Below are 57,671 nucleotides of genomic sequence, written 5' to 3'. Positions count from 1 at the left end.
AACCGTGGATGGACACCACGCGTTCGATTCCGTCGCGTAGTCGGGCTGAAACACGCCGGGCACGTCGTTCTCGCGCGTGGCGCGCAGGATGCGGGTGAAGTCTTCGGGCGAGCGGTCGATCTCCACACCCGGATACAGGCTGATATAGACGCCTTCCGGCGATTCGAGCGCGGCGTGTCCCGTCGAGATCACGCCGTTGCGGTCCACGGCGGCAATGTACCGGTCGACGATCAACTGGCGCCGCGCTTCGGATTTCGACGATCCGACCGGCGTCCACACGTGAACCGTCAATGCGGGTTCGCCGGGCGCGGGCGGTCCGTCCCATTCGACGACGCCGCGTTTTTGCCGCTCGCGCGGCGTCGCGCTCGCCACCTGCGCGGCAGCTTCGCGTCCCACGGCCGGGTTCGCGGCGAGCCGCCGTACGCGTGCGGCGAGCAGGATCATGTTCCAGCCGCCGAACATCAGGCCGAGCCCGAGACAATACGGCACGGTGCCCACGTACCAGGTCGGAAACGGCTGGTAGAAAAAGATCGCAAGCGCGATTTCGACGATGCCGCCCGCCATCGCGAGACGCCACGTGCGAAAGCGTACGATCTTCGCGGACACGATCTGCAGCAGGCCGTCAGCGAGAAAGAGCGTGCCGAAGATCATCGAGAGGATGAAGTTGCCGTGATGATGGCCGCCGAGAATCAGGAGCGCCGCGGTGCTGAACGCCGCGCCTTTCACATGGCGCAGCGTGCGCTGGCCGCCCATCCCCGTCCACGCGACGGCGAGCGTCGCGAGGCCCTCCGCGAGGAGCAGCAGCGCAAACGGCGTGATCGGGAAATACAGCGCGCCATCGAGCGCATCGATGAAGACGAAGATGCCGACGATCGCGCTGATCCAGCCCACCGCCATTAACGGCCGCCAGCGCGTGCGCAGATAATCGACGCCCAGCAGGATCATCACCAGCCGAACCATTGCATTTCTCCAGAGATCGCGTCAATCGCGAGACAGCGCTGCCGGTGTGCCCGGGTGCCGCGCTCATGCATGAGGCGCACGGATGCGGGATCGGATTTTCGTCTGATATTAGCGGTTTGGTTCAGTGGCGACAAATTTCAGGCAACGCGTGCGTCATGGCGTTTTCGTGTGATGCGCAGCAGGGCGTGAGGCATATCCGGCCCTGAGCGTTGTGAGCATGATGAGTCTGTGCCCCGTACGTCGTCACTGACCGTAAGCGCGGCTTGCGCCGGTCACTGCGGCGCCGCAGCACGGATTTGCTTCCGGAACTGTCCAGCCTTTACTTCACCGGATGGCCGCGACGCCTTCCAGGCCGCGGTTTTTTCCTCGGCGGGGGCTTCACTTGCACGCGAGCGACACGCCCGGCTACGCCGGCCAAACCCTTGTCCGGCAAGGTTTTCACCGCCATCGGCCGGCGTCTGCGTCCGAGCCGTGTCGCATTTCCACATGTGCCTGTCGCAATTCATCGGCCCGGCATACTTTTTTCTGGCAACTATGTATGCACGGCGCGGACGCACATGCGCCACACCAGGAGAGCATTCGATGAATTCCCCCAAGGTCGTGGTCGAAGGGCTGTGCAAGGTATTCGGCACCAACCCGAAACAGGCGACCAGCATGCTGGCAGGCGGTGCAACGAAAGAGGAAGTGTTCGCGCGCACCGGTCAGATCGTCGGCGTCCATAACGTCTCCTTCGAAGTCAGGGAGGGCGAGATCTTCGTGCTGATGGGCCTGTCGGGCTCGGGCAAGTCGACGTTGATCCGCCTGATCAATCGCCTCGTCGAGCCGACGGCCGGCAAGGTGCTGATCGACGGCCGCGATGTGGCGAGCGTGCCGCGCCCGGAATTGACGGCGCTGCGCCGCAAGGACATGAGCATGGTGTTCCAGTCGTTCGCGCTGATGCCGCAACGCACCGTGCTGTCGAACGCGGCGTTCGGGCTCGAAGTCGCGGGCGTCGGCAAGAAGGAGCGCGAGCGGCGCGCGATGACCGTGCTCGAGCAGGTTGGCCTCGCGCCGTTCGCCGAAAAGCTGCCGGCGCAGCTGTCGGGCGGCATGCAGCAGCGCGTCGGGCTCGCGCGGGCGCTGGCGGTCAATCCATCGCTGATGATCATGGACGAGGCGTTCTCCGCGCTCGATCCGCTCAAGCGCAAGGAAATGCAGAACGTGCTGCTCGATCTGCAACGCGAGCAGCAGCGCACGATCCTGTTCGTCTCGCACGATCTGGAAGAAGCGCTGCGGATCGGCACGCGGATCGCGATCATGGAAGGCGGCAAGGTGGTGCAGATCGGCACGCCGCAGGAAATCATCACGAATCCCGCCGACGATTACGTACGCGCGTTTTTTGAAGGGATCGACACCAGCCGCTATCTGACGGCCGGCGATCTGATGCAGACCGATGCCGTGCCGCTGATGCACTCGCACACGACGCAGATCGACGCATCGAGCGTCGCGGCGACGCTGAACGGCCATGCCGACTACGCGTTCGTGCTCGACAGCGAGCGCAGGATTCGCGGCTTCGTGTGCCGCGATGTGACGGGCGGCGCGTCGCCGCGGCTCAACAACGTCGAATGCATCCACCGCACCACGCCGCTCGACGACGTCGTGCGACGCGTGGTGGCGAGCCGCGCGCCGCTGCCGGTCGTCGAGGCGGACGGCTCCTACTGCGGTTCGGTCAACAAGACGAACGTGCTCAATGTCCTGACCCGTCATCGAGGTTCCCATGTCTGAAATCATTCCGCTTGGCACCTGGGTCGATCACGGTGTTCGTTACCTGCTCGATCACGACGCGAAAACCTTCGATTCCATCGGCAAGGTCATCGAGAGCTTTGCTGCCCTGATCGAGCACGGCTTGCAGGCGGTGCCGATGTGGGCGCTGATGGCGTTTTTCGTCGGTATCGGTTTGTGGCGGGTGGGCTGGCGCTTCGCGTTGTTCACGCTGCTCGCGATGCTGCTGATCTATGGAACGGGCTTCTGGGATCAGACGGTGATCACGCTTGGCCTTACGCTGTCGTCGACCCTGATCAGCCTGCTGATCGGCGTGCCGCTCGGCATCTGGATGGCGAAGAGCCGCTACGTCGAAACGGTGGTGCGCCCGGCGCTCGATCTGATGCAGACGATGCCCGCGTTCGTCTACCTGATTCCGGCTGCGATGCTGTTCGGCCTTGGCCGCGTGCCAGGGATTCTCTCGACGGTGATCTTTGCGATGCCGCCCGCAGTGCGCCTCACGTCGCTCGGCATCAAGCACGTGAACCGCGAAATCGTCGAAGCAGGGCAGGCGTTCGGTTGCACGCCGCTGCAACTGCTCTACAAGGTACAGTTTCCGAACGCGCTGCCGTCGATCATGACCGGCGTGAACCAGACGATCATGATGGCGCTCTCGATGGTGATCATCGCTTCGATGGTCGGAGCGGGCGGTCTCGGCAACGACGTGCTGGCGAGTATCCAGCGGCTCGACATCGGGCTCGGTTTCGAAAGCGGCCTCTCGGTGGTGATGCTCGCGATCATTCTGGACCGCATCACGGAGAGCTTCGGCCGGTCGCCGGGCATGGCGCGCGCGCCGCTGCTGTCGGGCCTGCGCAGCGTGATGAAGGTGCGTCGCGCGCCAGCCGCGCAGCACGGCTGAGCAGCCGGCCATGAAGCGCGACGCGTTTCCCCCTGTCGAACCTTCAGCGGAATCGCCGCTATCCGGGCTCGCGCACTTCGGCTTTCTGACGCTGCCGAATTTTTCGATGATCGCGTTCACAAGCGCGGTCGAAGTGCTTCGCATGGCGAACTATGTGAGCCGCGCGCAGCATTACAGGTGGTCGGTGATCACGCCGGATGGCGAACCGGCGCGCGCCAGCAACGGCATTACCGTAAAGCCCACCACGACGCTCGCCGAAGCCGGCATGCCGGATGTGCTGATCGTTTGCGCGGGCTGGCACGTCAGCGATTACGTCGACGCCACCGTGATCGCGCTGCTGCAGGATGTCGCGTCCAGAGGCATTCCACTGGGCGGCATCTGCACCGGGCCGTACGCGCTGCTAGCCGCGAATCTGCTCGACGGTTATCGTTGTACGGTGCACTGGGAAGACATGTCGCCGCTGCACAAGCGTTACCCGCACGTGCGTTTTGCCGACGAACTGTTCGTGATCGACCGCGATCGCCTGACCTGCACCGGCGGCACCGCGCCACTCGATCTGATGCTCAGCCTGGTCGGCATGCGCCTCGGCCGCGCGCTTGCGGCGCAGGTGTCGGAACAGTTTATCGTCGAGCGGATTCGCGGCTCGACCGATTATCAGCACATCCCCGTCGATGCGCGGGTCGGCTTCACGCGTGGAGAACTGGTCGAAGTGGTGCGGCTGATGGAAGCGAATATCGAGGAGCCATTATCGCTCGATGAGCTCGCCCGGCTCGTCAATCTGTCGCAACGGCATTTGCAGCGCATGTTCAAGATGTTCCTCAACGTGTCGCCGACGCACTACTACCTGACCCTGCGTTTGCGTCTCGCGCGCGAACTGCTGCGCAATACCGACGCGTCGATTGCGCGCGTGACGACGGTGTGCGGTTTTCATTCGCCGTGTCATTTCAGCAAGGCTTATCGCGCGCAGTTCGGCCACGCGCCGAGCGTCGAGCGGCGCTTGCTGGCGTAGAAAAACGCGTGGCGAATTCGGGTATCCGAACCAGTCCGGCATCAATCGCTCAGATCGCCTGAGCCCGCCCCGGAAAGGTTTCGTCATACCCGGTGCTGTCTTCCGCTTCGGCCACTGTGCCGCGTTGCTCGCGGTACATTATCGGCGGCAGGCCGAATTGCTTGCGGAATTCGCGCCCCAGATGCGATGCGTCGGAAAAGCCGCAACTCGACGCGATATCCGCCACCGTTTTATCCGAGCTTGTCAGCAGCCATGCGGCCGTGCGCAAGCGCACCTGCTTCGCGTAAGCCTGCGGCGCCTTGCCGGTTTGCGCCTTGAAGAGCCGCTCGAGTTGACGGGCAGAGAGATCCAGCTTGTGCGCCAGTTCATCGAGCGACAGCGAACGGCCCACGTGCTGTTCCATGAGCAGGATCGCCCGCTTCACCTTCGGATGCGCGGCGGGCGCGAGACCCGGTGGATGCGGCTGCGGCGCGTTGCCCTTCTGCATGTCGTCGACCAGCAGGATGCGCAGCGCCTTTTGCACGGTGGCCGTTTCGAAGTGACGCAGCAGAATCGCGGCGGCGACGTCGATCGACGCGCGTCCGCCGGAACACGTAATGCGCCGGCGGTCGATCACGAACAGCCGGTCCGCGACCAGCGCATCTTCATTCACCGACGGAAAGCGCTCGATGAAATCCCAGTAATGAAACCAGCTCACGCAAATGCGGTGGCCGTCGAGCACGCCCGCGCGCATCAGTGAAAACACCCCCGTGCACATGCCGACCAGCGTCGCTTCGGTCGCGGCGGCGCGGCGGATGAACGCGAGCGTCGCGTCGCTGGCCGCCGGTCCGGAATGCAGCAGGCCGCCGACCACGACGACATAATCGAACGGCTCCGCGTGATCGAAGGTTTCCCACGGCGTGATCTGGATCCCGCAACTCGCGCGCACCGGTGCAAGGGTTTCCCCTATCACGCTCCAGGAACAGCGCACGGGCTTGCTGAAATCGCCTTCGTCCGCCGACAGGCGTAACAGGTCGACGAAACCCGAGAACGCCGTCAGCGTGAAGTTGGGCAGCAGAATGATGCCGAAGCGGATGCGCTGCTTCGACGGGCCGTCGATGGATCGAAGGGGACGCGGTTCAGCGGAATTCATGCACACAGCCCGCAAGGAAAGGGGTGAATCAAGCATAGCATTCGTAGACGGCGTGGAATCTGGCCGCGCAAGCGCACCACGCAACGCGCCACGGCAATCGTGCCACAGCATCGCCAGTAGCGTTCCACGTGCCTGTCGCAAATGCGTCGGAAGTCTTCGTAAATCCGCCGCCGCGCTGTGCGGACGCGCGCTTTGACGCCACTATCCCATCGCGATGCCGTTTTTATTCTATCGATCCAGATCGACATTTGGTGCAATGGCGGCAAGTACAGGTCATCCCGCGCAAAACCCGTCAACCCCGGCATCGCAATGCATAAGGCACGTCATGAACGTTAGCGTCTTCGATCTGTTCAAGACCGGCATCGGTCCTTCGAGCTCGCACACCGTCGGGCCGATGATCGCCGCCTGCCGCTTCGCCTCGCATATCGAAGACGCCAACCTGCTCGGCTTCGTGCGCCGCGTGAAGGTCGAGCTGTACGGCTCGCTCGGCGCGACCGGCAAGGGGCACGGCACGGATAAGGCGGTGCTGCTGGGTCTCGAAGGCAATCTGCCCGATCTGGTCGATCCGGATGTCATCGAGCAGCGCCTGCAGGCGATTCGCGAAACGAAGCAGCTCGTGTTGCTCGGCAAGCATCCGGTCCGCTTCGACGAGCGCGAACACCTCGGTTTTTTCCGCAAGCTGATGCCGGGCGCGCCGGGCTCGGACATCGTGCATCCGAACGGCATGCGTTTTCAGGCGTTCGACGAAAACGGCCAGTTGCTGGTGGAGAAGGAGTATTACTCGATCGGCGGCGGCTTCGTCGTCAATCGTGAAGGCGATCGCGTGAATGCGCTGCGCACCGGTGCCGGCGTACCGTACCCGTTTCGCACCGGCGACGATCTGATGCGCGTGTGCCGCGAAACCGGCTTGTCGATCGCACAGGTGACGCTGTCCAACGAATGCGCGTCGCGCAGCGAACAGGACGTGCGCGAAGGGCTGCTGGCGATCTGGCGCACGATGTCCGCCTGCGTCGAACGCGGCTGCAAGGTGCGAGGTGAATTGCCCGGCCCGATGCACGTCAAGCGCCGCGCCGCCGATCTGTGCGAGCAATTGCGCTCGCGCCCGGCAGAGTCGTTGCGCGATCCGCTGTCGATGCTCGACTGGGTCAACCTTTATGCCATGGCCGTCAACGAAGAGAACGCCGCGGGCGGCCGTGTCGTCACGGCGCCCACGAACGGCGCAGCCGGCGTGATTCCCGCCGTGCTGCACTACTACGTGAAATTCATGCACGCGTCGAACGATGCCGGCATCGTCACCTTCCTGCTGACCGCCGCCGCGATCGGCATCATCTACAAGGAAACCGCGTCGATCTCGGGCGCCGAAGTGGGTTGCCAGGGCGAAGTAGGCGTCGCGTGCTCGATGGCCGCCGCGGCGCTCGCGGCGGTGATGGGCGGCACGCCGGCGCAGGTGGAGAACGCCGCCGAAATCGGCATGGAACATAACCTCGGCATGACCTGCGACCCGGTCGGCGGACTCGTGCAGATTCCCTGCATCGAACGCAATGCGATGGGCGCGATCAAGGCGCTGAACGCCGCTCGCATGGCGATGAAGGGCGACGGCCAGCATTACGTGTCGCTCGACAACGTGATCAAGACGATGCGCGAAACCGGCGCGGACATGAAGACGAAATACAAGGAGACGTCGCGCGGCGGGCTGGCCGTGAACGTCATCGAGTGCTGAACGACTGACGAAGCAAAAAGTACAGACAAGGAACGACGATGAGCCGCTATTCGATATTCAGCCTGTTGCGCAACGGGATGTCGTATCACGAGAACTGGGAGCGACAATGGAAGAGCCCCGAGCCGAAACGTGAATACGATGTCGTGATCGTCGGCGGCGGCGGACATGGTCTCGCCACCGCGTATTACCTCGCGAAAGAGCACGGCGTGCGCAATATCGCCGTGCTGGAGAAAGGGTGGATCGGCGGCGGCAACACCGCGCGCAATACGACCATCGTGCGTTCGAATTATCTGTGGGACGAATCGGCTGCGTTGTATGAGAAGGCGATGAAGCTGTGGGAAGGTCTGTCGCAGGATCTCAACTACAACGTGATGTTCAGCCAGCGCGGCGTGATGAATCTCGCGCACACGTTGCAGGACGTGCGCGACACCGAACGGCGCGTGAACGCGAACCGGCTGAACGGCGTCGATGCCGAATTTCTCACGCCCGCGCAGATCAAGGAAATCGAGCCGACCATCAACCTGAACAGCCGCTATCCGGTGCTCGGCGCGTCGATCCAGCGGCGCGGCGGTGTGGCACGGCACGATGCGGTGGCATGGGGCTTCGCGCGCGGCGCGGATCAGGCCGGCGTCGATATCGTGCAGAACTGCCAGGTCACGGGCATTCGCCGAGACGGCAGCCAGGTGACCGGCGTGGATACCGTCAAGGGGTTCATCAAGGCGAAGAAGGTCGCGATCGTCGCGGCGGGCAACACATCGACGCTCGCCGATATGGCCGGCGTGCGGTTGCCGCTTGAAAGCCATCCGTTGCAGGCGCTGGTGTCCGAGCCGATCAAGCCGGTCGTCAACACGGTGGTGATGTCGAATGCCGTGCACGCGTATATCAGCCAGTCCGACAAGGGCGATCTGGTGATCGGCGCGGGCGTCGATCAATACACCGGCTTCGGGCAGCGCGGCAGTTTTCAGATCATCGAAGGCACGCTGGAGGCGATCGTCGAGATGTTCCCGGTGTTCTCGCGCGTGCGGATGAACCGGCAGTGGGGCGGCATCGTCGACGTGTCGCCGGATGCGTGCCCGATCATCGGCAAGACCGACGTGAAGGGGCTTTATTTCAATTGCGGCTGGGGCACGGGCGGCTTCAAGGCGACGCCCGGTTCGGGCTGGGCCTACGCGCACACGATCGCAAGGGATGAACCGCATCCGCTGACCGCGCCGTTCTCGCTGGATCGGTTCTACACGGGACACCTGATCGACGAACACGGCGCCGCCGCTGTCGCTCACTGAGATTCACGCGCTGCGGGTATAGGGAACAAAGGAGAACATAAATGCTGCTGATCGAATGCCCGTGGTGCGGACCACGCGCCGAAACCGAATTTTCCTGCGGCGGCGAAGCGGATATCGCGCGTCCGCTCGACACCGAAAAGCTCACCGACGAGGAATGGGGCGACTACCTTTTCATGCGCAGGAACCCGCGCGGCGTGCACCGCGAGCAATGGATGCACGCGCAGGGATGCCGCCGCTGGTTCAAGGCGCAGCGCGACACGGTGAGCTACGAGATTCAGGGCTACGAGACGTTCGAGCGTCCGCTGCTCACGATGGATGGCAACGAGGGCAAGACAGCATGAGCCAGAAAGACCGACTGCCCGCCGGCGGGCGCATCAACCGCGCGATCGTGCTGAACTTCACGTTCAACGGCCGCACGTATCAGGGTTTTCAGGGCGACACGCTGGCTTCCGCGCTGCTCGCGAACGGCGTGCACTTCGTCGCGCGTAGCTGGAAATATCACCGGCCGCGCGGCATCGTCACGGCGGGCGTCGAAGAGCCGAACGCAATCGTACAACTCGAAACCGGTGCTTACACAGTGCCGAACGCGCGTGCCACCGAAGTCGAGCTGTATCAGGGGCTCGTCGCGACCAGCGTGAACGCGAAGCCGAGCATCGAGAAAGACCACATGGCGGTCACCCAGAAGTTCGCACGGTTCATCCCGGCGGGCTTCTACTACAAGACGTTCATGTGGCCGCGCAGATTCTGGCCCAGGTATGAGGAAGCGATTCGCGACGCGGCCGGGCTCGGCACTGCGCCTCGCGAGAAGGACGCGGATCGCTACGACAAGTGCTTCGCGCATTGCGACGTGCTGGTGATCGGCGCCGGCCCGACCGGCCTGGCGGCCGCGCATGCGGCGGCACTTTCGGGCGCGCGCGTGACGCTGGTCGACGATCAGCCAGAACCCGGCGGCTCGCTGCTGTCGTGCCGCGCGGAGATCGACGGCAAGCCGGCGCTGCAATGGGTGCACAAGATCGAGGACGCGTTGCGGCAGATGCCGGAGGTGAAGATCTTGTGCCGCAGCACGGCATTCGGCTATCAGGACCACAACCTCGTGACCGTGACGCAGCGGCTCACCGAGCATCTGCCGGTGTCGCAACGCAAGGGCACGCGCGAGCTGATGTGGAAGATCCGCGCGAAACGCGTGATTCTCGCCACCGGTGCGCACGAACGGCCGATCGTGTTCGGCAAAAACGATCTGCCGGGCGTGATGCTGGCTTCGGCGGTGTCGACGTATCTGCATCGCTATGCGGTGCTGCCGGGCCGCAATGCGGTCGTGTTCACGAACAACGACGACGGCTATCAATGTGCGCTGGACCTCAAGACGGCCGGCGCCCAGGTGACGGTGGTCGATCCGCGCGCGGCGGAGTCGAAGGGCACGCTGCCGGCGCTGGCGCGGCGCCATGGCGTCAAGATCATGAACGGCGTGGTCGTCACGGCGGCGCACGGCAAGCTGCGCGTGGCGTCGGTCGAGCTGGCGTCGTATCCGAATGGACAGCCCGGTGCGAAGCAGGGCGATCTCCCGTGCGATCTGCTCGCGATGTCCGGCGGCTGGAGCCCGGTGCTGCACCTGTTCGCGCAGTCGGGCGGCAAGGCGCACTGGCATGACGACAAGGCCTGTTTCGTGCCAGGCAAGGCGATGCAGGCGGAAACCAGCGTCGGTGCGTGCGCGGGCGACTTCGCGCTCGGCCAGGGCATTCGCCTTGCCGTCGATGCCGGCGTCGAGGCGGCGCGCGCTGCCGGACATATCGTCGCGCGGCCGCATCCGGTGCGGGTCGCCGACACGGTCGAGGCGAAGATGCAGCCGCTGTGGCTCGTCGGCGGCCGCGAGCTCGCCGCGCGAGGCCCGAAGCAGTTCGTCGACTTCCAGAACGACGTGTCGGCGGCGGATATTTTTCTCGCCGCGCGCGAAGGCTTCGAATCGGTCGAGCACGTGAAGCGCTACACGGCAATGGGCTTCGGCACCGATCAGGGCAAGCTCGGCAACATCAACGGCATGGCGATCCTCGCGCAGGCGCTCGGCAAGACGATTCCGGAAACCGGCACGACCACCTTCCGCCCGAACTACACACCGGTCACGTTCGGCACGTTCGCCGGCCGCGAGCTCGGCGAGTTTCTCGATCCGGTGCGCAAGACGGCGGTGCACGAATGGCACGTCGAAAACGGCGCGGCGTTCGAGGATGTCGGCAACTGGAAGCGTCCGTGGTACTACCCGAAGCCGGGCGAGGACATGCACGCGGCGGTCGCGCGCGAATCGCTCGCGGTGCGCACGAGCGTTGGCATTCTCGATGCCTCCACGCTCGGCAAGATCGACATTCAGGGCTCCGATTCGGCGAAGCTGCTGAACTGGGTCTATACGAATCCGTGGAGCAAGCTCGAGGTCGGCAAGTGCCGCTACGGTCTGATGCTCGACGAAAACGGCATGATCTTCGACGACGGCGTCACGGTGCGCCTCGCCGACCAGCATTACATGATGACGACCACCACCGGCGGCGCGGCGCGCGTGCTCACCTGGCTCGAACGCTGGCTGCAAACCGAATGGCCGGACCTGCGCGTGCGTCTCGCATCCGTCACGGATCACTGGGCGACGTTCGCGGTGGTCGGTCCGAACAGCCGCAAGGTGTTGCAAAAGGTCTGCCACGACATCGACTTCGCGAACGCCGCGTTCCCGTTCATGAGCTATCGCGAAGGCACGGTGGCCGGTGCGGCCTCGCGCGTGATGCGGATCAGCTTCTCGGGCGAACTCGCCTATGAGGTGAACGTGCCGGCCAACGTCGGACGCGCGGTGTGGGAAGCGCTGATGGCCGCCGGCGCGGAGTTCGACATCACCCCGTACGGCACCGAAACCATGCACGTGCTGCGCGCCGAGAAGGGCTACATCATCGTCGGTCAGGATACGGATGGCTCGATGACGCCGTACGATGTCGGCATGGGCGGACTTGTCGCGAAGTCGAAAGACTTTCTCGGCAAGCGCTCGCTGACACGCAGCGACACCGCGAAGGCCGGGCGCAAGCAACTGGTCGGGCTGCTGCCGGACGATCCGTCGTTCGTGATCCCCGAAGGCTCGCAGATCGTCGCCGGTCCCTTCCAGGGCGACACCGCACCGATGCTTGGTCATGTCACGTCGAGCTATTACAGCCCGATCCTGAAGCGCTCGATTGCGATGGCGGTAGTGAAGGGCGGACTCGACAGGATCGGCGAAACCGTCACGATTCCGCTTGCGAACGGCAGGCAGATCGCGGCCAGCATCACCAGTTCGGTGTTCTACGATAGCGAAGGAGCACGTCAACATGTGGAATGAAACAACAGGGAGACCGTCGATGGTCGATCGCGCTGTCGGCAGGCAAACCGGTGTGTGGCAGGAGTCTCCGCTGGTCGGCGTGGACGCGTTGCTGAAGAAGCATCAGGCAACGGCATCGTCCGCGTTTCGCCTGAGCGAGCGGCCGTTTCTGGAACTGGTGAACGTGCGGGGCGATACCCGCGACGCCGCGTTCATGCGCGCAGTGGAAAGCGTGCTCGGCTGCCGGCCGCCGGAAAAACCCAACACGACGGCGCAAGGCAACGGTTACGACGTGCTGTGGCTGGGCCCCGACGAGTGGCTGGTACGCTCGGCCACGGCGCACGACGCCACGCGTAGCGCGCCGCTGCTGGCGAAACTCGGCGCCGCGTTTGCGGGCCTGTTCGCGTCGGTGGCGGATATCGGCAGCGGCTATACCGTGCTCGACATCAGCGGCACGCGTACGCGTGACGTGCTGGCGCGCGGCTGCCCGCTCGATCTGCATCCGCAGTTGTTCGCCGTCGGACAGTGCGCGCAAAGCCACTATTTCAAGGCGTCGATCACGCTGTTGCCCACCGGGCCGGATAGCTTCGACATCGTTGTGCGCCGCAGCTTCGCGGACTATTTCGTGAAGATCATGCTCGACGCGGCCGACCCGCTGATGTCGTGATGCGCCGCGAGCGGTGCCGCGCCGCATCGCTCGCTTCGCACTTTTCCTGCCTGTGACCGACATGACGTCGACACGTCTGGCCACCGCGCGCCTCACTGAGCGCGCGTGCCATCAGGGCGATGCACACGCCGCGCTCGCGTTGCTCGATCAGAGCATCGTGTTGCGGCACCGGCGCATCGCGCTGATCCGTTATCTGCTCGCGCAACAACTCGGCGCCGAACTGCAGCCGCGACATCACGACTACGTGCGCAAGATCGCCGCGCGGCTGAGCGCGCAGGCGCTCGCGCGCATTGCCGGCGCCGCGCGGGCACGGCTGCGGCCGTAGCGCCCGCTTTTGGCTCTGCGCGCCTGGGCGATTGCACCGCGCATGTCGGTTCCGGCCAAACGGGTGTCGCGTTCGGGTCATGTCCTTTGTTTGCGAGGGCGTTACGCTCGTTAGACGGCGCGTGACTTCGAACCGGCGCGCCGCTCACAAGACATGGAGACAGGCAAATGAGCAGCAATCGCGGCGTCGTGTATCTCGGGCAGGGCAAGGTGGAAGTGCAGTCGATCGACTATCCGAAGATGGTCGATCCGCGTGGCCGTGCAATCGGCCACGGCGTGATCCTGAAAGTGGTGAGCACGAATATCTGCGGCTCCGACCAGCACATGGTGCGCGGCCGCACCACGGCTGAAGTCGGACTCGTGCTGGGTCACGAGATCACCGGTGAGGTGATCGAAACCGGCCGCGACGTGGAAACCCTGAAAATCGGCGATCTCGTCTCCGTGCCGTTCAACGTCGCGTGCGGTCGTTGCCCGACCTGCAAGGCCCAGCATACCGGTGTATGCCTGAACGTGAATCCGTCGCGCGCGGGCGGCGCTTATGGCTACGTGGACATGGGCGGCTGGATCGGCGGCCAGGCCGAGTACGTGATGGTGCCGTACGCCGACTTCAATCTGCTCAAATTCCCCGACCGCGCGCAGGCGATGTCGAAGATCCGCGATCTGACCTGCCTGTCCGACATTCTGCCGACCGGCTATCACGGCGCGGTGATGGCCGGCGTGAAGCCCGGCGCGACCGTCTACATTGCCGGCGCCGGCCCCGTCGGGATGGCGGCGGCGGCTTCGGCGCGCCTGCTGGGCGCGGCCTGCACGATCGTCGGCGACATGAACGAAGCGCGGCTCGCGCATGCGCGCAAGATGGGTTTCCAGACCATCGACCTGTCGAGAGACGCCACGCTCGGCGAGCAGATCGAGCAGATTCTCGGCAGGCCCGAAGTGGATTGCGCGGTGGACTGCGTCGGCTTCGAGGCGCACGGCCACGGCAGCAGCGGCCAGCATGAAGAGGCGCCCGCCACGGTGCTCAATTCGCTGATGGAAATCACCCGAGCCGCGGGCGCGATCGGCATTCCGGGGCTCTATGTGACGGACGATCCAGGTTCAGCCGATGCTGCCGCGCGCAAGGGCAGCCTCAGCATCCGCCTCGGACTCGGCTGGGCCAAGTCGCACTCGTTCCATACGGGGCAGACGCCGGTGATGAAGTACAACCACAATCTGATGCAGGCGATCCTGTGGGACCGTCTGCCGATTGCGGACATCGTGAACGTGACGGTCGTGTCGCTGGATGACGCGCCGGAAGGCTACCGTCAGTTCGATGGCGGCGCACCGAAGAAGTTTGTCCTCGATCCGCACGGTTTGCTGAAAGCGGCCTGACGCAGAGGTGCTTTGCTTCTGGCCGGGTTCTGGCTTTCATTCGAACCTGCTCGACTCGATAAACCACGCACGCGTTGAACGGAAAACCGTTTAACGCGTGCGTCGTTTTTTCAGGCTGGAAAGGCCCGCGTTCCGCGTAGCAGTGTCAGGCCAGCATCGCCGGCGCGGCGGCGAGCGATGGCGCCTGCTTGCGCCGCTCGCTCGTCGGCGCGGTGCCGAAGGCGTCGCGATAGCTCTTCGAGAAGTGGCACGCCGACTGGAAGCCGCAGGCCATCGTGATGTGCATGATCGACATGTCGGTCTGCAACAGCAACTCACGCGCGCGCCGCAGGCGCAGCGTCAGATAGTAATGCGTGGGCGTCATCCCGAGATGCTCGCGGAACAGGCGCTGCAACTGCCGTTGCGACATGCCCGCGAGCCGTGCGAGTTCTTCGCGCGACAGCGGCTCTTCGATGTTGTTCTCCATCAGCGCGATCACTTCGAAGAGCGACTTGTTGGCCGAACCGAGCCGCGCGACCAGCGGCATCTTCTGCTGCGCGCTGGTATCGCGCACATGTTCGACGATGAACTGCTCGGCGATCTGCGTGACCCGCGCGGTGCCCACGCGCGGCGCGATCAGGTTCAGCATCATGTCGAGCGGCGCGACGCCGCCGGTGCAGGTGACGCGATCGCGGTCGATCACGAACAGTTCTTTCAGAAAGCGCGTGTCGGGAAACTCTTCCTTGAGCGCCGACATGTTCTCCCAGTGAATCGCGCACGCGTAGCCGCCCAGCAAACCGGCGCGCGCCAGTGCATACGTGCCCGTGCACAGGCTGCCGAGCACGCAGCCCATGCGGGCAAAGCGGCGCAACGCAAAGAGGTGTGCGGGCGTGGTGGCGCGCTGCACGTCGATGCCGCCGACCACGAACACGATATCCGGCTGGCCGACGCATTCGACCGGCCCGGTGTCGACCGACAGCCCGTTACTCGCCATTACCGGCCCGCCTTCGGGGCTCACGATCGACCACCGGTAAAGCGTTTGCCCCGTCAGATAGTTCGCCATGCGCAGGACTTCGATGGCGTTGGTGAACGCGATCATCGTGAAGTTGGGCACCGGCATGAATGCGAAATGCGACAGCGACGCCGTGCGATCGGTGGACATGGGGGGAATGATTCCTTCGAATCTGTAATGTCGCGTCGCCGTGGGGAAGTGGCGACTCCTGTGATTCTGAGGACCAGGGCAACTGCCGTGCCATCAGGCTAAACCCTTGTTTTCGCGTGGAAACGTGCCCGTGACGTCGGGCAGGCAGCACCACGACGGCGCTGCCGCCGCACCGATGCGCACCTGAACCGCGCGTGACGGTCAGTTGCGGTGCAACATCGGCCCGGCCGTTCGAAAACCGGCTGCGGAGACGCCGATAGCGACTTGTCGAAAAAGGTCGTGCATGGCGGAAAAGGTAAAGAACGCGTCTGAATTCATAAATTGGCGCGCGAGCTGAACGTCAAGAATAGAAGCCATGCAGACGGGTTGCGGCAGCGTTTCAAGGCGTCTTCCGGCACGCGTCAACGGCTTGTTTCCTGAACTCACGGACCTTCCATGTCGAACCCGAATCCCTTCTTTGAAGAATCGCTGGCGACGCGCGATGCGGCGGTACGCGGCGCCATTTTGAAAGAGCTCGAGCGCCAGCAGTCGCAAGTCGAGCTGATCGCGTCGGAAAACATCGTGTCGCGGGCGGTGCTCGAAGCGCAGGGCTCGGTGCTGACCAACAAGTATGCGGAAGGGTATCCGGGCAAGCGTTACTACGGCGGTTGCGAATACGTCGACGTGATCGAATCGCTCGCGATCGACCGGGTCAGGCAACTGTTCAACGCGAAATTCGCCAACGTGCAGCCGCATTCGGGCGCGCAGGCAAACGGCGCCGTAATGCTCGCGCTGGCGAAGCCGGGCGACACAGTGCTCGGCATGTCGCTCGACGCGGGCGGCCACCTCACGCACGGCGCGAAGCCGGCCCTCTCGGGCAAGTGGTTCAACGCGGTGCAGTACGGCGTGAACCGCGAGACGATGCTGATCGATTACGCGCAGATCGAGGCGCTCGCACAGCAACATCAACCAGCGCTCCTGATCGCCGGCTTCTCGGCCTATCCGCGCGCGCTCGATTTCGCGCGGCTGCGTGCGATCGCCGACTGCGTCGGCGCGAAGCTGATGGTGGACATGGCGCACATCGCGGGCATCATCGCGGCGGGCCGTCACCCGAATCCGGTCGAGCATGCGCACGTCGTCACGTCGACGACGCACAAGACCTTGCGCGGTCCGCGCGGCGGCTTTGTGCTGACGAATGACGAAGAGATCGCGAAGAAGATCAACTCCGCGGTGTTTCCGGGCTTGCAGGGCGGCCCGCTGATGCATGTGATCGCCGGCAAGGCGGTCGCGTTCGGCGAGGCGCTGCAACCGGATTTCACGACCTACATCGACAACGTGCTCGCCAATGCGCAGGCGCTGGGCACTGTACTGAAGGCGGGCGGCGTCGATCTGGTGACGGGCGGCACCGACAACCACCTGCTGCTGGTCGACCTGCGGCCCAAGGGGCTCAAGGGCAACCAGGTCGAGCAGGCGCTGGAGCGCGCCGGCATCACCTGCAACAAGAACGGCATTCCTTTCGATACCGAGAAGCCGACGGTGACCTCCGGCATTCGCCTCGGCACGCCGGCTGGCACGACGCGCGGCTTCGGCGTCGCTGAATTCCGTGACGTGGGCCGCCTGATCGTCGAAGTGCTCGATGCGCTGCGCGACCACCCTGAAGGCCATGCCGCCACCGAACAACGCGTGCGCCGCGAGATTTTCGCGCTATGCGAACGCTTTCCCATCTACTGAGCACGCCCGGAGCACACGATGAGCACTCTGCACGACAACAGCATCATCATCGACGGTCTGAACATTTCGAAGTTCGAGCGTTCGGTGTTCGAGGATATGCGCAAGGGCGGCGTGACGGCAGTGAACTGCACGGTGTCCGTCTGGGAAAGCTTCCAGAAGACCGTCGACAACATCGCGGAAATGAAGCAGAAAATCCGCGAATACGGCGAGATCCTGACGCTCGTGCGCACCACGGACGATATCCATCGCGCGAAGAAAGAGAACAAGACCGGCATCATCTTCGGCTTCCAGAACGCGCACGCATTCGAGGACAACCTCGGCTATATCGAGGCGTTCAAGGACCTCGGCGTGAACGTGGTCCAGCTTTGCTACAACACGCAGAACCTGGTGGGCACGGGTTGCTATGAACGCGACGGCGGCCTCTCGGGCTATGGCCGCGAAGTGATTCAGGAGATGAATCGCGTCGGCATCATGGTCGATCTGTCGCATGTGGGCGGCAAGACCTCATCCGAAGCGATTGCCGCTTCGAACAAACCGGTGTGCTACTCCCATTGCTGCCCGTCGGGCCTGAAAGAGCATCCGCGCAACAAGAGCGACGAACAGCTGAAAGAGATCGCGGACGCAGGCGGCTTTGTCGGCGTGACGATGTTCGCGCCGTTCCTGAAGCGCGGCCCGGATGCGACTGTCGAAGACTACATCGAGGCGATCGAATACGTGGTGAACCTGATCGGCGAGGATCAGGTGGGCATCGGCACGGACTTCACGCAGGGCTACAGCACCGAATTCTTCGACTGGATCACGCATGACAAAGGCCGTTATCGCCAGTTGACGAACTTCGGCAAGGTGGTGAATCCGGAAGGCATCCGCACGATCGGCGAGTTTCCGAACCTGACCGCCGCGATGGAACGTGCCGGCTGGAGCGAGACCCGCATCAGGAAAATCATGGGCGAAAACTGGGTGCGGGTGTTCGGCGAAGTGTGGAAGGTCTGATTTCCACCCGCTCACAAAACCGCCCACACAACAACGGAGTCTCCACATGCAACCTCAACTGCCGATCGATGTCGATCCGGACACCGGCGTCTGGACCACCGACGCGCTGCCGATGCTGTACGTGCCGCGCCATTTCTTCACGAACAACCATACCGCTGTTGAAGAAGCGCTCGGCCGCGACACGTATGCCGGGATCCTGTATACGGCGGGTTACAGGTCCGCGTATTTCTGGTGCGACAAGGAAGCGAAGCAGCACGGCATCGCCGGCATGGCGGTGTTCGAGCACTACCTGAAGCGTCTGTCACAACGCGGCTGGGGTCTCTTCAGGATCGCCGAAGCCGATCCGTCCAGCTCGCACGCGCGCATCGAACTGCATCACTCGTCGTTCGTGCTCGCGCAGCCGGGCAAGGAGGGCAAGCTTTGCTACATGTTCGCCGGCTGGTTCGCGGGCGCGCTCGACTGGGTCAACGACACGGCGCCGGATCCGGCACGCAAGGGTCCACCGTCATATTCGAAAGAAGTGCAATGCGCGGCCGAAGGCCACGATCACTGCGTCTTCGAAGTGTCGCCGCTGACGTCGTAACCGCAGACGAAAACGCGCGCGTACTAGCGCAACAAGCCTGTTTATTCCGAGGTCGATCGCGATGCGTTACCCGAACCTTTTCAAGCCTCTCACGCTGAACCAGCTGACCTTGCGCAACCGCATCGTCAGCACCGCGCACGCGGAGGTGTATGCGGAACCCGGCGGCTTGCCCGGCGACCGTTATATCCGCTACTACGAGGAGAAGGCGAAGGGCGGCGTCGGCCTCGCGGTGTGCGGCGGCTCGAGCCCGGTGTCGATCGACAGTCCGCAGGGCTGGTGGAAGTCGGTGAATCTGTCGACCGACAGGATCATCGATCCGCTCGCGCGCCTCGCCGAGGCGATGCACCGGCACGGCGCGAAGATCATGATCCAGGCCACGCATATGGGCCGCCGTTCGGCCTTTCACGGCGAGCACTGGCCGCATCTGATGTCGCCGTCCGGCGTGCGCGAGCCCGTGCACCGCGGTAACGCGAAGATCATCGAAGTGGAAGAGATTCGCCGCATCATCGACGACTTCGCGGCCGCCGCGAAGCGCGTCAAGGATGCGGGGATGGACGGCATCGAAATCTCGGCCGCGCACCAGCATCTGATCGATCAGTTCTGGAGCCCACGCACGAATTTTCGCACCGACGAATGGGGCGGATCGCTCGAAAACCGTCTGCGTTTCGGCACCGAAGTGCTGAACGCGGTGCGCGAAGCGGTAGGCGCGGATTTCTGCGTCGGCCTGCGCATGTGCGGCGACGAATTCCACGAAGACGGGCTCGATCACGAGCAATTGAAAGAGATCGCCCAGGCGATGTCGGAAACCGGCCTGATCGATTATCTCGGCGTGATCGGTTCCGGCGCGGACACGCACAACACGCTGGCGAACTGCATGCCGCCGATGGCGCTGCCTCCCGAGCCGTTCGTGCATCTCGCGGCCGGCATCAAGGCGGTCGTGAAGGTGCCGGTGATGCACGCGCAGAGCATCCGCGACGCGGGCCAGGCTGAACGTCTGCTCGCCAGCGGCATGGTCGATCTGGTCGGCATGACGCGCGCGCAGATCGCCGATCCGCATATGGTCATCAAGATCCGCGATGGCCGCGAAGACGAGATCAAGCAGTGCGTCGGCGCGAATTACTGTATCGACCGGCAGTACAACGGGCTGGATGTGCTGTGCGTGCAGAACGCGGCGACCTCGCGCGAAGCCACCATGCCGCACGTGATCGCGAAGACGCGCGGGCCGAAGCGCAAGGTGGTCGTGGTCGGCGCGGGTCCGGCGGGACTCGAGGCGGCGCGCGTGGCGAAGTCGCGCGGTCATGACGTGGTGCTGTTCGAGAAGAACGACTACGTCGGCGGCCAGATCATGCTGGCCGCGAAAGCGCCGCAGCGCGAGCAGATGGCGGGCATCGTGCGCTGGTTCGATATGGAAACCAGGCGCCTTGGCGTCGATCGCCGTCTTGGCGTCGCCGCCAGTCAGGCTGACATCATGGCCGGGAAGCCGGACATCGTCGTGCTGGCGACGGGCGGTTCGTCGTTCACGTCGCAAGTCGCAGCATGGGGCGTTGACGCGGGACTCGCGGTCAGTTCGTGGGATGTGCTGTCGGGCAAGGTCGAGCCGGGCAGGAACGTGCTGGTCTATGACGGCGTGAGCACACATGCCGGCGCGGGCGTCGCCGACTTCATGTCGAGCCGCGGCTCGAACGTCGAGATCGTCACGCCCGATGTGAAAGTGGCCGATGACGTCGGCGGCACCACGTTCCCGATCTTCTATCGCCGTCTCTATGCGCAAGGCGTGATTCACACGCCGAACTACTGGCTCGACAAGGTCTACGAAGAGAACGGCAAGAAAATCGCCGTGATCCGCAACGAGTACACCGAAGAGCAGGAAGAGCGCGCGGTCGATCAGGTCGTGATCGAAAACGGCAGCACGCCGAACGACGCGTTGTACTGGGCGCTCAAGCCGGAGTCGGTCAATCGCGGCCAGGTGGACGTGCACAAGCTGTTCGCCTCCGAACCCCAGCCTTCGCTGAGCGAGGAAACCGGTAACGGCCGCTTTCTGCTGTTTCGCGTTGGCGACTGCATTTCGATGCACAACATTCACGGCGCGATCTACGACGCGCTGCGCCTTTGCAAGGATTTCTGACGATGAGCCCCGTGTTTGTCATCACCGCCCTGCTGTGGCTGTCGGTGGCCGGTCTCGCGTTCGCGCTGGCCAGACGCGCCGCTTACTGGCGCGCGGGCCGTGCGACGGCAGCGGGCGCCTACGGCTGGGCGAATCTGCTTGCGATTCCAAAGCGCTATTTCGTGGACCTGCATCATGTGGTTGCACGCGATCCGTACATCGCGAAGACGCACATGGCGACCGCGGGCGGCGCGATCCTCGCGATGGCGCTGGTGTTCGTCAACTACGGGCTCGCGATCTATTCGCCGTGGCTCGACAGGCTGATCTTTCTCGCGGCGCTCGTGATGCTGGTGGGCGCGGTGTTCGTCTGGCGCCGGCGGCATGGCGCGAAGGCGGCGCCGGCACGGCTCTCGCGCGGACCGTGGGATCATTTGCCGCTGCTGCTCGGGTCGTTCGCGCTGGGTCTCGCGCTTTTTATCGCGCTGCCGGCGGCCGCGATGTCGGGTGCGCTCGCGGTGATCGTCGCGTTGCTGATCGGCGTGGGTGCTTTCACGATGACCTTCGGCGCCGCGCGCGGAGGCCCGATGAAGCATGCGCTCGCCGGGCTCCTGCATCTCGCGTTTCATCCGCGTCAGGAGCGTTTTACCGGGCGCAACGATAACGACGTCGTGCCGCCGACCGCGCTGAAGGCGCCGCTGCTCGATGCAAAGGAATACGGTGTCGGCAAGCCGGTTGAGTTTCGCTGGAACCAGTTGCTGAGCTTCGATGCGTGCGTACAGTGCGGCAAGTGTGAAGCCGCGTGTCCCGCGTTCGCCGCCGGTCAGCCGCTCAATCCGAAGAAGCTGATCCAGGACCTCGTCACCGGAATGGTGGGCGGCACGGACGCCGCATACGCGGGCAGCCCGACGCCCGGCATTCCGCTCGGCCAGCACGGCGGCGCGCCGGGCAAGCTGCTGGTTTCGAGCCTCATCGAAGCGGATACGCTGTGGTCGTGCACGACCTGCCGCGCGTGCGTGCAGGAGTGTCCGATGTTGATCGAGCACGTCGATGCGATCGTGGACATGCGGCGCAACCAGACGCTGGTCGAAGGCAACGTGCCGGGCAAAGGGCCCATCACGCTCGCGAACCTGCGCGAGACCGGCAGCGCGAACGGCTACGACATCGGCGCGCGTTACGACTGGGCCGTCGATCTGCAGGTGCAGGTCGCGCAGCCCGGGCGCCCGGTGGACGTGCTGCTGATTGCCGGTGAAGGCGCGTTCGACATGCGTTATCAGCGCACGCTGCGCGCGCTGGTGAAGGTGCTGAACCGCGCGGGCATCGACTATGCGGTGCTCGGCGGTGTCGAAACCGATACCGGCGACACCGCGCGGCGGCTCGGCGACGAAGCCACGTTCCAGCAGCTCGCACACAAGCTGATCGACACGCTGTCGCGGTACGCGTTCCGCAAGATCGTGACCGCCGACCCGCATGTGCTGCACAGCCTGCGTAATGAATATCGCGCGCCTGGCGGTTTCTACGAAGTGCAGCATCACACGGCGCTGATCGAGGAGCTGGTTGCCAGCGGCAAGCTGTCGGTGCGCGCGGTCGCCGCATTCGCGGACCGCAGGATCACGTATCACGATCCGTGCTATCTGGGTCGCTATAACGGTGAAACGAAAGCGCCGCGCCGGCTGCTGAAATCCATCGGCATCGAGGTGGTGGAAATGGAGCGCAACGGTATGCGTGGGCGTTGCTGCGGTGGTGGTGGTGGTGCCCCGTTGACCGATATTCCCGGCAAGAAACGCATTCCCGACATCCGTATCGACGACGCGCGCGCGGTCGGCGCCGACATCGTCGCGGTGGCTTGCCCGAATTGCACGGCGATGCTCGAAGGCGTGGTCGGCCCGCGTCCGGAAGTGCTCGACGTCGCCGAACTGGTTGCAGCGGCGCTGGAGTAACGCGATGAACAGTCTGAAACGAATCGATCCGCGCCGGCCGTTCACGATCACCGCGGAAGGGCTCAAGCGCATCACGGCAGGCGTTGCCGGTGCCGCGGATCTGGCCGGATTTTTTGCGCCTGGTTCCGCACATCGTGAGCTGCCGAAGCCGCGTCGCACCACGGCCACGCCGCAGCGCGCGATGCTGGTCGCCGCGCATGCCGACCGTGGCGCGCTCGATGATCACGCACGCCAGACGCTGGCCGCCGCGGCGCTGATCGCGGACGCACAAACCGAAATTGTGTTGCTGATATTCGGTGAGTTCACCGGCGACGCGGCTGCGTCCGGCGCCGACAAGCTGATCGAGTTGTCGATGTTCGACCGCCGCCGGTTTGCGCCGGTCGACGAATTGAACGCACTGGCCGCGTGCATTGCGGCCTATGCGCCAGCGCATGTTTTCATGCCCGACAACGCAACCGGCGACGGCGATCTGGGTCGTCGTTATGCGGCTGCCGTCGATGCAAACGTCGCGACGCATGTCGTCGAGATCGACGCGACGCATGTCGCGACTTACGTGCAGGCACATAGTGCATTCGCCTCGCGCGGGTTGCCCGAAGTCGTTCTGCTCGCGCCGAACGCGGTCGATCCGAAATTGCCGTTTATCGGTGCGGGTGAACGCGTGGTGTGGCGCTTCGACGGCGAGCCCCCCGTGTCGTCCAGAGGCGTGGTGCGCGATCTCGGCATCGAGGAGACCGACGCTGCCGGACTCGCGCTGGAAGAAGCGGATTTCATCGTGTCGGCGGGCAATGGCGTGAGCGATGTCGCCGCGTTCGAGCATCTGGCGAGCACGCTGGGCGCCGCGATCGGCGCAAGCCGCGTCGCCGTGGACGACGGCAAGTTCACACGCGACAAGCAGATCGGCGCGACCGGCAAGACTGTCGAGGCGAGCGTCTATATCGCGTTCGGTATTTCCGGCGCGGTGCAGCATCTGCAGGGCATCAAGGATTGCCGGCACGTGATTGCCGTCAATCTCGACGCCAGCGCACCGATCGCCAGACGCGCGGACCTGACCGTGATCGCCGACGCGCGCGAAACCATCGCGGCACTGACGGAGGCAGCGGCTGCCGCGCGCGGCACGCACGGCACGGGCGCCGCGCAGTTGAATTCCGCGGCCGTTGCCGAAGGAGCGCTCGTATGAAAATCGCGGTACTGGTCTCAGTGGGACGCCATCCGGTGAGTGGCACGGCGCGCTACAGCCGCAACGACGCAACCGCGCTGAGCCTCGCGCTGTCGCTCGCGAAACAGCACGCCGCGACGCTCGACGTGCTGCATGCCGGCGACCCGTCGAATCCCGCGTTAAGCGAATATCTCGCGCTGGGCGCGCGCAGCGTCGAAGTGCTCGACCTGTCGTCGATACCGCAATGGCAAACCGATGCGGCGCCGCCGCTCGCCACGCGCCTGAAGGGCTACGACCTGGTGCTGACCGGCACTCGTGCCGAAGGCGCGTTCGACAGCGGCATGCTGCCGTATCGCGTCGCGAATGCGCTGGCGATTCCTCTGGTCGGCGCGGCCGTCGATCTGACGATTCGCGACGATTGCGCCGAGATCCGCCAGTTCATGCCGAAGGGTTTGCGCCGACGGGTGGAAGTGGATCTGCCAGCGCTGATCGCCGTGCATCCGATGGCAAACGCGACGCCGACGTACGCGTACGCACGCCTGCGCGAAGGCACGATCCGCGCGGTTCCGGTGCAGGCCGTAACCCATGCTGACCACCTCGCCTGGACCATCCGCCCGGCCACCGCCAGGCCCGTGCGCCTCGCCGCCGCCGAAAAACGCTCCGGCCACGCCCGCATGCTTTCGGCGACCACGACGGAAAGCCGCGGCGGCAACGTCGTAATTGAAGGGAGTTCCGTCGAAAAAGCACAAGTGATCCTCGCGTATTTGCGCGAGCATCAACTCGTGGATTACTGATTTCCGGTTCCGGCCAGCATGCGACCAGGAGGGCCTGGCGCGGCGCCAGACGAGACACGCAACGGAGCACACAATGAAAGTTTCCGCAGACGTTCGCGCGATGATCGAACGCCGCAAAAGAGGCCATACGCTGGAAGCGCCGTTCTATACGAGCGAGGACATTTTCGCGCTCGATCTCGACGCGATCTTCCGGCAACACTGGATTCAGGTCGCAGTCGAACCGGACGTACCGGAGCCGGGCGATTACGTCACGGTCGAAATCGGCAACGATTCGATGCTGATCGTGCGCGACGACGACATGCAGGTGCGCGCGTTCCACAACGTGTGCCGCCATCGCGGCGCGCGGCTGTGCAATGCCGGCAGCGGTTCGCTCGGCAATATCGTGTGCCCGTACCACAGCTGGACCTACAGCCTGACCGGCGACCTGATGTTCGCCGAACACATGGGCGATCAGTTCGACCGCTGCAAACATAGCCTGAAGACGGTGCACGTCGAGAACCTCGCCGGGCTGATTTTCATCTGCCTCGCGGACACGCCGCCCGCGGATTTCGCGGTGATGCGTGCCGCGATGGAGCCGTACCTGTTGCCGCACGAGCTGGCGAACTGCAAGGTCGCCGCGTCGATCGACATCATCGAGGAAGGCAACTGGAAGCTGACGATGGAGAACAATCGCGAGTGCTATCACTGCGTCGCGAACCATCCCGAGCTGACTGTTTCCCTGTACGAATACGGGTTCGGTTATCAGCGCACGCCTGCCAATGAAGAAGGCATGGCCGCTTTTGAAGCGACCGTGGCGCGCCGCACCGCGCAATGGGAAGCGATGAAGCTGCCGTCGGCGGAAATCGACCGGCTCGACGATCTTGTCAGCGGCTTTCGCGCGCAACGTTTGCCGCTCGATCGCGACGGCGAATCGCAAACCCTGGATGCGCGCGTGGCGTCGAAGAAACTGCTCGGCGGTTTCGAGCAGGCCGACCTCGGCGGGCTGTCGTTCTGGACCCAGCCGAATTCGTGGCATCACTTCATGAGCGACCATATCGTCAGCTTCTCGGCGATTCCGCTGTCGGCCGGAAAAACACTGGTACGCACCAAATGGCTTGTGCACAAGGACGCGCGCGAAGGCATCGATTACGACGTGGACAACCTGACGGCCGTATGGCGCGCGACCAACGACCAGGACCGCACGCTCGTCGAGTATTCGCAGCGTGGCGCGAACAGCAGCGCGTATGAGCCGGGCCCGTACTCGCCGTTCACCGAAGGACTCGTCGAGAAATTCTGCGCGTGGTACATCGGCCGCATGGCGGATTACAGCAATGCGCCGCACACCACGGATGCCGGCGAAACGCCGGTTTCGCACGATGAAAAAATCGTGTCATTCAAGCGCTGAGCGTGACGCCGCAACCAGGTGCCGGAGAAAACAATGATGCGCGATCAGGCCGCATTTCAGCCCCATCCCGATGCGGCTCAGAGCCGCGTCACGCAGCCGCGGTTCTGGGAGACGTTGCCGGCGCGCTGGGACAGCGATACCGACGACACGCTGGTGTGCTGCCAGGTCCGGCAGGAAACGCATGACGTAAAGAGCTTCTTCTTTCGTGCGCCGTCCGGGCGGGCGTTCGTTTTCGAACCGGGGCAGTTCATTACGCTCGAACTGGAGATCGATGGCGAGCCGGTGAACCGCTGCTATACGATCTCGTCGCCGCCTACCCGCCCGCACACCATTTCGATCACGACGAAGCGGGTGCCGGGCGGCAAGGTGTCGAACTGGCTGCACGACAATCTGCACGTTGGCATGCAGGTGCGCGTGCTGGGGCCGTCCGGCGAATTCACCTGCGCGCGGCATCCGGCGCGCAAGTATCTGTATCTTTCGGCGGGCTCGGGTATCACACCCTTGATGTCGATGAGCCGCGCGCATCACGAGCTCGGCGAAGACAGCGATATCGTGTTCGTGCACAGCGCCCGCACGCCTGACGACATCATTTTCGCGCGCGAACTCGATCTGATCGCATCGAACCAGGCGAATTTCCGCACGGCTTTCGTTTGCGAACGGGTGGGCACGCGCACGAACTGGCCAGGTGTCACCGGTTTTCTGACGTTGCCGCTGCTCAAGCTGATCGCGCCGGATTTTCTGGAGCGGGAAATCTTCACCTGCGGGCCTGCGCCGTATATGCAGGCGGTGCGCAATCTGCTGAAGGAGGGGGGCTTCGACCGCGTGCATTATCACGAGGAAAGCTTCTCGTTCGAAACGGTCAGTGAAATAGTCAGTGAAGCGCTCACGCAATCGACGGACGCGCACGTGGCGGATGCATTGCAGACGTCGTCGACTTCTGTCGACGCGCGGGAGCAGTCAGCCGGGTTCGCGTCCGGGCCGGCACCGGTCGAGACGGACGTCAGATTCAAGGTCAGCTTCGCTAAAAGCAATCGCGAGATCGAGTGCGCCAGCGGACAGCACGTACTCGATGCGGCAAAAAAAGCCGGCGTGCGTCTGCCGTCGTCGTGCACGCAGGGCATGTGCGGTACCTGCAAGGTCAAGCTCGTGTCGGGCGAGGTCGCGATGAAGCACGCGGGCGGCATTCGTCAGCGCGAAATCGATCAGGGGATGGTGCTGCTGTGCTGCAGCAAGCCGCTGAGCGATCTGGTCGTCGACAAGTAAGCGCGGCACACGGTGCATTTGCTGTTCGCGGGCGTTGCAGGTCGCTTGCGGACAACTGGATGTCGGAAATCGGCGCTACCTGGCAATTCTGGCTGGCGATGCTGAATGCTCAATGGTTGTCTGGATGGTAAACGGGAGAACGGCGATGAGACTGATCAAAAAGATACTGGTGTTGAGCGCGATGAGCGCGGCGCTGGCGGCGAGCAGCGTGAGCGTGTCGGCGGATACGAAGCCGACCATCAAGATCGGCTATGTGGAAGGCTGGGACGATAGCGTGGCGACCACGAACGTGGCCGCGCGCGTGATCGAGAAGCGCCTTGGCTACCAGGTGCAACTCGTGCCGGTCGCGGCCGGTGTGATGTGGCAGGGCGTGGCGCGCGGCGACCTCGACGCGACGCTGTCCGCGTGGCTGCCTGTCACGCACGGCGCGTACTGGAACAACTTCAAGGATAAGGTGATCGACCTGGGCACGAACTTCAACGACGCGAAAATCGGGTTGATCGTGCCGGAAAACGCCGACGTGAATACGCTCGCCGATCTGGAAGCGAAGAAGGCGGAGTTCGGCTCACGCATTGTCGGCATCGATGCCGGTGCGGGCGTGATGGAGAAAACCAGCGAAGCGATCAAGGCCTACAAGCTCGACTATCAGTTGATGCCCAGTTCGGGCAGCGCGATGACTGCTGAACTGGCGCGCTCGGAAGCCGCTAACAAGCCGATCATCGTGACGGGCTGGAAGCCGCACTGGATGTTCGCGAAGTACAAGCTGAAATTCCTCGACGACCCGAAGAAAGTGTTCGGTGAAGCGGAACATGTGGATAGCGTCGTGAATCCGGAACTCGAGAAGAAGGCGCCGTCAGTCGTCGCGTTTCTCAAGAAGTTCCAGTGGAAACCGGGCGAGATCGACAGCGTGATGCTGGCGACCCAGAGCGGCGAGAAGCCGACCGCCGCCGCGGATGCGTGGATCAGCGCGCACAGCGATCGGGTGGATAGCTGGGTGAAGTGACGCACGCGCTGCACTGACCGGTTGAATCCGCACTGCATCGCGGCAACGTCACTGGAGAAAGAGAAAACGCCGCTGAAAAAGCGGCGTTTTCGCTTATTGCAGCACGACGGTGCGATCGCCGTTGATGAACACACGCCGCTCGATAAACGCCTTCACCGCGCGTGCCAGCGTGATGCATTCGACGTCGCGGCCGGTGGCGAGCAGCCGCTCCGGGCTGTACGAATGATCGACGCGTTCAACCACCTGTTCGATGATCGGACCTTCGTCGAGATCGTCGGTGACGAAATGCGCGGTCGCGCCGATCAGTTTGACGCCGCGCGTATGCGCCTGGTGATACGGCTTTGCGCCCTTGAAGCCGGGCAGAAACGAATGATGGATGTTGATTGCACGCGCGGCGAGTGCGCGGCTCGTTTCGCCCGAGAGAATCTGCATATAGCGCGCAAGGATCATCAGTTCCGCGCCGGACGTCTCGAACAGATCGAGCAGGCGCGCTTCCTGTTGCGGCTTCGTCGCGGCGCTGACCGGCAGATGATGGAAGGGCAAGCCGTGCTGCAGCGCGAGCGGTTCAAGGTCGCGATGATTCGAGCCGATGCCGACGATATCCATCTTCAGTTCGCCCATGCGCCAGCGGAACAGCAGATCGGCAAGACAGTGTTCGAGTTTCGACACCATGATCAGCACCTTCGGCCGCGTGCCGACGTCGTGCATCGCCCATGTCATCTGGAAGTGCCCGGCGATCGGTGTGAACTCGCGTTGCAGTGCCTGCAGCTGCAGCGTTTCGTTGCGATCCACGCCATGAAACACGCAGCGCACGAAGAAGCGCTCGCTGAGGTCGTCGTCGAAAACAGTGAGCTCGTCGATATAGCAATGATGCCGGTCGAGAAAGCCGACGACGGCGGCGACCTGGCCCGCCGCGCTCGGACACGCGACGGTCAGCACCAGTTGATCGGGACGAGGATCGGAAGACATGCACGCTCCATTCAGGCGACAGGCGATGCCGCGGGGCGCGGCATGCATCGTCGAAGTAGAGCAAATCAGCCGGGCACGTGGATAGAAGCGAACCGTCGCTGCACTGGAACGGGAACGTCAGTGTGTCATTCGACGTCGGGTTCGGGTTCGCTGAGGAGCCATCGTCGCTAAAACGTTAGAATTTCCCTTACCCCGTCGATGACGGGTTCGCGATGATGATCACTTCAGGAGGGTCGGGACGTGGCACAGGAAAGGATTTTTCTGGCGGGAGCGGCCGGTGCGATCGGCGCGCGCTTGACGCCGTTGCTCGTGAAAGCGGGTTACGCGGTATTCGGCACGACGCGTGATGCGCGAAAGGCCGCGTCGATCGAAGCGAACGGGGCGATGCCCGTGATCGTCGATGTATTCGACGCAGACGCGTTGCGCGCCGAAGTGGCGAAAGTGCAGCCGGACGCCGTCGTGCATCAGTTGACGGACCTGCCGCCCGGCCTCGACAAGACGCGTATGCCCGAAGCCGTGGTGCGTAACGCGGCGATCCGCACGAAGGGCACGCGCAATCTCGTGAATGCCGCGCTGGAAGCCGGGTGTCACCGGATGATTACGCAAAGCGTTGCGTGGTTTTACGCCCACGGTGCTGTGCCGCTCACTGAAACCGCGCCACTGGATCTCGATCCACAGTCGCCTTCGGCGACGACCGTCGGCGGCATCGTCGCGCTTGAGGAACTCACGCTGCGCACCCCGGATATTCGTGGAACCGTGCTGCGCTATGGGCGCCTCTATGGTCCGGGCACCGGTTTCGATGCGCCGCCTGCCACGCCCCGCGTGCACGTGGATGCCGCCGCGCACGCCGCGCTGCTTGTCCTTCAGGTCGATAGCGAAGGTGTGTTCAATATCGCTGAACCCGAAGGCGACATCGATAGCACGAAGGCACGCGAGCAACTGGGCTGGCGTGCGTCGTTCCGTTTAGCGGACACCTCGCTCACGTAAGCCCTTAGCTGGAGGCACGATTGCAGCGCAACCGGCATGTCGAGCCGGTCGTGCTGCAATTGTGCCAATATCCGGCATCCTGGCGTGATACGGGGCGTCGGCATGTGTAAAGCCCCACTCAACTATCGACGACCGTATTCAGGTTGTTGCGCACCCTCTGCAGTAGCGATATCAGCTGCTGCGTTTCTTCCTCGCTAAAGCCGTTGAGCGCCTCGGCCGCGACTTCGTCCCCTACGATGCGGGCGCGGCCGAGCGTCTGCTCCGCTTTTTTTGTCATATGGATCTGTCGTTCGCGGCGATCCTGCGGGTTCGTCGAACGCTCGATCCAGCCGCCTTCCGCCATGCGTTCGAGCAGGCGGCCCGCGGAAATCGGCGCCACTTCGAGCAGATCGGCGAGGCGCGCCTGGTTGACGTCGCCGTAGTACGACAGGTAGGCGAGCGCGCGGCACTGCGCGCGCGTGAGATCGAGCGACGACTTCGCGAGATCGTCGAAACGCTTGCCACACAGGCGTCCGACGTCCGACACCAGAAAGCCGAAGCGCTGTTCAAATGGGGTTTTCATCGGCCAATTATACGAAGGCTTGCGGGATGAAAGCAGCGCGTGCGGTTATTGTCTTTACCGATTGCGCAGCGGGAGACGATCTATATAATAAGCATGCTTACTATATAAGACGCTATCTCGTGACCCCCCCTCATGTCATCTGAAACACAGCCGGACGGCGCGGGCGTTTCGCTCAACCGGCCCATGATCACCGTCTCGATCATGCTCGCGACGCTCATCCAGACGCTCGACAGCACGATCGCGAACGTGGCGCTGCCGCACATGCAGGGCACGCTGTCCGCATCGCAGGACGAGATCACGTGGGTGCTGACGTCGTATATCGTCGCGGCGGCCATCGCCACGCCGCTGACCGGCTGGCTGTCGGACCGCCTGAGCGTGAAGCGGCTGCTCGCGCTAGCGATTGGGGGGTTCACGGTCGCCTCGGCGTTGTGCGGGCTTTCGGAAACGCTGACGCAGATCGTCGCGTCGCGTCTGCTGCAGGGTATTTTTGGCGCTTCGCTGGTGCCGCTGTCGCAGTCGATCCTGCTGGACATCAATCCACGCGAAAAGCAGGGCCAGGCGATGGCGGTGTGGGGCATGGGCGTGATGGTGGGCCCGATTCTCGGCCCGACGCTCGGCGGCTGGCTCACGGACAGCTACAACTGGCGCTGGGTGTTCTTCATCAACGTGCCGATCGGCGCATTCGCGCTCTTCGGCGTTCTGACGTTCCTGCCTTCGCGTCCGGCAAAACACGACGCGAAATTCGACGTGTTCGGCTTCGCCACCTTGAGTCTCGCCATCGGCGCGTTGCAGGCAATGCTCGATCGAGGCGAGCAGCTCGACTGGTTCGGCTCGCTGGAAATCCGTATCGAGGCGCTGCTGGCCGTACTCGCGTTCGCGTTCTTTCTCATACACACCGCAACCGCGGGCGCGAAGTCGTTCTTCCGCTATGAACTGCTGAAGGATCGCAATTTCGCCACGGGCACGTGTTTCATCTTCGTGATCGGCGCGGTGATGTACGCGACGCGTGCGCTGCTGCCGCCGATGTTGCAGAACCTGATGAACTATCCCGTCGCGACGACGGGTCTCGTCACCGCGCCGAGCGGCTTTGGCACGATGGTCGCGATGTTGATCGCGGGGCGGCTGCTCAAGCGCGTGGATGCGCGGGTGCTTCTTCTTGCCGGTTTCCTGATTTCGGCGTTCGCGTTGTGGCAGATGATGAATTACACGATCGTGCTGTCGGCGTCCGACATCGTCTGGCCGGGCGTGATTCAGGGCTTTGGTCTCGGCCTCGTGTTCGTGCCGCTAAGTACATTGGCGTTTTCCACACTCGTGCCCAACCTGCGCGCGGACGGCACCGCAACCTACAGCCTCGCGCGCAATATCGGCAGTAGTATTGGCATTTCGATCGTGCAGACGCTGGTGACGCGCAACACGCAGATCGCGCATGCGGGCCTTGCAGCCAACGTGACGGTGTTCAACCCCGCGATCCGGCCGATGCTTCAGGAGGGCTCGAACCTCAACATGGCGGTGCTCGACCAGGTGATCAACCAGCAGGCGTCGATGATCGCGTATCTGAACGACTTCAAGCTGATGTTCGTCGCGACACTGCTTGTCGTGCCGCTGATCCTGCTGATCCGTCCGGCGACGGCACAGCCCGGCGCGATTGCGCACGCGGCGATGGATTGAGCGTGAAGTGAACGCTTCGCGATGGCGTTCTGCGCGCTTTGCACAGTCCGGGTATATTAAGCGCGGTTGCGCGCGGCCTGAATCCACCGCCGCGCGCAGAGCCGGCTCACGTCGCGTATAAATGCCCGTAAACACGCGTAAAGCGTCATTCCGGAAGGAGGCACCATGTTCGATCTGACGACCCTCAGCACGTTCGTAGCCGTCGTGCTTGGCCTGTTCCTGATTCCGGGGCCGGCTGTACTGCTGGTGCTGACGCGCACCGTGCAGGGCGGCCGCAAGACAGGCATTCTCACCGGGCTCGGCATTGCAAGCGGCGACTTCATTCATACGCTGTGTGCTTCGGTTGGACTGTCCGCGCTGCTGATGACGTCGGCGCTGGCGTTCAACGTCGTCAAGCTCGTGGGCGCCGCGTACCTCGTGTATCTCGGCGTGCGCGCGCTGATGGAAAAACCCTCAGACCCGGCGCTGCCGGAAGCGGCCCGGCCGAAGATGACCGCCGTCGCGCCGTCACGCGCGTTCTTCCAGGCGATTCCCGCCGAAGTGCTGAACCCGAAGACCGCGCTCTTCTTCCTCGCGTTTCTGCCGCAGTTCGTGCGTCCAGAACACGGTTCGACGTTCGCGCAGTTCAGCGTGCTCGGGCTGATTTTCGTCGGCCTGAGCGCGGCCTATACGACGGCGATCGTGTTGACCATCCGCCCGCTCGGCCGGCTGGTAAAGCGCCTGTCGTGGCTCAGCCGCTGGCAGGGCAAGATCATCGGCACGATCTTCATTTCGCTAGGCCTGCGGGTCGCGACGCAACATCGCTGAACGCGTGCGCGCTGGCGTCGTTTGACGGCGTGTGATCAAGCGCACCACCGCAGCCCGTTACGTTGCGACGCCCACGTTGTAGCGCGTGAGCTGGCGATAGACTTCGCCAGGCCGCAGGATCACCTGTTCGCGCTCGCGTTCTTCCATGTTGATCTGGTTCGGGAATCCACCCGCTTCGAGACAGAGCCCCGCGTGCTTGCGGTACACGGTACCGTTGCGGCCCACGGTGCCTTCCAGAAAGTTTCCCGTGTAGAACTGCAGGCCACGTTCGTTGGTGGATACCGTGAGCGCGCGGCCGCTCGCGGGTTCGTACGCGCGTGCCACGTGCCGGACCGGGCGCAGGGCGGTATCGGGTGCGGGCACGTCGCGCAGCACGTAGCAATGATCGAAGCCGCCGGCGCGCGCCAGTTGCACATGCGGCCAGTCGAGCCGTGCGCCGACCGGCGCGCTTTGCCGGAAATCGAACGCGTTGCCGGCCACTTCCGCGCGACCGGACGGAATCAGTTCCGTGTCGACTTCGAGGAATTCGTCGGCTTCGATCGTCATCACGTGACCGCGAATGTCGGTGTCGGGCTGGCCCGTCAGGTTGAAATACGGGTGGCTCGTGAGGTTGAGCGGAGTGGGCGCATCGGACACGGCTTCGTAATCGATGCCGAGCGTGCCGTCGTCGTCGAGCGTGTAGCGCACCTGGACCGTCACGTTGCCCGGAAAACCCGCGTCGCCTTCCGCGGATTCGAGCCGCATCACGAGCGCGCCGTTATCTTCGTCCGCATCCCACATTGCCCGGTGAAATCCGGCTGCGCCACCGTGCAGCAGGTTCGGTCCGTCGTTGCGGTCGAGCGCGTAATCGATGCCGTCGAGCGTGAAGCGCGCATGCGCGATGCGGTTCGCCCAGCGGCCGACAAGCGCGCCCATATACGTCGTGGCCGAGAAGTATTCGGCAGGCGTGTCGTGACCGAGCAGGATATCGTCGAGACGTCCCGCGCGGTCGGGCGCGTGCCACGACACGAGCGTCGCGCCGAGATCGCTGATGGCGACCTTCATGCCGTGCGCGTTGCGCAGCGTGAAGATGCGCACCGGGTCGCCGCTTGCGAGCGTGCCCCAGGCGGCGGAGGAAAGGTGAGCGAGAGTGATCATGTCGGCGAAAGTGGGGAGGTGAAAGAATCAACCCGGCGCAGCCGACGACGTCGCGCGTTCCTGATACTCGCGCGGCGTGCAGCCGAGTTCACGACGAAAAACCGCGTACATGTATTGCAGCGACGTAAATCCACAGCGGATCGCGACTTCCGCACTCGAGGCATCGCGCTTTGCAAGCATGGTTTTGGCGGCATCCAGTTTATGGCGCAAAATTTCCTGATGCACGGTGCACTGCAGTTCGCGGCGAAAATATTCCTCGAGCGAAGAGCGCGACACGCCGACGTAATCCGCAACCTGTTCGGTGCGAATACCCTGACACGCGTATTGCCGGATAAAGTGCCGCGCCCGCATCACATACGGGCTTGAAAGCGGCTGATGCTTTGTCGATTCGAGCACGTTGATGCCGACGGGCGGCACGAGAATACGCCGCCCCGGAAAACGCGCGCCGTGCAGCATCTGATGCAAAAGGTGCGCGGCGGTGCGGCCCATTTCCTCGGTGCCCTGAATCACCGAGGAAAGCGGAATGCGTGTAAGCGTGCGCGTCAACGGGTCGTTGTCGATGCCGATGATCGCGACTTCTTCCGGCACCGAGACGCCCGCCATCAAACACGCCTGCAGAAGCTGCCGTGCCCGTGCGTCCGTCACGGCGATGATGCCGATGGGTTTCGGCAGATCCCTGAGCCACGCGGCCAGTTGCCCGCTTGCCTGGTTCCAGCCAGGCGCGCTGGTGGGCAGACCGCGATAGATCTCGACGTCGAGCCCCTCCGTATTGAGCAGATGCGTGAACGCGAGTTCGCGCTGCTGTGCCCAGCGGTTCTCCGGCGCTTCCGGCAGGCTGTAAAACGCGAAGCGCTGCAACCCGGCGCCGATCAGATGCGTGAATGCGAGCGAAACGAGCTTGGGGTTGTCGGTCGCGATGTAGGGAAGACCAGGCGGATACTGCGACGCGTCTTCATACGATGAACCGACCGCGACAACCGGCAGTGCGCAGTCGCCAAGCGCTTCGCATACTGCGGGATCGTCGAAATCCGCGATGATGCCGTCGCCGTCGAACCGCTCGATGCCTTCCAGCCGGCAGCGAAAATCTTCTTCGAGGAACAGGTCCCACGCGACGCGCGTCGACAGCAGGTAATTGCCGATACCCGTGATGATCTCGCGGTCGTACACCTTGTTCGCATTGAACAGGAGCGCGATGCGGTGTGTTTTTGGCGGTGTCTGGGCTCGGGTCATCGCTTGGATGGCGTGCTGCGTGTGGACACGCGCGAACCATTCATTGTCTCTTGTCGGCCAGAGTTGACGCTTTAGCGTCTTACTCTGGTCCCATGCAAATTGTTGCGGTCGGCCAGAGTTGACGCTTTAGCGTCTTACTCTGGTCCCATGCAAGTTATTGCGGTTGGGCGTGGCAACCTCGCTCGCGCCGGTTTTAAGTGTGCGGTTATTTTAGGCCGGGAAACCCGCGCCAGGGCGACCGATTGCGATTGCCCGCGAGAAACATTACACAGGCTGCGCAATTTCGCAATTGCCGGGGCGTGCCGCCCACTGGCAGCATGGCGTCAACCTGCATCAACCACCCGCACCGGATCACCGATACTGCGGGAAAACCCGGTTGCAGCGCAACATGACATCAGGAGACGACATGTCCTTTTTCGAACACGTTCCCGCAGTGCAATACGAAGGCTCGCAATCGGACAATCCCCTTGCTTACCGGTTTTACGACCGCAAGAAAGAGGTGCTGGGCAAGACCATGGAAGAGCATTTGCGGATTGCCGTCTGCTACTGGCACACCTTCGTCTGGCCGGGCGCCGACATTTTCGGCCAGGGCGCGTTCAAGCGCCCCTGGCAGCAACCGGGCGACGCGATGGAGCGTGCGCAGCAAAAAGCGGATGAAGCCTTCGCGTTTTTCACGAAACTGGGCGTGCCGTACTACACGTTCCATGACACAGACGTTGCTCCTGAAGGCACGAGCCTCAAGCATTACATCGAGAACTTCTCGCGCATGACCGACTATCTCGCGCGCAAGCAGCAGGATACCGGCATGAAACTGCTGTGGGGCACGGCGAACCTGTTCTCGCATCCGCGTTATGCGGCGGGTGCCGCGACGAGCCCGAATCCCGAGGTGTTCGCCTATGCCGCGACCCAGGTATGCCACGCGCTGGACGCGACGCTCAAGCTGGGCGGCGACAACTATGTACTGTGGGGCGGCCGCGAAGGCTACGACACGCTGCTCAACACGGACCTCGTTCGCGAGCGGGACCAGTTTGCGCGCTTCCTGAACATGGTGATCGAGCACAAGCATCGCATCGGTTTCAAGGGTGCGCTGCTGATCGAACCGAAACCGCAGGAGCCGACGAAGCACCAGTACGACTACGACGTCGCAACCGTGCACGGCTTTCTGCGTCAATACGGTCTGCAGGACGAAATTCGCGTGAACATCGAAGCCAATCACGCGACGCTTGCGGGCCACTCGTTCCATCATGAGATCGCGACTGCATTTGCACTGGGTATCTTCGGCAGCCTCGATGCGAATCGCGGCGATCCGCAAAACGGCTGGGACACCGACCAGTTCCCGAATAGCGTCGAGGAAATGACGCTCGCGCTCTATGAAATCCTGCGTCACGGCGGCTTCAAGACCGGCGGCATGAATTTCGACTCGAAAGTGCGGCGCCAGAGCGTCGATGCGGAAGATCTGTTCTACGGCCACGTAGGCGCGATCGATGTACTCGCGGTGGCGCTGGAGCGTGCCGCGGTGCTCGTCGAGAACGACCGTCTGGAGAAGTTTCGCCAGCAGCGTTACGCAGGCTGGGATACGGAGTTCGGACGCAAGATCCTGTCGGGCGGCTATTCGCTGTCGACCCTCGCCACCGATGCACTGGCGCGAGGCGTGAACCCGCAGCACGTCAGCGGCCAGCAGGAGCAGCTCGAGAACATTGTGAACCGGGCTATTTACGCGCAACGCTAGGCCGCGGTAAAGGCGCTTCTCGCGCCGCTAAAAAAAACGTTAGCGCCACCCGTCAATTTCGCAATGGATGACGGGTCGGCAGGGCGCACACTTGCGCAAAAAAAGGATGGAGACAATGTTCATCGGTATTGACCTCGGCACGTCGGGCGTCAAGGCGGTGCTGCTCGATCGCGACTCACGCGTGCGCTGCACGGCCGGACATGCACTGTCCGTCAGCCGCCCACACCCGCGCTGGTCGGAGCAGTCGCCCGAAGACTGGTGGCACGCCACGATAGCTGCAATCGGCGACCTGCTTGCGCAGGTGCGCGTGGAAGGCATCGACGCCACGCGTATCGAGGCGATCGGTCTCACCGGCCAGATGCACGGCGCGACGTTGCTCGACGCGAAAGGCGACGTGCTGCGCCCGGCGATCCTGTGGAACGACGGACGCTCGGACGTGGAATGTGTCGAGCTGGAAGCGGCCGTACCGCAATTGCATGCCGTTGCCGGGAATCTTGCGATGCCGGGGTTTACCGCGCCCAAGCTGTTGTGGATCCGCAAGCACGAACCGGATGTCTTTGCGCGTATCGCGCAGGTACTGTTGCCTAAGGACTATCTGCGTTTCCGGTTAACCGGCGATTTCGCAACCGATCCGTCCGATGCAGCCGGCACGCTATGGCTCGACGTCGCAAAGCGCGACTATAGCGACGCGTTGCTTGGCGCATGCGGCTTGATGCGCGCGCAGATGCCCAGGGTCTTTGAAGGCAATCGTATTACCGGAACGCTTAAGCCGGAACTCGCACGCGAGTGGGGCTTGAAGGAGATTCCGGTTGTCGCGGGTGGTGGCGACAACGCAGCGGGCGCCGTCGGTGTCGGCATCGTCAAGCCAGGGCAGGCGATGCTTTCGCTCGGCACATCCGGTGTTTACTTCGCCGTGTCCGATGGCTTTCTCGCGAATCCCGCTTCGGCGGTGCACAGCTTCTGTCATGCATTGCCGCAGACGTGGCACCTGATGTCGGTGATGCTGAACGCGGCCGGCTGTATCGACTTTTGCGCACGTCTCACTGGATATGCGGACGTGCCCGCGCTGCTCGCCGATGCCGAAGCGAATGCAGGCAGCCGGAGCACGTGGTTCCTTCCGTATCTGACCGGCGAGCGCACGCCGCACAACAACGTGAACGCTAAAGGCGTGTTCTACGGCATGACGCCTGAGACGACACGCGCAGATCTTGCCAATGCGACGCTGGAAGGCGTCGGCTTCGCGCTGCTCGACGGCATGGACGCGCTGCATGCGGCGGGCCTCGTGCCCGAGGAAATCACCGTAATCGGCGGCGGTTCACGCAGCGCTTACTGGACGCAGATGCTGGCCGACATTGCCGGCCGTCCGCTGACGTTGCGATCGGGCGGCGAGGTGGGCCCCGCGCTTGGCGCCGCGCGCCTCGCGCATCTGGCGGTCGAGCCGTCTGCATCGCTCGAAGCAGTGTGTCCGACGCCCGAAGTCATGGCGGTGCGGGAGCCAGATGCGACACGCCACGCGTGGTACCGCGACGCGCGCCGTCCCACCTTTCAGGCGCTGTATCGCGCGCTCGAACCCGTGTTTGCGGCCCATCCCTGACGGACGGGCGGAAGCGGACCGATGGTCGCGGCCAGTGCAGCCGCGCCGCGAAAAAGGTAGTGCCTTTGTTGTCATTTGCCCGGCTGCGCAGTCTTGACGCGTGGCCTTTTGATGCAGCATGAAACGACCATAACGAGGAGTGAGACATGAAATTCAAAACACGCCGTTCCCTGCTGGGCACGCTCCTGTGCGGAGCGATGGTAGCCAGCCTGTCCGTCGTCGCGCCGCTCGCGCACGCGAGCAAGGATCATCCTGAAATCGGCTTCTGTATCGACGATCTGCGCGTCGAGCGCTGGTCGCGCGACCGCGACTATTTTGTTGCCGCCGCGCAGAAGCTCGGTGCCACGGTGTCGGTGCAATCGGCCGATGCCAGCGAGGAACGCCAGATCGCGCAGATCGAAAACCTGATCTCGCGTGGCGTCGATGTGATCGTCATCGTGCCGTTCAATTCGAAGACGCTTGGCAACGTGGTGGCCGAAGCGAAGAAGGCAGGCATCAAGGTCATCTCGTATGACCGCCTGATTCTCGACGCCGACGTCGACGCGTACATCTCGTTCGACAACGAGAAAGTAGGCGAATTGCAGGCCCAGGGCGTATTCAACGCACAGCCCAAGGGCAACTACTTCCTGCTTGGCGGCGCACCGACCGACAACAACGCCAAGATGCTGCGCGAAGGCCAGCTGAAGATCCTCAAGCCGGCAATCGATCGCGGCGACATCAAGATCGTCGGGCAGCAGTGGGTGCCGGAGTGGAGCGCCTCGACCGCGCTTCGCATCACCGAAGACGCACTCACCGCGAACAACAACAAGATCGACGCGATCGTGGCATCGAACGACGGCACCGCCGGTGGCGCGATCCAGGCACTGGCCGCGCAGAAGATGGCGGGCAAGGTGCCGGTGTCGGGCCAGGACGCCGACCTCGCGGCCGTGAAGCGCCTGATTGCCGGCACGCAGACCATGACGGTCTACAAGCCGCTCAAGCTGATTGCGGGCGAAGCCGCAAAGCTTGCCGTGGATCTGGCGAAGGGCACGAAGCCGGCGTTTAACGCGCAATACGACAACGGCAAGAAGAAGGTCGACACAGTGCTGCTGCAACCGACGCTCCTCACGAAGAGCAACGTGGACATCGTCGTGAAGGACGGCTTCTACACCCAGTCGCAACTCGCGAGCCAATAAGACGTAAGACGTGCGCGGCTTCTCATCATTCCGTTAGCTGAAGATAAAGCCAGGGCTAAGGATGAACGAAGCCGCGCACTTTGCAACGAGGCAGACGCGAATGGCGCAACCATTGCTGACGATGCGCGGCATCGTCAAATCGTTTTCCGGCGTCAAGGCGCTGGATGGCATCGACCTCGCCGTCTCACCGGGCGAGTGTGTCGGTCTGTGCGGCGAAAACGGCGCAGGCAAGTCGACACTGATGAAAGTGCTTTCCGGCGTGTATCCGCACGGCACCTGGGACGGCGAGATTCTCTGGGAAGGTAAGCCGCTCAAGGCGGCGAACGTGCGCGATACGGAACGCGCGGGCATCGTCATCATTCACCAGGAACTGATGCTGGTGCCGGAGCTTTCGGTGGCCGAGAACATTTTTCTCGGCAACGAGATCACGTTGCCCGGCGGGCGCATGAACTACGCGGCGATGTACCGTCGCGCCGATGAATTGCTGCGCGAGCTGGATATTACCGGCATCAACGTCGCGCAGCCGGTGATGAACTATGGCGGCGGTCACCAGCAGCTCATCGAAATCGCCAAGGCGCTGAACAAGCGCGCGAAGCTGCTGATTCTCGACGAACCGTCGTCTTCGTTGACGGAAACGGAAACGCGCATCCTGCTCAACATCGTACGCGATCTGAAGAAGCGCGGCGTGGCGTGCGTCTACATCTCGCACAAGCTCGACGAAGTCGAAGCGGTGTGCGACACCATCACGGTCATCCGCGATGGCCGGCATGTGTCGACCGGTCCGATGCACGGGCTGACCACTGAACGCATCATCGCGATGATGGTGGGGCGCGAAATCAGGAACCTGTTTCCGCGCGAGCCGCACGAAATCGGCGACGTCATTTTCGAAGCGCGCAACGTGACGTGTTACGACGTCACGAGTCCACGCCGGAAACGCGTCGACGACGTATCGTTCACGCTACGGCGCGGTGAAATTCTCGGCGTGGCGGGACTGGTCGGTGCAGGGCGCACCGAACTGATGCAGGCGGTGTTTGGCGCCTATCCGGGCACCTGCACGGCGAGCGTGATGCTCGAAGGCGCGCCGCTCAGGATTCGCGCGCCGGTCGATGCAATCCGCGCCGGCATTGCGATGGTGCCGGAGGATCGCAAGCGTCACGGCATCGTGCCGCAGCTGGGTGTCGGGCACAACATCACGCTTGCGGTGCTGCAACGCTTTGCCAAAGGCGGCCGCATCGACGCCGCCGCCGAACTCGATACCATCCACACGGAAATACGACGGCTGTCGATTCGCGCCGCGCATCCGATGCTGTCGATTGCGAGCCTCTCGGGCGGCAACCAGCAAAAGGCCGTACTCACGAAGATGCTGCTGACGAATCCGAAGGTGCTGATTCTCGATGAGCCGACACGCGGCGTCGATGTAGGCGCGAAGTACGAGATCTACAAGCTGATCTTTCAACTCGCGCAGCGCGGCATGGCGATCGTGATGGTTTCGTCGGAGTTGCCGGAAGTGCTCGGCATCAGCGACCGCGTCATCGTGATCGGCGAAGGCGAGTTGCGCGGCGACTTCATCAACGACGGCCAGACGCTTACGCAAGAACACATTTTGACGGCCGCACTGAACCCAGTGAATTCTTCCATGACTCAAACCGGAGCGAGTGCCGCATGACTCCCGACGTCACTTCCCAAGGCCCCGGCGACGCGGCTTCGTCCGCCTCGTACGGCAGCGGACAGCGTTTCCAGCAACTGTTCGCACGCTACAAGATTCTCGCGCTGCTGCTCGCAGTCACGGCGATCTGGATTTTCTTCTCGTTCCTGACGCATGGCGCGTTCGTCACGCCGCGCAACCTGTCGAACCTGCTGCGACAGATGTCGATCACCGGCATGCTGGCCTGCGGCATGGTGTTCGTCATCATCGCGGGCGAGATCGATCTGTCGGTGGGGTCGCTGCTTGGATTGCTGGGCGGTGTCGCGGCGATTCTCGACGTGAACCGTCACTGGCCGCTTGCCGTGACCGTGCCCGTCGTGATGCTGCTCGGCGTGCTGGTCGGCATGTTCAACGGCTGGTGGTCGACATACCGGCGTGTGCCTTCGTTCATCGTCGGCCTTGGTGGCATGCTTGCATATCGCGGCATTCTGCTTGGGATCACCGGCGGTTCGACCATCGCGCCCGTCTCCGATGGCCTCGTGTTCATCGGCCAGGGCTATCTGCCGCGAATCGCGGGCGATACGCTCGCCGTCGTGATCTTTGCGCTGCTCGCGCTGCTGACGGTGCGCCAGCGCCGCAACCGGCAGCGCTATGAACTGCCGGTCGTGCCGGTCTGGCAGGACGTCGCGAAGATCGTGGGCGCGGGCGTGATCCTGTTCGCGTTTATCGCCACGCTCGACCGCTACGGCGGCATTCCGGTGCCGGTGTTGCTGCTGCTCGCGCTGCTGGCCGTTTTCACGTGGATCGCAACGCAGACCGTGTTCGGTCGTCGCATCTACGCGGTTGGTTCGAACCTTGAAGCGACGCGGCTGTCAGGCGTCAACACGGATCGCGTGAAGCTTGCGATCTTCGCGCTGATGGGGCTGATGTGCGCGTTCGGCGGCATCGTCAACACGGCGCGGCTCGCGGCCGGCTCGCCCTCGGCGGGAACGATGGGCGAACTCGACGCGATCGCGGCGTGCTTCATCGGCGGCACGTCGATGCGCGGCGGCTCGGGCACGGTGTACGGCGCGTTGATCGGCGCGCTCGTGATGGCGAGCCTCGATAACGGCATGTCGATGCTCGACGTCGACGCTTACTGGCAGATGATCGTCAAGGGCGGGATTCTGGTGCTGGCTGTGTGGATCGATGTGGTGTCGGGATCGAACCGGCGGTAAGGCAAGTCGCAAGTCGGGCTCCAGCACGGCGATCGCACAAGACCGGTAAACGATGCGCGTCGATTTCGCTGATCGTCGGCAACGGGCGCATGTTGAAACTGCGACTTTCAGGTTGCAGTGCCCGTTGTCGTTACTGACGAAAGAACCTGTCTTCAGCAAGTTCGATTGCAGCTGTGCGATTTTTCGGACGCCTGTCTACTGAATGCCTCGTTATGGTTGAACGGCTCCTTACAAGGAGCCCACTACACATAACAGGCAGGAGGTTTGATGGGTATCAGAGTGTTTCAGCCACCGCTGATTTCGCGCTTCGCGTGTGCGCTTGCTATATGCACGCTTCTATTCGGAGCAGCATCGTCGCATGCGGCGGGCGGCGACGGAGACTGCCTCGCGGGATATGCACAGTCTGGCGCGATCCCCGGAACCGGAATGTCGTGTGCCCTTAAGGCGGCGGCTGGTTCACCTGGGGGGATGGGCGGTTACACGTGCCTGAATAACATAGATCTAATCTGAAGTTTCTGCAATTCTCCTGCACCGGTTCAACCGGAATCAACTTGTCCTGTCGCGGATCCCGTTTATCCAGGTACCGGATCGGTCACGCTAACTGAAACGGATTTCATTGGCGGTGGTGACGCGCCACTGACGTTCACGCGTACGTATCGCTCGGCGCCACTTGCACCGCCGAGCACTGGTTTAGGCGCGGACTGGACGCACAACTGGCAGCAGCAGCTGGATACGTACTATGCCCGCAGCAGTCCGCCCAGAATCACGGCGTACCGCGATGACGGAGACCGGGTTGCGTTCAGCAAGGTAAGCGGTGTTTGGGTTGCTGCGGGCCGGCCTTCGCTGACGCTAACGGACAACGGTTCTTCGTGGATCATTGCGGACCGGACCACCGAGGTCATTGAAACCTATTCGGCGCAAGGCGTACTGGCGTCGGTTGCGACGCGTCAAGGATGGGTTACGGCCCTTACGTATAGCGACGCAAACACGCCGACCTCGGTCGCGCCGACAAAAGGGCTCTTAACCACCGTTACTTTGCACAGTCCCGATGGCATCGCTTATCTGGACCGTTCACTCAGCATTGTCTGGGATTCGAAATCGCGTATCTCGCAGGTTACCGATTCGACGGGTGCGGTCACCCGATACGGTTACGACGCCAATAACAATCTGACTTCCGTGACGTGGCCGGACGGCAACGTCCGGCGTTACGTCTATGAGAATCGTAATTTCCCCGGCGTGCTGACCGGGCTTATCGATGAAACTGGCTCGCGGATCGCAACGTGGAGCTATGACGGAAATGGGCGCGCGACTGCGGTCACTCATCCTGACTCGACGCAGAACGCACAGTTTGCATATGGGAGCGGGTCGACCACGGTTACCGATAGTCGAGGCAATACAGCACTGAATTTTTCGCTGCTGGCGGGAGGGCACCGTCCGACCGGCAGCGTGGGGTCGACTGGCGCGACCACCGGCATGAGTTGGGACATATCGGGCAACCTGCTCTCCAATACCGCGGCAGACGGGACGAACACCGGCTACAGCTACGACAGCGCAAACCGTCCCATCCGGCAAGTTCGACGCGGCTCGTTCGGTACCGCAACCACATCGGTACGCTACGCCGATGCGAGCAGTTTGCGACCGTCAATGGTAGCGGCGCCTGGCATGATTACCTCGTTTGTCTACGACAGCAGAGGAAATCTGACAGGCGTGGGTGAGCAGACTACCGGCGATCCGACAGGTGCCAGCGGATTTGATGCGAATTCTAACGGCCAGTTGCGCGCTACCGGAATGGTATATGACTCGCATAACCGGCTGATTTACGTTTTAGTCACGGTCAACGGCGTAAAGCAGAGCGAATGGGAACAGACTTACGATCCCGGCGGCAACAGGCGTTTTCTGATCGACCGGATGACGATGCAGGCGTGGGGCGTTGGCGTGCGTGACCAGGCGAACCGCCCGATACAGCTCAGTGGTCCCGGTTTTATCGTAAATCCGGTGTACGACGTGCGCGGGCGGGTTAGTCAATTCATTTACGTTGAGCAAGCGACTGCGCTCAATGGGTTCGTTTCGCGAAGACTGACGGTTGACTACGGATATTCACCGGAAGGGCGCATAGTTTCGCGTACTGGGACGGTTCAAGGCAATGGCGGTACCACGACTGATCTGAGCAGTGCGGAAATCGATCAATGGTTGCAGAACTATGAAGATGGCATTACCCCTGCGGGTCCAGCTCAAGGGCAACCTGGAGGGCTTTTCGCGCTGCGTGGTTTGCCCGAGCCGGGACTGGAACCTGTCTGTGTCGAGTGCTTCATACCGCCAGTACGGTGGGCGGCAGGAGTTGTCCACTGGAGTACGTCAATTGCTGCGGAGGGATGCAATGCGTCAGCTGTAACGGAATTCGATGGCATACCGGCGGGGCGGTTGGTTTCGGAATACACCACGATCACAGCAGGGCGTAGTATCAGGAATGTTCAGACTGATTTGACGCAAACGGAGTTTGAAACGAACCTGGTCAACAATGGTTTTAGCCGGACAGTGAGCAAGGACGGCAGAGCCGACATTCTTGTCAAGGGTGACCAGCAGTACACGGTGCGAGGGCACTCAAATTCTGGCCAACCCACCGCAGACTATTACAAGAGCGGTAACAAGACCGCCAAAATAAGGCTGAAATGAAAACTGAACAGTGTGTCTTCGTGGAGAGCTCTACCGAGTTCGACCGGTTGTGGGAGCGATCGGTGGTAGGAGTACACGCTCTCGTTTTGCCTGTGCCGGACCGGGCGGTCCTGTACTTTGATTCGGCAATTGTGGCGACGCGCCGATTTTTTCAGTTTGTCCGTGCACTTCAGGACTACATTGGGGCAAATCGATATTCCTTCGCATTTGTCGCGCTGAGGCCCGACCCATTTGCTTATTTCCATGACAATTTTGACAAGTATCCCGCCATTGTTTTTGGTTCGGATCACAACGAAAGCGAGTATGTGAGTGCTCTTGCTGCTGATCCCGGTGGGAGCCCGGCGGATGCACTTGCCTTCAACGCCGAGCGTTATGTAGTCTTCCCCGATGGAGACGACTGGTTTGTCTACGCCGACGAGGCGAAAGAAACCGCTGCATTGTCCGGGTCGAGGGGCCTCGTAGCGTTCGCCCGGGAGTATCTTGCAGGCGACGTACTGCAGCCGTCCCCAGCTTTCAAGCTCGTTGACTAAAGCGCATTTCGTGGATCAAAACGATGAAGGGGGCGCGGTATTCCGCGCCCCTCACTACTTCCAGTCGCTCAGGCATCCACAACAGGCGGGAGCAGTGCGGCGCGCAGCATTGATCCGGTATAGCTATCTACCGGGTCGATCTCCACGGAGTCGTTTCGATGCCGGTATTCACCGGCATCGAATGCCTCAAATACCCTGAGGAATAGATCCGGAACTTCATATCCAGCGAGCCCCATCAGCTGATTCACAGCCGAATCGCAGAACAAAAATGTCTGTGTTCCAGATAAATAATCCTGCGCAAGGCTGGTCGCGCAGAGATCGTAGAATCTGTTCCTCTCGATTTCGTTATGCGCGCAGAAATTCTCAATGTCAGGAATGCTCAGTACTCCGGCTGCAGAGGAGGCAAGGATGCTATCCAGATTCATAGTCTGTTCAAGTGTGGAACGATCATTGAAGGCCAGTATGAATCATAGCGCATGCATGTTCGTATTTTTCGTAATCGTACCCGAGTCGTTTGCGCAAAGCCATTCACGAGAGGGTCGTGCCAGATTGCCCAGCAACCAGCGTGGCACTGGCTGGTCAACGACAACTGCATGCAACGTCGACCCATCCTGCTTCTTCGCAAAGCGTGTCGCGCACGTTTCTGAGGCAGATGAATTCGACATCATCACACTTCGTCGTGAGTTGATTGGCATCGACGAAGGCATGCCATTTTTGATTTGCGCCCTCGTCGAGAGGTCTCCGGGCGGATACGTGCTTGACAGCTTCTCGGTTGACCGCCTGGATGGCAAGTCGCTCAGATCCTTCCCGGATGCCGGGGAGAATCCGATGGTAATGGAAGGGGGACGGCGAATCGGTGGAGCGGACTGGCGGAATGTAGGCGGATTCAACCGGTCGTCGCAACACTAGATTCTGTTCACATTCTCACGAGCGGTCCAAAGGCACAGGCAAGCGAAGCGAAGGCGAGATAGTTCGCAGCGAGCTTGTCGTAGCGAGTGGCGACACGACGAAAATGTTTGATACGACTGAAAAAGCGTTCGACGATGTTCCGAGTCCGATACAGCACGCGGCTATAGCGACGCTTGGTCTTGCGGTTCGAACGCGGCGGGATTACGGCCTTCGCACGCGTAGTGCGGATACTCTGCACAAAGGCGTTCGAGTCGTAGCCCTTGTCAGCGATGACCGCACCGGTGCGCAAATGCTCAATCAGCATATCGAGTCGCGCGCCCGCGACTCAAAACAACAGCGCCCGCGTCGCGAGCACCAGCAGAAAAGACCCTCCCCGATGCGCGCCATCCTTTCACCACTAGCGTTTCCTTGGTATCGCCTACCACTCCATGCAGTCGCAAAGAACAAGAGGACTCCGATTTGTCATTATTTGACAAATACGTTGAACATATCCGACACGGGGCATTAGTCCGATTGACCATTTTTCGTTGCAACTCTAGATTCATCTGCCGTAGCTGCTGATACGACGATTTCGCCTGGTTCCTCTCAACCAGGCAAGGGATGCGTGATGAATGCTGTGACGAATAGCTTTATGGATGCGTTGCGCCACCCGAGTGCGCGGCTCACCCAGCGTCTGAAAATATGGATTGGCAGGCAGGAACTCGGCCTCGATGTGCTCAAGTTCAAGGTGCGCGCGGGCTTTTGCCGGGATTATACGGTCGATGTCACGGTGACGTCATCGCGCCTCGATATCGACGGCAAGGACTGTGTTGGGTGGCGAGCGGGCTTGCAGATCGACGAGCGGGCGGCAGTCCCCTCTGCGAGCTACGTTGAACCCGTCGACCACGAAGCCGCCACTTTCAATGGCGTCATCACGCGCTGGAAGCGTATTCGTGCGAGCCGCGACGAGGCCACCTACCGGCTGCGCATCGAGCCGCGATTTGCCGCGCTGTGCAAGCGCATGGTCAGATCGGACACCTTCAAGGACGTCACGTTCCAGGAAATGGTGACGAAGGTGCTGATCGACCGGCGGAACTTCGACGCCTTCGATGTCGAGTTCCAGCTGGAAGGCGAGCAGGAGAAGATCGAACAGGTCGTGATGTACGAGGAGTCCGTCTACGACCTCATCACGCGGCACGCGAAGCGCAAGGGCTATTTCTGGTTCTACAAGCAGGGGCGCGGGCGGAAAGGGCAGCTCGACACGCTTGTCATCGCGAACAATCCGCGCGCCTACATACGTTCTATCGACGTGCCGCTGCTCGCCAACTCTGGTCTCAACAGTAACTGGCACGAGGCGGTTCTCGAAGTCGGCGAGCAACGCGAACTCGTGGCGGCCACGCTTGAGCTATGGGAGCGCAACTATCGCACGCCGGAGGACCCGTTACGGGCCACGGCGAGCGTCTCCAACGACGCTGACGATCGCTCGGTATTCGGGCAGATCAGCCGAAGCGCGGAGTTTCATCTGACGCAGCAGCAAGGCGAGGCACTCGTGCAGACGCGGCGCGACGAGCAGATCGCGCGGCAGGCAACGCTCTCGGGTACGACCAACGCGAAGGGCATCTCACCGGGCGTGGTCATGAAGCTGACCAATACGAAGCTGAAAAGCGCGAAATATGGCTTCGTGATTACCTCGATGAAAATGGATGGCAGTCGCACGCAGCCAGCGCATACCCGCTTCAAGGCAATGCCCGCGCATCTTACGTACCGTCCGGAATTCGTTTATGCGCGGGACTGGCGGTTTCTGGAAGGTCCTGTCGTCGGCGTTGTGACGACATTTGACTCCGCGCCTTACGGATGTATGGACGAGCACGGTCGCTATCCGGTGCTGCCCAAGTTCCTGCAGGGATCGGTCAATGCCGACAAGCGGCTGCTGAATCTGCGCCTGCTGCGTCCGTCGTCGTCGTATCAGGGCGGCTTCCATTCGCCTCTCTTGCCGGGGACCGAGGTTATCCTCGACGCGGCCCATCGGGATGTGGATCGTATCCACATAGCCGGAGCCCTGCACGACTACTCACATCCTGACGTGGTGCATGGGGCACAGGCGATGTTTAGTTACGCGATCTGGCGCTCACCGCTGCGCGGCGCAGAGATCGTGTTCAACGACCTGCGGGGCAAGGAAAGCGCGCGCATCGCGACTGTGTACGGCCAGTCGGCGGTGAACCAGGGCTACCTGCTTGACAGCAGGAAGCTGAAAAGGGGCGAAGGGTTCGAAATGACGACCCAGGCGTGGGGCACGATGCGCGCGGCAAAGGGCCTGTTCCTGACGGCGGACGCGGCCGCCGGACCCGACACCCCACAACTCGACATGCCCGCGGCGGTTGCACAACTGAAGGCCGCGCTGCAACGCGTGACGGAACTGGCTGCGGCGACTGCGCAGGCCAAGGCCGAGCCAGCGGACCGGGCCACGCAGGCAGCGCTCCTGGACGGGCTGAACCAGCTTCGCGACGCGGGGCTGCTGGCCAGTGCGCCTGGTGGCATGGCGTTCGTCACGCCGAAATCGGCGCAGCACTCGGCGGGGGAGAACGTCATCGTGACCGCAGGGCAGCAGATGGACGTGAACGTCGTGAAGCGGCTGCGCATGGTGGCGGGCGAGCTGATTTCGCTGTGCGCGCAGAAGCTCGGCATCACGATTTTCTCGAAAGGGAAGATCGAGTTGCAGGCACAGGGCGCTCCCATGGATATCTTCGCCGACCAGAAACTGCACGTGTCGAGCGCCAGCGGGGACGTGCTCGTGGATGCGAAAACGAAGGCGATGATGGCCAGCGGCGGCGCGTCGATGACCATCGAGAACGGCAATGTGGTCTTCCACTGCCCTGGCGAATTCCGCATCAAGGCGGCTTCATTCACCTTCGAGGGGCCGGCAACTGCGGCGATCACCCTGCCGCTGTTGCCCGTGAGCAACTATCAGCCCAACTCCAGATACAGCCACACGCAATAGCGATCATGATCATCAGCCCACCGTTTTTGCCCGATACAGGTCTTGCGGTCCCGTCCGGGACGAACCCCGATCCAATGATGGATGCGCTCGACAGGTTCGAATGTGCACACGGCATTTATCCGATCGCCTTCGACCGGCGCTGGCATTGCGGCGTGCATCTTCAGCCAGACACGAAGTGCAAGGTGCATGCAATTGCCGATGGCGAGGTCGTTGCCTACCGGGTTTGTCAGCACGCGATTGACGGCGACGCAAGTCATATCGGCTTTGTGCTGCTCAAACATACGACCGAGACCGGCGATGGCCGGACGCTAACGTTCTATTCGCTCTATATGCATCTGTTGCCGCTGGTGGAATATCAGCAGCACAGTGCGAACGCCAGCGAGATGCCGGAATTCCTGCGCATGCCTACGGGCGATCCGGCTGCGCCGATGCCGCCTGCCGTTTCAGGCGGCGGCAGGAAGGTCCGGCGCAAGGACGTGCTGGGGTGGCTCGGACGGTACGAGGGCATGCCGCATCTGCACTTCGAGATCTTCATGATGCAGGCGGATTTCGACGCGTACTTCGGACATACGCAGCTCGGCAACACGACGCCCGCTCCGTCTAATGCGACCGACTGGTGGGGACACGCGTATTTCGTCATTCCGGCAGGAGGGCGCTTTTTAAGCTTGCCGACAGGGACCGTTACCGATAGCCACAACAAGCACAAGCTGCACGGTATTGAATTCGAGCTTGGGCACGGAGGCTCGAACACCTTGCCGCTGCTTGTGGAGACCTGTTTTAGCCGGGGCTCGAAGTACACGAATGTCTGGAGCGTCGCGCAGGACGACACCCGCACGCTGCTTACACAGCAGCCCGTGGAGGAAAAGGACTACGAATACGATCTGTACAGGCGTGCCACCGCGCTTTATCCGACGTGCCCGAGCGATGGCTACGAACTGCTCCGCTTTGGCCGCATCCTGTCCACGCCCCAGACGCTGGCGGCCGACGCGCGCGTGACGTGGATGAAGGTCACCTGGGCTGCGGGTCAGGCGGGTTACATCGATATCAATGACTCAAACATCCAGAAGTTCTCGGACGCGGATTTCCTGTCCCTGATGGGCTGGCAGAAGATCAGCGACGACAACACTCCGTTCGGCAGCGATGGGCTGTGCGATGTGGATGCGTTGAAGAAGATTCTCAACGATGCTGTGCCACACGAAATATCCGCAGTGGCAGGAGAAACTCCGGAAGCCCATAAGACGAACGTGCTCTCGGCCTATGTGAAATCCAACGCTCAGGTGCGCCAGCAGCTACGCGGTTTTATCTGCAACGCGCCTAGTGAATGGGACAGCATGAATAACGAGCAACGCTACGCGAAGCTGCAGGACGAGGGTGAGTTCTACCACCGTAACCCGAACGAATACAACGACTTCCTCAAGTACCTGAAGGAAGTCCAGTTCTGGGACAAAACCGGTTTGCCTGCGGGCGAAAAGCTCTGGTTTTTCCATCCGCTTGCGTTCATTCGGCATTTCAGAAAGTGTGGGTGGCTGAGTCAAAACGAGTTCGAACAGATCTATTCGGATAGGCGCTACAGCAGAAATCAGCGGCCACCGCCGAGTCAATTGCGCGATACCTACTTGGATCCGCTAAATGTGGCAACACGAAAATTTGGTTTAACGTCTCCGGCACGACTTGCGCATTTTCTTGGCCAAGGTGCCGTTGAAAGCGAATGGCTCGCGTCGATGCAGGAAACCAGTATGCTTGGCCATCTTCAGAGTGATGGATTTCACGGGACTGTCACTAATCCGGTGTCAAAAATTCCGGAGTCCACGTTGGGGCATTGGTACGGTCAGATTCCCGCCGAGGACGATGCCTGGTTCCGCTCGGCAAAGTTCAATAGCCACGGAACGCGTACCGCTGGTTCATACGACTGGCGGAACGGCAATTGTGATCGAGAAGATGCCCAGAAGTTCAGGGGGCGAGGCTTTAAGCAGCTTACCGGGCGAAGCAATTACGTAAATTACTGGACATTCAAGGCTTGGATTTCGAGTACGTCGTTCACCGCATCATGGTGGACCGACCCAGCGTATCTTGCGCGCAATCGCAGCGGCATGACGAAAATCCCCGCGATGATTGATGCCCCGCAGAGAGTTGCACTTCCTGAGAATAGTCTCGATAGTGGAGGATTCTATTTGCGATTCGAAAGACCAAATGTAGCCAGGCATATCGACCAGGATTCCTCGCAGATGGCTATTTCTGACGCAGACAAGCAAAGAGAACGGCAAATCTCACGCGATGTCACATACGCAATTAACGGTGGCTATATCGACTGGGAGCGGCGTCTCGATTTTACCCGTTCTGCCAAAGACATTATTTCGTGAGGGCTCACAAATGCCGGGGATCGGATGGAGTTTGGCTGTATTGGCATCAGTTTTTTTCGTGGGAACCGCATATGCAGACGATACCTACGAGGTAGTTGGTTCCACACTGAAAGTCAACAGTTCCAGAATGTGCTTGCTTGACAAGCCTCCGCTTTATGCAGTCGAGAGTTTCGACAAATCAGCGGTCATGGTCTCTGAAACGGGCTATGTTGCGAAACAGGAACTGGCTGATTGTCAGGCAGGGCGACCAGTGTACGTCCACTCGATCCCGTCGAACGTGGGCGTGCTATCCGACATAAATCTGTCGAAGAGTATTTATGTTGCCCTTGATTTTGTTGGCGCTCGGCCATTCATATATCTGGCTACCGTCGCCCGTATCGGAACGTCGCGAAACCTTGTGTCGGTAAAGGGTGCGTATGTTGCGGGCCGGAAACTCAGCGACCTGAGGAAATCCGCTTTTGGTGGTAGCGGCGAGGCGGGGACTGCAATCATCTCCCCCAACGGACGCTATGTCGCGCCATCTGGGCAAATGGATTGTTCGGAATATGCCTATCCGGGAGTGTGGGACGTCCAGGACAATCGACGTATCGTAGCGACGGATACTGCCTGCGCAGCACTCTTTAAATATAAATGAAACCTTCGAAATGAAATCCCCCATCCGCAAAAGCGACAAACTGGAACATGGCGGCGAAGTGACTGGAAAGTGCTCACCCTGGACCATATTCATGGGCAGGCCACTTGCCCGCAAGGGCGATGAGGCGGTCTGCGACCTTCACGGCCCGACCGTCATCGACGAGGGCGCTGCCAGGTTTCCCGACCGCGACCAGAAACTGTTCGCGCTACACGACCATCGCTGCGCATGTGGTTGTCGGCTGATCTCGTCGCTGAAGAACGTCAACTTCGAGTAATGCCAGTCGATCTGTCTCCGGCGGGACGACCGAGCGTTTATCCGCGCCGCCCACGCTTCTGGCCGTGGTGGTTCTGCATCTGGCTGGCCTGCGCCGTATTCGGGGGCGCGATTGCGCTGCTACTGTGGCCGAAAGGCGAACGTGCCGGCGGTGTACCGTTCTGGTTCTGTGTCGTTGGGATTCCGAATGGCTTTTTCGGTCTGCTCTTCGCAATCGAGCGCGTTGGCTACGAGGCCATATGGTATCGCGCGTACCACCGGAACCTCCATCGTGACCGGTGGCTGGCGCAGCGCATCCGTGTCGCACAGAAGTCGCTGCGGGTGCTGGGAATCGGCTACTGTCTGCCCCTGAATCGCCAGACGCTTGCGCAGTCGATCAATGCCGGCGTGCGTCTGCCGCGGCAGCAGCAGCCCCGCTCAGGCGCTGGTGTCATCGAGCATTGCCGCTTCGATGATCCACAGCAGGTATTCGACGAATCCGATCTGTTTACGGAAAGCGGGTTCGATGCCGTGGTGGATGCTGCTCCGAAGAGGCCCATCCCCCAACTTGTATTCAGGATCGCCGATGCGCTCAAAGAAATCGGCGCGAGCCTTCACGCGCTTACGCGCTACGAGCCCGCGCACTGGCCACAAGTGCGCGTGCTGGCCGAGCCGGGCGAGGAAGCGTTGCGTGAGCGGCAGGTCCGTGACGCTCTGCATCTTGCCGGTCTGCCGCCGCTTGCCGTACAGGCGGTGCCCGCTTCGCACGGGCTGCTCGTGGCCGACGCCTGGCTCGACGCCCGCGAGGCACGCCCACTGCTCGTGATCGCAGCCGCCTGGCACGACGGACAGCCGCATGCCGGCAGCACGGAAGGGTGTCTCGCCACACTGCTTGATGCAGGCTTCTACTGCCTGCCTGAAGACGTACCTGTGATGGCCAGGTTGCATCGCCCTGTCGAAGGCAACGCAGACGAGATCGAATACTGCTTCGCCAATGCCGTGATATGGGGCAGGGCCGGGTTCGATGTCGTGACCCGCGCGTGGATCACGCGTGCCGTCGAACGATGCAACCGGGGGTTGCGCATCGCGAACCTCGATGCCATCGCGAAGAGCGAGGCCCAGTACGAGCCGGCCCGCATCGTTGGCGATTTTGGCAACGCCAGCGGCTGGCTGTCCGTCGCGGCCGCCATCGAATGCGGCGCTGCGGATGGGCCGCAACTGATCATCGATGGCGTGCAGTCCGCCATTCTTCACGTCCTGCCCGGCGGATCCGGGAAGAATCCTTCGTTGCCTGAACACTCCGTGCATGACCGATCCAAAACTGAACTTGCGACCGCTTGATCCGGCTCCCGTGGAGGAGTCTGCGCCGTCCGGACGCCTTGCGCTCTGGGGGCTGCTGGTCGCAGCCCTGATCGCCGCCACTCTTGCGGCCGGCCTTGTGTGGTTCTGCGGCGACCTCCTCGATCTCGCTCCCGGCGAGGCGCGCATGTGGGCGGTGATCGCCATCCTCGTCGCCCTGATTGTCGTCGTCGCCATTCACCTCATCCTGTTTTTTATCGGCGCATACGCTGTCGCCGGACGGTTGTTTCGAACGGAGACCGGCGACCAGACGAAGGCCCAGAAGCCGCTGAAGCGCGACGTACGTCTGCAACGCCTGTACGAGGAACTGCGCGTTTCGCACGGCTGGTTCTGGCGTCGCCGCCTGCGCTGGCTGCTGGTGAACGGCACGGACGAACGCGTCGATCAGGTCGCGCCCGGCCTCAAACAGGCGGGCGTCATGCACGTGGACGAAATCATCCTCGTGCATGCGTCACCGGACGGCATCGAGGCGGCGAAGTGGCTGGGCCAGCTCCGGCAGTTGTGTCGCCGCCGCCCGGTCGACGGCGTGGTGCAGGTCGTCCGCGCGGACGACACCAATACGGAGCTGCCGCGCATGCTCTCGGGCATTGCCACCGCGCTCGGCTGGGCCGCGCCGGTGACGTTCCTGCATCCGGTGGACGTGGAGGGCGGCCAGCCCGAACGGTTCGAAGCGGTGGGCGCGTTCATGCCGGACGTCTCGCGCAGGCAGGCGCGGGCGAGCGCCGCCGTGCTGCCGGACATGCTGGGCGAGCTCGAACAGAGCGCGGCGAACGCGGGTGTGCGCCTGTCGGGTGAGCCGCGGTGGATGACCTGGATGCTCGAGGTCTCGAAGTACGTCGGCGACCATGCTGAACGGATCGTGGGGAGCCTGCGCGCGCTCGCCGCGTCGAACTGGCTGCGCGCGCCGCTGGCGGGTGTCATGTTCGCGCCGGTCTTCGCGGGCACGAGCGTCGTACCGGTGCCGGTTATCAGCGAGTACGACGCGCCCGGCGAGTCTGCGTCCGCCGTGCCGATGGAGAGGGTCACGCGGGAGCAGCCGCGCGCCATGCTGCCGGTCTGGCGGGAGATCGCCGCCCGCGCGCCGCGGTACCGTGGCCGCCGCACGGGGCTGTACTGGCCGGACGCGCTTGCGTGGTGCGTGCTGGCCGGGGCGATCGCGTGGTCGGTGATGCTGGCGATCTCGGTCACCGGCAACCGGGCACTTGTCAGGCATGCCGAAACGACTGCCGCCGCGGCGCTCGCGGCCACCCCCGGCACACCGCAGGCGCTGCGCGCGCAGCTCGCCCTGCAGCAGGAGATCAGCACGCTCGAATACCGGCGTGAGCACGGCACGCCGTGGTACCTGCGCGCGGGCCTGTCGTGCAATGATGAACTGCTCGACGCGTTGTGGTCACCGTACCAGACGGTGGCCGCACGTAACCTGCAGCAACCGGCCGTGCAGGCGCTCGAAGGGCAGCTCGTCCAGCTCTCGCAGGTCCGCGCCGACCAGCAGCAGAGCCACGACGCGCAGCAGCAGGCGTACAACCACCTCAAGGCATACCTGATGCTCGCCACCCCGGCGCGCGTCGATGCGCCGTTCCTCAAGGCGCAGCTGCTGGAGGTCTGGCCCGCCGTGATCGGCATGCGCGCCGGCGAATGGCTCGACACCTCGCAGCGGCTCGCGGGATTCTGGTCCGACCATCTGAAGGCGCATCCCGACTGGCGCATCGGCGTATCGGCGCCGCTCGTCACGCAGGCGCGCTCGATGCTCGTCAACCAGATCGGCCTCGCGGCGAGCGACGACGTGCTCTATCAGCGCGTCCTCGACGAGGCGCGCGGCCAGTACGCGGACGTTTCGCTCGCGACGCTGCTCGCCGGTACCGACGCGCACGGCCTGTTCACAAGCAAGCGGACGGTGCCGGGCATCTTTACGCGCGCCGCGTGGGAAGGCGTCATCGAGAAGGCCATTGACGCCGCCGCGAAGCGGCAACATGTGGAGGGCGACTGGGTGCTCACCGATGACGCGCCGTCTGCCCGGCTCAACGCAACCACGGTACAGGGCGCGATCGGTCCAGTGCATGCCGTCCTCGATGCGAAGCGCGGCACCGACGATCTGCGGCAACGGCTGCGCACGCGCTATTTCACGGATTACACCGCAGCCTGGGCGACCATGCTCAACAGCTTTCAGTGGATGCCGGCCACGCGCTTCTCCGCGGTGATCGACCAGCTCACGCGCCTGACCGATGCGCAGACTTCGCCGCTACTCGCGCTCATGAAGTCGGTGCAGTACCAGGGCGAGGCGGGCCGTCCCTCGCAGGCGCTTGCCGACACACTTGTGCGCAAGGCGCAGGGACTACTTGGCGGCAGTGGCAGCGATGCGATCCAGGCGCCCGTGGTCAATCCGCTGGACCGCGCGTTCGGCCCGCTACTCGCATTGATGGGCGATGCGAACGCTACGGCGGCCAGCGGCAATGGGGGTAACGCTCAGGCCGCGAACGCCGCCGCGTTCAACGGCGTGAGCCTCTCGCGGGTGCTGACCGCCGATACGACCGTGCGGCTCAAACTTCAGCAGATCCAGGCGAGTCCGGACGCGCAGGCGATGGCGCGCTCGCTCGCGCAGGCGGTCTTCCAGGGCAAGCTCTCGGACCTGTCGCAGGCGCGCGACGACGTGGCGCTGAGCGCCGCAAGCCTGGGCGCGCAGTGGGCGGGCTTCGGCCAGACGATGTTCGTGCAGCCGCTCGACGCAGCGTGGCAGGCGGTCCTGCAGCCCGC

Annotated in this window: 45 protein-coding genes and 2 pseudogenes (2 of these 47 only partly in view); 37 read left to right on the top strand and 10 right to left on the bottom strand. The window is 62.8% G+C overall.

Annotation, left to right across the window (positions count from 1 at the left end; genetic code table 11):
* On the bottom strand, positions 1 to 960 hold the 5' portion of the coding sequence (locus tag LPA37_RS08570) for an HdeD family acid-resistance protein (RefSeq protein WP_228981005.1). 450 nt of this gene lie to the left of the window's left edge; only the first 960 of its 1,410 coding nucleotides appear in the window; the start codon lies at positions 958 to 960; the stop codon falls past the left edge of the window.
* Positions 961 to 1,542: 582 nt separating this feature from the next.
* Between LPA37_RS08570 and LPA37_RS08565 the strand changes: the two genes are divergently transcribed.
* The 3 genes from LPA37_RS08565 to LPA37_RS08555 are packed head-to-tail and all read left to right on the top strand — an operon-like array spanning position 1,543 to position 4,628.
* Positions 1,543 to 2,724, top strand: coding sequence for a quaternary amine ABC transporter ATP-binding protein (locus LPA37_RS08565; RefSeq protein WP_229012274.1), 1,182 nt, complete (start codon positions 1,543 to 1,545; stop codon positions 2,722 to 2,724).
* Positions 2,717 to 3,619, top strand: a complete 903-nt coding sequence (gene choW, locus LPA37_RS08560; protein WP_228981009.1) for a choline ABC transporter permease subunit — start codon at positions 2,717 to 2,719, stop codon at positions 3,617 to 3,619. Before LPA37_RS08565 ends, choW begins: the two co-directional genes overlap by 8 nt.
* 10 nt (positions 3,620 to 3,629) lie before the next feature.
* Positions 3,630 to 4,628: a GlxA family transcriptional regulator gene (locus LPA37_RS08555; RefSeq protein ID WP_229012273.1), complete on the top strand. Its 999-nt coding sequence runs from the start codon at positions 3,630 to 3,632 to the stop codon at positions 4,626 to 4,628.
* Between the two features lie 49 nt (positions 4,629 to 4,677).
* Here the strand turns inward: LPA37_RS08555 and LPA37_RS08550 are convergent, their stop codons facing one another.
* On the bottom strand, positions 4,678 to 5,760 hold the full coding sequence (locus tag LPA37_RS08550; protein WP_229012272.1) for a GlxA family transcriptional regulator: 1,083 nt from the start codon (positions 5,758 to 5,760) through the stop codon (positions 4,678 to 4,680).
* A 325-nt stretch (positions 5,761 to 6,085) separates the two neighbouring features.
* On the opposite strand from LPA37_RS08550, the gene LPA37_RS08545 reads away from it, so the two are divergent.
* The 7 genes from LPA37_RS08545 (at position 6,086) to fdhA (ending at position 14,441) form a co-directional block, all read left to right on the top strand.
* Positions 6,086 to 7,480, top strand: a complete 1,395-nt coding sequence (locus LPA37_RS08545) for an L-serine ammonia-lyase (protein ID WP_229012271.1) — start codon at positions 6,086 to 6,088, stop codon at positions 7,478 to 7,480.
* A gap of 38 nt (positions 7,481 to 7,518) precedes the next feature.
* Positions 7,519 to 8,763 carry a sarcosine oxidase subunit beta family protein gene (locus LPA37_RS08540; RefSeq protein WP_229012270.1) on the top strand — a complete coding sequence of 415 codons (1,245 nt, stop codon included), beginning with the start codon at positions 7,519 to 7,521 and terminating at the stop codon, positions 8,761 to 8,763.
* 41 nt (positions 8,764 to 8,804) lie between these two features.
* A complete protein-coding gene (locus tag LPA37_RS08535; RefSeq protein ID WP_229012269.1) occupies positions 8,805 to 9,104 on the top strand; it encodes a sarcosine oxidase subunit delta in 300 nt (99 codons plus the stop codon).
* Positions 9,101 to 12,103 (top strand): sarcosine oxidase subunit alpha family protein, encoded by a 3,003-nt coding sequence (locus LPA37_RS08530; RefSeq protein WP_229012268.1) that lies wholly within the window; start codon positions 9,101 to 9,103, stop codon positions 12,101 to 12,103. The genes LPA37_RS08535 and LPA37_RS08530 overlap by 4 nt, the downstream gene beginning before the upstream one ends.
* Complete coding sequence (locus tag LPA37_RS08525) at positions 12,093 to 12,749, top strand: sarcosine oxidase subunit gamma (protein ID WP_228981018.1); 657 nt, start codon at positions 12,093 to 12,095, stop codon at positions 12,747 to 12,749. The genes LPA37_RS08530 and LPA37_RS08525 overlap by 11 nt, the downstream gene beginning before the upstream one ends.
* 61 nt (positions 12,750 to 12,810) lie before the next feature.
* Positions 12,811 to 13,074: a hypothetical protein gene (locus tag LPA37_RS08520; RefSeq protein WP_228981021.1), complete on the top strand. Its 264-nt coding sequence runs from the start codon at positions 12,811 to 12,813 to the stop codon at positions 13,072 to 13,074.
* A gap of 167 nt (positions 13,075 to 13,241) precedes the next feature.
* Entirely contained in the window at positions 13,242 to 14,441 is a 1,200-nt protein-coding gene (fdhA, locus tag LPA37_RS08515; RefSeq protein ID WP_228981022.1) for a formaldehyde dehydrogenase, glutathione-independent, read from the top strand.
* A 145-nt stretch (positions 14,442 to 14,586) separates the two neighbouring features.
* On the opposite strand, the gene LPA37_RS08510 is transcribed toward fdhA, so the two are convergent.
* Positions 14,587 to 15,582 carry a GlxA family transcriptional regulator gene (locus LPA37_RS08510; protein ID WP_228981024.1) on the bottom strand — a complete coding sequence of 332 codons (996 nt, stop codon included), beginning with the start codon at positions 15,580 to 15,582 and terminating at the stop codon, positions 14,587 to 14,589.
* Between the two features lie 201 nt (positions 15,583 to 15,783).
* Positions 15,784 to 16,008, bottom strand: coding sequence for a hypothetical protein (locus LPA37_RS08505; RefSeq protein ID WP_229012267.1), 225 nt, complete (start codon positions 16,006 to 16,008; stop codon positions 15,784 to 15,786).
* 9 nt (positions 16,009 to 16,017) lie between these two features.
* On the opposite strand from LPA37_RS08505, the gene LPA37_RS08500 reads away from it, so the two are divergent.
* From LPA37_RS08500 to LPA37_RS08455, 10 genes are all read left to right on the top strand, one after another.
* A complete protein-coding gene (locus LPA37_RS08500; protein WP_229012266.1) occupies positions 16,018 to 17,292 on the top strand; it encodes a serine hydroxymethyltransferase in 1,275 nt (424 codons plus the stop codon).
* Positions 17,293 to 17,310: 18 nt separating this feature from the next.
* A complete protein-coding gene (locus tag LPA37_RS08495) occupies positions 17,311 to 18,282 on the top strand; it encodes a dipeptidase (RefSeq protein WP_229012265.1) in 972 nt (323 codons plus the stop codon).
* Between the two features lie 46 nt (positions 18,283 to 18,328).
* Positions 18,329 to 18,865 (top strand): DUF5943 domain-containing protein, encoded by a 537-nt coding sequence (locus tag LPA37_RS08490; protein WP_228981029.1) that lies wholly within the window; start codon positions 18,329 to 18,331, stop codon positions 18,863 to 18,865.
* A 61-nt stretch (positions 18,866 to 18,926) separates the two neighbouring features.
* The gene (locus tag LPA37_RS08485) at positions 18,927 to 20,990 is read left to right on the top strand and encodes an NADH:flavin oxidoreductase (protein WP_229012264.1); all 2,064 of its coding nucleotides are present in this window, start codon (positions 18,927 to 18,929) and stop codon (positions 20,988 to 20,990) included.
* A gap of 2 nt (positions 20,991 to 20,992) precedes the next feature.
* Positions 20,993 to 22,906, top strand: a complete 1,914-nt coding sequence (locus tag LPA37_RS08480) for a (Fe-S)-binding protein (RefSeq protein ID WP_229012263.1) — start codon at positions 20,993 to 20,995, stop codon at positions 22,904 to 22,906.
* A 4-nt stretch (positions 22,907 to 22,910) separates the two neighbouring features.
* Positions 22,911 to 24,083: an electron transfer flavoprotein subunit alpha/FixB family protein gene (locus tag LPA37_RS08475; RefSeq protein ID WP_229012262.1), complete on the top strand. Its 1,173-nt coding sequence runs from the start codon at positions 22,911 to 22,913 to the stop codon at positions 24,081 to 24,083.
* On the top strand, positions 24,080 to 24,856 hold the full coding sequence (locus LPA37_RS08470; RefSeq protein ID WP_229012261.1) for an electron transfer flavoprotein subunit beta/FixA family protein: 777 nt from the start codon (positions 24,080 to 24,082) through the stop codon (positions 24,854 to 24,856). The genes LPA37_RS08475 and LPA37_RS08470 overlap by 4 nt, the downstream gene beginning before the upstream one ends.
* Positions 24,857 to 24,929: 73 nt before the next feature.
* Positions 24,930 to 26,240, top strand: a complete 1,311-nt coding sequence (locus tag LPA37_RS08465; RefSeq protein ID WP_229012260.1) for an aromatic ring-hydroxylating oxygenase subunit alpha — start codon at positions 24,930 to 24,932, stop codon at positions 26,238 to 26,240.
* 33 nt (positions 26,241 to 26,273) lie between these two features.
* The gene (locus LPA37_RS08460; protein ID WP_229012259.1) at positions 26,274 to 27,503 is read left to right on the top strand and encodes a hybrid-cluster NAD(P)-dependent oxidoreductase; all 1,230 of its coding nucleotides are present in this window, start codon (positions 26,274 to 26,276) and stop codon (positions 27,501 to 27,503) included.
* Positions 27,504 to 27,648: 145 nt separating this feature from the next.
* Positions 27,649 to 28,506 (top strand): glycine betaine ABC transporter substrate-binding protein, encoded by an 858-nt coding sequence (locus tag LPA37_RS08455; RefSeq protein WP_229012258.1) that lies wholly within the window; start codon positions 27,649 to 27,651, stop codon positions 28,504 to 28,506.
* 93 nt (positions 28,507 to 28,599) lie between these two features.
* Here LPA37_RS08455 and purU read toward each other — a convergent pair whose 3' ends face one another.
* Positions 28,600 to 29,475 carry a formyltetrahydrofolate deformylase gene (purU, locus tag LPA37_RS08450; protein WP_228981045.1) on the bottom strand — a complete coding sequence of 292 codons (876 nt, stop codon included), beginning with the start codon at positions 29,473 to 29,475 and terminating at the stop codon, positions 28,600 to 28,602.
* Between the two features lie 240 nt (positions 29,476 to 29,715).
* Between purU and LPA37_RS08445 the strand changes: the two genes are divergently transcribed.
* The gene (locus LPA37_RS08445) at positions 29,716 to 30,462 is read left to right on the top strand and encodes an NAD-dependent epimerase/dehydratase family protein (RefSeq protein ID WP_229012257.1); all 747 of its coding nucleotides are present in this window, start codon (positions 29,716 to 29,718) and stop codon (positions 30,460 to 30,462) included.
* A 118-nt stretch (positions 30,463 to 30,580) separates the two neighbouring features.
* On the opposite strand, the gene LPA37_RS08440 is transcribed toward LPA37_RS08445, so the two are convergent.
* Positions 30,581 to 31,024, bottom strand: a complete 444-nt coding sequence (locus LPA37_RS08440) for a MarR family winged helix-turn-helix transcriptional regulator (protein WP_228981050.1) — start codon at positions 31,022 to 31,024, stop codon at positions 30,581 to 30,583.
* Positions 31,025 to 31,156: 132 nt separating this feature from the next.
* On the opposite strand from LPA37_RS08440, the gene LPA37_RS08435 reads away from it, so the two are divergent.
* Positions 31,157 to 32,692, top strand: coding sequence for a DHA2 family efflux MFS transporter permease subunit (locus tag LPA37_RS08435; RefSeq protein WP_228981052.1), 1,536 nt, complete (start codon positions 31,157 to 31,159; stop codon positions 32,690 to 32,692).
* A 165-nt stretch (positions 32,693 to 32,857) separates the two neighbouring features.
* The gene (locus LPA37_RS08430; protein WP_229012256.1) at positions 32,858 to 33,499 is read left to right on the top strand and encodes a LysE family translocator; all 642 of its coding nucleotides are present in this window, start codon (positions 32,858 to 32,860) and stop codon (positions 33,497 to 33,499) included.
* Between the two features lie 57 nt (positions 33,500 to 33,556).
* Here LPA37_RS08430 and LPA37_RS08425 read toward each other — a convergent pair whose 3' ends face one another.
* Positions 33,557 to 34,636: an aldose epimerase family protein gene (locus LPA37_RS08425; protein WP_228981056.1), complete on the bottom strand. Its 1,080-nt coding sequence runs from the start codon at positions 34,634 to 34,636 to the stop codon at positions 33,557 to 33,559.
* A gap of 27 nt (positions 34,637 to 34,663) precedes the next feature.
* Positions 34,664 to 35,866 carry a XylR family transcriptional regulator gene (locus LPA37_RS08420; RefSeq protein WP_228981058.1) on the bottom strand — a complete coding sequence of 401 codons (1,203 nt, stop codon included), beginning with the start codon at positions 35,864 to 35,866 and terminating at the stop codon, positions 34,664 to 34,666.
* 406 nt (positions 35,867 to 36,272) lie between these two features.
* Between LPA37_RS08420 and xylA the strand changes: the two genes are divergently transcribed.
* The 8 genes and pseudogenes from xylA (at position 36,273) to LPA37_RS08385 (ending at position 46,429) form a co-directional block, all read left to right on the top strand.
* A complete protein-coding gene (xylA, locus tag LPA37_RS08415) occupies positions 36,273 to 37,595 on the top strand; it encodes a xylose isomerase (RefSeq protein WP_229012255.1) in 1,323 nt (440 codons plus the stop codon).
* A gap of 115 nt (positions 37,596 to 37,710) precedes the next feature.
* On the top strand, positions 37,711 to 39,189 hold the full coding sequence (xylB, locus tag LPA37_RS08410) for a xylulokinase (RefSeq protein WP_229012254.1): 1,479 nt from the start codon (positions 37,711 to 37,713) through the stop codon (positions 39,187 to 39,189).
* A 146-nt stretch (positions 39,190 to 39,335) separates the two neighbouring features.
* Positions 39,336 to 40,364 carry a D-xylose ABC transporter substrate-binding protein gene (gene xylF, locus LPA37_RS08405; RefSeq protein ID WP_228981064.1) on the top strand — a complete coding sequence of 343 codons (1,029 nt, stop codon included), beginning with the start codon at positions 39,336 to 39,338 and terminating at the stop codon, positions 40,362 to 40,364.
* 100 nt (positions 40,365 to 40,464) lie between these two features.
* Positions 40,465 to 42,030, top strand: a complete 1,566-nt coding sequence (gene xylG / locus LPA37_RS08400) for a D-xylose ABC transporter ATP-binding protein (RefSeq protein WP_229012253.1) — start codon at positions 40,465 to 40,467, stop codon at positions 42,028 to 42,030.
* Positions 42,027 to 43,226 (top strand): sugar ABC transporter permease, encoded by a 1,200-nt coding sequence (locus LPA37_RS08395; RefSeq protein ID WP_229012252.1) that lies wholly within the window; start codon positions 42,027 to 42,029, stop codon positions 43,224 to 43,226. The genes xylG and LPA37_RS08395 overlap by 4 nt, the downstream gene beginning before the upstream one ends.
* A 576-nt stretch (positions 43,227 to 43,802) precedes the next feature.
* Positions 43,803 to 44,015 (top strand): annotated as a pseudogene (locus LPA37_RS27875) (DUF6531 domain-containing protein); the annotation flags it as partial.
* A gap of 246 nt (positions 44,016 to 44,261) precedes the next feature.
* Entirely contained in the window at positions 44,262 to 45,899 is a 1,638-nt protein-coding gene (locus LPA37_RS08390; RefSeq protein WP_229012251.1) for an RHS repeat domain-containing protein, read from the top strand.
* On the top strand, positions 45,896 to 46,429 hold the full coding sequence (locus tag LPA37_RS08385; RefSeq protein ID WP_229012250.1) for a hypothetical protein: 534 nt from the start codon (positions 45,896 to 45,898) through the stop codon (positions 46,427 to 46,429). Before LPA37_RS08390 ends, LPA37_RS08385 begins: the two co-directional genes overlap by 4 nt.
* 68 nt (positions 46,430 to 46,497) lie before the next feature.
* On the opposite strand, the gene LPA37_RS08380 is transcribed toward LPA37_RS08385, so the two are convergent.
* Positions 46,498 to 46,854 (bottom strand): hypothetical protein, encoded by a 357-nt coding sequence (locus tag LPA37_RS08380; RefSeq protein ID WP_229012249.1) that lies wholly within the window; start codon positions 46,852 to 46,854, stop codon positions 46,498 to 46,500.
* Positions 46,855 to 47,345: 491 nt separating this feature from the next.
* Positions 47,346 to 47,639: pseudogene (locus LPA37_RS08375) on the bottom strand (transposase); the annotation flags it as partial.
* A gap of 306 nt (positions 47,640 to 47,945) precedes the next feature.
* Between LPA37_RS08375 and LPA37_RS08370 the strand changes: the two are divergent.
* The 6 genes in view from LPA37_RS08370 to LPA37_RS08345 are tightly spaced (at most 10 nt apart) and all read left to right on the top strand, a layout consistent with a single transcriptional unit that may run on beyond the window.
* Positions 47,946 to 50,315: a type VI secretion system Vgr family protein gene (locus LPA37_RS08370; RefSeq protein WP_229012248.1), complete on the top strand. Its 2,370-nt coding sequence runs from the start codon at positions 47,946 to 47,948 to the stop codon at positions 50,313 to 50,315.
* A gap of 5 nt (positions 50,316 to 50,320) precedes the next feature.
* Positions 50,321 to 52,675, top strand: coding sequence for a M23 family metallopeptidase (locus LPA37_RS08365; protein WP_229012247.1), 2,355 nt, complete (start codon positions 50,321 to 50,323; stop codon positions 52,673 to 52,675).
* Between the two features lie 10 nt (positions 52,676 to 52,685).
* Positions 52,686 to 53,309: a hypothetical protein gene (locus tag LPA37_RS08360; RefSeq protein WP_229012246.1), complete on the top strand. Its 624-nt coding sequence runs from the start codon at positions 52,686 to 52,688 to the stop codon at positions 53,307 to 53,309.
* Positions 53,310 to 53,319: 10 nt separating this feature from the next.
* Entirely contained in the window at positions 53,320 to 53,583 is a 264-nt protein-coding gene (locus LPA37_RS08355; protein ID WP_229012245.1) for a PAAR domain-containing protein, read from the top strand.
* On the top strand, positions 53,583 to 54,902 hold the full coding sequence (locus tag LPA37_RS08350) for a hypothetical protein (RefSeq protein ID WP_229012244.1): 1,320 nt from the start codon (positions 53,583 to 53,585) through the stop codon (positions 54,900 to 54,902). Before LPA37_RS08355 ends, LPA37_RS08350 begins: the two co-directional genes overlap by 1 nt.
* Positions 54,868 to 57,671: the 5' portion of an ImcF-related family protein gene (locus tag LPA37_RS08345; protein ID WP_229012243.1), read on the top strand. 847 nt of this gene lie beyond the right edge of the window; 2,804 of the gene's 3,651 nt are visible here — the first part of the coding sequence; the start codon lies at positions 54,868 to 54,870; its stop codon lies off the right edge, out of view. Before LPA37_RS08350 ends, LPA37_RS08345 begins: the two co-directional genes overlap by 35 nt.

It is taken from the genome of Paraburkholderia gardini, from assembly GCF_907164545.1.
GTDB lineage: Bacteria > Pseudomonadota > Gammaproteobacteria > Burkholderiales > Burkholderiaceae > Paraburkholderia > Paraburkholderia gardini.
This window is presented reverse-complemented; position numbering and strand designations above follow the sequence as displayed.

Bases quoted from the DNA above. Each gene is read 5' to 3' on its own strand.
- LPA37_RS08385 (WP_229012250.1), top strand. From the start codon at position 45,896: ATGAAAACTGAACAGTGTGTCTTCGTGGAGAGCTCTACCGAGTTCGAC.
- LPA37_RS08355 (WP_229012245.1), top strand. From the start codon at position 53,320: ATGAAATCCCCCATCCGCAAAAGCGACAAACTGGAACATGGCGGCGAA.
- LPA37_RS08455 (WP_229012258.1), top strand. From the start codon at position 27,649: ATGAGACTGATCAAAAAGATACTGGTGTTGAGCGCGATGAGCGCGGCG.
- purU (WP_228981045.1), bottom strand. From the start codon at position 29,475: ATGTCTTCCGATCCTCGTCCCGATCAACTGGTGCTGACCGTCGCGTGT.
- LPA37_RS08520 (WP_228981021.1), top strand. From the start codon at position 12,811: ATGACGTCGACACGTCTGGCCACCGCGCGCCTCACTGAGCGCGCGTGC.
- fdhA (WP_228981022.1), top strand. From the start codon at position 13,242: ATGAGCAGCAATCGCGGCGTCGTGTATCTCGGGCAGGGCAAGGTGGAA.
- LPA37_RS08480 (WP_229012263.1), top strand. From the start codon at position 20,993: ATGAGCCCCGTGTTTGTCATCACCGCCCTGCTGTGGCTGTCGGTGGCC.
- LPA37_RS08525 (WP_228981018.1), top strand. From the start codon at position 12,093: ATGTGGAATGAAACAACAGGGAGACCGTCGATGGTCGATCGCGCTGTC.
- LPA37_RS08485 (WP_229012264.1), top strand. From the start codon at position 18,927: ATGCGTTACCCGAACCTTTTCAAGCCTCTCACGCTGAACCAGCTGACC.
- LPA37_RS08360 (WP_229012246.1), top strand. From the start codon at position 52,686: ATGCCGGGGATCGGATGGAGTTTGGCTGTATTGGCATCAGTTTTTTTC.
- LPA37_RS08535 (WP_229012269.1), top strand. From the start codon at position 8,805: ATGCTGCTGATCGAATGCCCGTGGTGCGGACCACGCGCCGAAACCGAA.
- LPA37_RS08350 (WP_229012244.1), top strand. From the start codon at position 53,583: ATGCCAGTCGATCTGTCTCCGGCGGGACGACCGAGCGTTTATCCGCGC.
- LPA37_RS08425 (WP_228981056.1), bottom strand. From the start codon at position 34,636: ATGATCACTCTCGCTCACCTTTCCTCCGCCGCCTGGGGCACGCTCGCA.
- LPA37_RS08545 (WP_229012271.1), top strand. From the start codon at position 6,086: ATGAACGTTAGCGTCTTCGATCTGTTCAAGACCGGCATCGGTCCTTCG.
- LPA37_RS08370 (WP_229012248.1), top strand. From the start codon at position 47,946: ATGAATGCTGTGACGAATAGCTTTATGGATGCGTTGCGCCACCCGAGT.
- xylB (WP_229012254.1), top strand. From the start codon at position 37,711: ATGTTCATCGGTATTGACCTCGGCACGTCGGGCGTCAAGGCGGTGCTG.
- LPA37_RS08490 (WP_228981029.1), top strand. From the start codon at position 18,329: ATGCAACCTCAACTGCCGATCGATGTCGATCCGGACACCGGCGTCTGG.
- choW (WP_228981009.1), top strand. From the start codon at position 2,717: ATGTCTGAAATCATTCCGCTTGGCACCTGGGTCGATCACGGTGTTCGT.
- LPA37_RS08470 (WP_229012261.1), top strand. From the start codon at position 24,080: ATGAAAATCGCGGTACTGGTCTCAGTGGGACGCCATCCGGTGAGTGGC.
- LPA37_RS08465 (WP_229012260.1), top strand. From the start codon at position 24,930: ATGAAAGTTTCCGCAGACGTTCGCGCGATGATCGAACGCCGCAAAAGA.
- xylF (WP_228981064.1), top strand. From the start codon at position 39,336: ATGAAATTCAAAACACGCCGTTCCCTGCTGGGCACGCTCCTGTGCGGA.
- LPA37_RS08550 (WP_229012272.1), bottom strand. From the start codon at position 5,760: ATGAATTCCGCTGAACCGCGTCCCCTTCGATCCATCGACGGCCCGTCG.
- LPA37_RS08540 (WP_229012270.1), top strand. From the start codon at position 7,519: ATGAGCCGCTATTCGATATTCAGCCTGTTGCGCAACGGGATGTCGTAT.
- LPA37_RS08380 (WP_229012249.1), bottom strand. From the start codon at position 46,854: ATGAATCTGGATAGCATCCTTGCCTCCTCTGCAGCCGGAGTACTGAGC.
- LPA37_RS08565 (WP_229012274.1), top strand. From the start codon at position 1,543: ATGAATTCCCCCAAGGTCGTGGTCGAAGGGCTGTGCAAGGTATTCGGC.
- LPA37_RS08435 (WP_228981052.1), top strand. From the start codon at position 31,157: ATGTCATCTGAAACACAGCCGGACGGCGCGGGCGTTTCGCTCAACCGG.
- LPA37_RS08530 (WP_229012268.1), top strand. From the start codon at position 9,101: ATGAGCCAGAAAGACCGACTGCCCGCCGGCGGGCGCATCAACCGCGCG.
- LPA37_RS08420 (WP_228981058.1), bottom strand. From the start codon at position 35,866: ATGACCCGAGCCCAGACACCGCCAAAAACACACCGCATCGCGCTCCTG.
- LPA37_RS08460 (WP_229012259.1), top strand. From the start codon at position 26,274: ATGATGCGCGATCAGGCCGCATTTCAGCCCCATCCCGATGCGGCTCAG.
- LPA37_RS08500 (WP_229012266.1), top strand. From the start codon at position 16,018: ATGTCGAACCCGAATCCCTTCTTTGAAGAATCGCTGGCGACGCGCGAT.
- LPA37_RS08555 (WP_229012273.1), top strand. From the start codon at position 3,630: ATGAAGCGCGACGCGTTTCCCCCTGTCGAACCTTCAGCGGAATCGCCG.
- LPA37_RS08475 (WP_229012262.1), top strand. From the start codon at position 22,911: ATGAACAGTCTGAAACGAATCGATCCGCGCCGGCCGTTCACGATCACC.
- LPA37_RS08395 (WP_229012252.1), top strand. From the start codon at position 42,027: ATGACTCCCGACGTCACTTCCCAAGGCCCCGGCGACGCGGCTTCGTCC.
- LPA37_RS08510 (WP_228981024.1), bottom strand. From the start codon at position 15,582: ATGTCCACCGATCGCACGGCGTCGCTGTCGCATTTCGCATTCATGCCG.
- LPA37_RS08440 (WP_228981050.1), bottom strand. From the start codon at position 31,024: ATGAAAACCCCATTTGAACAGCGCTTCGGCTTTCTGGTGTCGGACGTC.
- LPA37_RS08430 (WP_229012256.1), top strand. From the start codon at position 32,858: ATGTTCGATCTGACGACCCTCAGCACGTTCGTAGCCGTCGTGCTTGGC.
- LPA37_RS08495 (WP_229012265.1), top strand. From the start codon at position 17,311: ATGAGCACTCTGCACGACAACAGCATCATCATCGACGGTCTGAACATT.
- LPA37_RS08365 (WP_229012247.1), top strand. From the start codon at position 50,321: ATGATCATCAGCCCACCGTTTTTGCCCGATACAGGTCTTGCGGTCCCG.
- xylG (WP_229012253.1), top strand. From the start codon at position 40,465: ATGGCGCAACCATTGCTGACGATGCGCGGCATCGTCAAATCGTTTTCC.
- xylA (WP_229012255.1), top strand. From the start codon at position 36,273: ATGTCCTTTTTCGAACACGTTCCCGCAGTGCAATACGAAGGCTCGCAA.